General features: G+C 71.7%; 58 protein-coding genes and 1 pseudogene (2 of these 59 cut by a window edge). 22 read left to right on the top strand and 37 right to left on the bottom strand.

The window, feature by feature from the left end; genetic code table 11:
- The 7 genes from FHX82_RS24060 to FHX82_RS24030 all read left to right on the top strand — a co-directional run.
- On the top strand, positions 1-811 hold the 3' portion of the coding sequence (locus tag FHX82_RS24060) for a Cgl0159 family (beta/alpha)8-fold protein (protein WP_145936145.1). 59 nt of this gene lie to the left of the window's left edge; the window shows 811 of its 870 coding nt (coding positions 60-870); its start codon lies beyond the left edge, outside the window; its stop codon occupies positions 809-811.
- A complete protein-coding gene (gene iolB, locus FHX82_RS24055; RefSeq protein ID WP_145936146.1) occupies positions 808-1647 on the top strand; it encodes a 5-deoxy-glucuronate isomerase in 840 nt (279 codons plus the stop codon). The genes FHX82_RS24060 and iolB overlap by 4 nt, the downstream gene beginning before the upstream one ends.
- The gene (iolD, locus tag FHX82_RS24050) at positions 1644-3500 is read left to right on the top strand and encodes a 3D-(3,5/4)-trihydroxycyclohexane-1,2-dione acylhydrolase (decyclizing) (protein WP_145936147.1); all 1857 of its coding nucleotides are present in this window, start codon (positions 1644-1646) and stop codon (positions 3498-3500) included. Before iolB ends, iolD begins: the two co-directional genes overlap by 4 nt.
- Positions 3501-3507: 7 nt before the next feature.
- Positions 3508-4431: a TIM barrel protein gene (locus FHX82_RS24045; RefSeq protein WP_145936148.1), complete on the top strand. Its 924-nt coding sequence runs from the start codon at positions 3508-3510 to the stop codon at positions 4429-4431.
- Positions 4428-5432: a Gfo/Idh/MocA family protein gene (locus FHX82_RS37800; RefSeq protein WP_145936149.1), complete on the top strand. Its 1005-nt coding sequence runs from the start codon at positions 4428-4430 to the stop codon at positions 5430-5432. The genes FHX82_RS24045 and FHX82_RS37800 overlap by 4 nt, the downstream gene beginning before the upstream one ends.
- Positions 5429-6286 carry a sugar phosphate isomerase/epimerase family protein gene (locus tag FHX82_RS24035; RefSeq protein ID WP_145936150.1) on the top strand — a complete coding sequence of 286 codons (858 nt, stop codon included), beginning with the start codon at positions 5429-5431 and terminating at the stop codon, positions 6284-6286. Before FHX82_RS37800 ends, FHX82_RS24035 begins: the two co-directional genes overlap by 4 nt.
- An 84-nt stretch (positions 6287-6370) precedes the next feature.
- Positions 6371-6565 carry a hypothetical protein gene (locus FHX82_RS24030; RefSeq protein WP_229880335.1) on the top strand — a complete coding sequence of 65 codons (195 nt, stop codon included), beginning with the start codon at positions 6371-6373 and terminating at the stop codon, positions 6563-6565.
- 10 nt (positions 6566-6575) lie between these two features.
- Here FHX82_RS24030 and FHX82_RS24025 read toward each other — a convergent pair whose 3' ends face one another.
- Together FHX82_RS24025 and FHX82_RS24020 are read right to left on the bottom strand one after the other, a co-directional pair.
- Positions 6576-7010: a VOC family protein gene (locus tag FHX82_RS24025; protein ID WP_145936152.1), complete on the bottom strand. Its 435-nt coding sequence runs from the start codon at positions 7008-7010 to the stop codon at positions 6576-6578.
- A gap of 28 nt (positions 7011-7038) precedes the next feature.
- The gene (locus FHX82_RS24020) at positions 7039-7629 is read right to left on the bottom strand and encodes a TetR/AcrR family transcriptional regulator (RefSeq protein ID WP_145936153.1); all 591 of its coding nucleotides are present in this window, start codon (positions 7627-7629) and stop codon (positions 7039-7041) included.
- A gap of 96 nt (positions 7630-7725) precedes the next feature.
- Here FHX82_RS24020 and FHX82_RS24015 point away from each other — a divergent pair, with 96 nt between their 5' ends.
- On the top strand, positions 7726-8928 hold the full coding sequence (locus tag FHX82_RS24015; RefSeq protein ID WP_145936154.1) for a cytochrome P450: 1203 nt from the start codon (positions 7726-7728) through the stop codon (positions 8926-8928).
- Between the two features lie 55 nt (positions 8929-8983).
- Here the strand turns inward: FHX82_RS24015 and FHX82_RS24010 are convergent, their stop codons facing one another.
- Positions 8984-9430: a MarR family winged helix-turn-helix transcriptional regulator gene (locus FHX82_RS24010; protein ID WP_145936155.1), complete on the bottom strand. Its 447-nt coding sequence runs from the start codon at positions 9428-9430 to the stop codon at positions 8984-8986.
- A gap of 55 nt (positions 9431-9485) precedes the next feature.
- On the opposite strand from FHX82_RS24010, the gene FHX82_RS24005 reads away from it, so the two are divergent.
- Together FHX82_RS24005 and FHX82_RS24000 are read left to right on the top strand one after the other, a co-directional pair.
- Positions 9486-10067: a TIGR03086 family metal-binding protein gene (locus FHX82_RS24005; RefSeq protein WP_229880333.1), complete on the top strand. Its 582-nt coding sequence runs from the start codon at positions 9486-9488 to the stop codon at positions 10065-10067.
- 102 nt (positions 10068-10169) lie between these two features.
- On the top strand, positions 10170-10685 hold the full coding sequence (locus tag FHX82_RS24000; RefSeq protein ID WP_145936157.1) for a hypothetical protein: 516 nt from the start codon (positions 10170-10172) through the stop codon (positions 10683-10685).
- Between the two features lie 57 nt (positions 10686-10742).
- Here FHX82_RS24000 and FHX82_RS23995 read toward each other — a convergent pair whose 3' ends face one another.
- Genes FHX82_RS23995 through FHX82_RS23970 form a run of 6 tightly spaced genes read right to left on the bottom strand, consistent with a single transcriptional unit; the run spans position 10743 to position 16863 of the window.
- Complete coding sequence (locus FHX82_RS23995) at positions 10743-12050, bottom strand: alpha-glucosidase/alpha-galactosidase (RefSeq protein WP_145936158.1); 1308 nt, start codon at positions 12048-12050, stop codon at positions 10743-10745.
- Positions 12047-12985 carry a carbohydrate kinase family protein gene (locus FHX82_RS23990; RefSeq protein WP_145936159.1) on the bottom strand — a complete coding sequence of 313 codons (939 nt, stop codon included), beginning with the start codon at positions 12983-12985 and terminating at the stop codon, positions 12047-12049. The genes FHX82_RS23995 and FHX82_RS23990 overlap by 4 nt, the downstream gene beginning before the upstream one ends.
- Positions 12986-12989: 4 nt before the next feature.
- Positions 12990-13865, bottom strand: coding sequence for a carbohydrate ABC transporter permease (locus FHX82_RS23985; RefSeq protein WP_145936160.1), 876 nt, complete (start codon positions 13863-13865; stop codon positions 12990-12992).
- Positions 13862-14779: a carbohydrate ABC transporter permease gene (locus tag FHX82_RS23980; protein ID WP_183176797.1), complete on the bottom strand. Its 918-nt coding sequence runs from the start codon at positions 14777-14779 to the stop codon at positions 13862-13864. Before FHX82_RS23980 ends, FHX82_RS23985 begins: the two co-directional genes overlap by 4 nt.
- A 9-nt stretch (positions 14780-14788) precedes the next feature.
- Positions 14789-16057, bottom strand: coding sequence for an ABC transporter substrate-binding protein (locus tag FHX82_RS23975; RefSeq protein ID WP_145934868.1), 1269 nt, complete (start codon positions 16055-16057; stop codon positions 14789-14791).
- A gap of 11 nt (positions 16058-16068) precedes the next feature.
- Positions 16069-16863 carry an endo alpha-1,4 polygalactosaminidase gene (locus FHX82_RS23970; protein ID WP_145934869.1) on the bottom strand — a complete coding sequence of 265 codons (795 nt, stop codon included), beginning with the start codon at positions 16861-16863 and terminating at the stop codon, positions 16069-16071.
- A gap of 309 nt (positions 16864-17172) precedes the next feature.
- Here FHX82_RS23970 and FHX82_RS23965 point away from each other — a divergent pair, with 309 nt between their 5' ends.
- Positions 17173-17841 (top strand): class I SAM-dependent methyltransferase, encoded by a 669-nt coding sequence (locus FHX82_RS23965; protein WP_221216519.1) that lies wholly within the window; start codon positions 17173-17175, stop codon positions 17839-17841.
- Here FHX82_RS23965 and FHX82_RS23960 read toward each other — a convergent pair.
- Positions 17829-18539 (bottom strand): trimeric intracellular cation channel family protein, encoded by a 711-nt coding sequence (locus FHX82_RS23960; protein WP_145934870.1) that lies wholly within the window; start codon positions 18537-18539, stop codon positions 17829-17831. The two genes, FHX82_RS23965 and FHX82_RS23960, sit on opposite strands and share 13 nt — an antisense overlap.
- A 672-nt stretch (positions 18540-19211) precedes the next feature.
- On the opposite strand from FHX82_RS23960, the gene FHX82_RS23955 reads away from it, so the two are divergent.
- Entirely contained in the window at positions 19212-20309 is a 1098-nt protein-coding gene (locus FHX82_RS23955) for an alpha/beta hydrolase family protein (RefSeq protein ID WP_145934871.1), read from the top strand.
- Between the two features lie 20 nt (positions 20310-20329).
- On the opposite strand, the gene lexA is transcribed toward FHX82_RS23955, so the two are convergent.
- A complete protein-coding gene (gene lexA / locus FHX82_RS23950) occupies positions 20330-20983 on the bottom strand; it encodes a transcriptional repressor LexA (protein ID WP_145934872.1) in 654 nt (217 codons plus the stop codon).
- 107 nt (positions 20984-21090) lie between these two features.
- Here lexA and FHX82_RS23945 point away from each other — a divergent pair, with 107 nt between their 5' ends.
- Entirely contained in the window at positions 21091-21468 is a 378-nt protein-coding gene (locus FHX82_RS23945) for a VOC family protein (protein WP_145934873.1), read from the top strand.
- On the opposite strand, the gene FHX82_RS23940 is transcribed toward FHX82_RS23945, so the two are convergent.
- The 4 genes and pseudogenes from FHX82_RS23940 to FHX82_RS23930 all read right to left on the bottom strand — a co-directional run bounded on the left by FHX82_RS23940 (position 21465) and on the right by FHX82_RS23930 (position 23292).
- Positions 21465-21938, bottom strand: a complete 474-nt coding sequence (locus tag FHX82_RS23940) for a hypothetical protein (protein WP_145934874.1) — start codon at positions 21936-21938, stop codon at positions 21465-21467. The two genes, FHX82_RS23945 and FHX82_RS23940, sit on opposite strands and share 4 nt — an antisense overlap.
- Complete coding sequence (locus FHX82_RS23935; protein WP_308431548.1) at positions 21935-22381, bottom strand: molybdopterin dinucleotide binding domain-containing protein; 447 nt, start codon at positions 22379-22381, stop codon at positions 21935-21937. The genes FHX82_RS23940 and FHX82_RS23935 overlap by 4 nt, the downstream gene beginning before the upstream one ends.
- 122 nt (positions 22382-22503) lie before the next feature.
- A pseudogene (locus tag FHX82_RS38045) lies at positions 22504-22653 on the bottom strand (NADPH:quinone reductase); the annotation flags it as partial.
- A 78-nt stretch (positions 22654-22731) separates the two neighbouring features.
- Positions 22732-23292, bottom strand: coding sequence for a TetR/AcrR family transcriptional regulator (locus FHX82_RS23930; RefSeq protein WP_145934876.1), 561 nt, complete (start codon positions 23290-23292; stop codon positions 22732-22734).
- Between the two features lie 155 nt (positions 23293-23447).
- Here FHX82_RS23930 and FHX82_RS23925 point away from each other — a divergent pair, with 155 nt between their 5' ends.
- The gene (locus FHX82_RS23925) at positions 23448-24275 is read left to right on the top strand and encodes a DUF11 domain-containing protein (RefSeq protein ID WP_145934877.1); all 828 of its coding nucleotides are present in this window, start codon (positions 23448-23450) and stop codon (positions 24273-24275) included.
- A gap of 1 nt (position 24276) precedes the next feature.
- On the opposite strand, the gene FHX82_RS23920 is transcribed toward FHX82_RS23925, so the two are convergent.
- The 10 genes from FHX82_RS23920 to FHX82_RS23875 all read right to left on the bottom strand — a co-directional run bounded on the left by FHX82_RS23920 (position 24277) and on the right by FHX82_RS23875 (position 36632).
- The gene (locus tag FHX82_RS23920) at positions 24277-25161 is read right to left on the bottom strand and encodes an RNA polymerase sigma-70 factor (RefSeq protein WP_145934878.1); all 885 of its coding nucleotides are present in this window, start codon (positions 25159-25161) and stop codon (positions 24277-24279) included.
- The gene (locus FHX82_RS23915) at positions 25158-26315 is read right to left on the bottom strand and encodes an NAD(P)/FAD-dependent oxidoreductase (protein ID WP_145934879.1); all 1158 of its coding nucleotides are present in this window, start codon (positions 26313-26315) and stop codon (positions 25158-25160) included. Before FHX82_RS23915 ends, FHX82_RS23920 begins: the two co-directional genes overlap by 4 nt.
- Positions 26316-26376: 61 nt before the next feature.
- Complete coding sequence (locus tag FHX82_RS23910) at positions 26377-27393, bottom strand: nucleoside hydrolase (protein ID WP_229880331.1); 1017 nt, start codon at positions 27391-27393, stop codon at positions 26377-26379.
- Positions 27394-27503: 110 nt separating this feature from the next.
- Positions 27504-29696, bottom strand: coding sequence for a discoidin domain-containing protein (locus FHX82_RS23905; RefSeq protein WP_145934880.1), 2193 nt, complete (start codon positions 29694-29696; stop codon positions 27504-27506).
- 34 nt (positions 29697-29730) lie between these two features.
- Positions 29731-31314, bottom strand: coding sequence for a glycoside hydrolase family 13 protein (locus tag FHX82_RS23900; RefSeq protein ID WP_145934881.1), 1584 nt, complete (start codon positions 31312-31314; stop codon positions 29731-29733).
- A gap of 36 nt (positions 31315-31350) precedes the next feature.
- Positions 31351-32220, bottom strand: coding sequence for a carbohydrate ABC transporter permease (locus tag FHX82_RS23895; protein ID WP_145934882.1), 870 nt, complete (start codon positions 32218-32220; stop codon positions 31351-31353).
- Positions 32221-32230: 10 nt separating this feature from the next.
- On the bottom strand, positions 32231-33178 hold the full coding sequence (locus FHX82_RS23890; RefSeq protein ID WP_229880329.1) for a carbohydrate ABC transporter permease: 948 nt from the start codon (positions 33176-33178) through the stop codon (positions 32231-32233).
- Positions 33156-34517, bottom strand: coding sequence for an ABC transporter substrate-binding protein (locus FHX82_RS23885; protein ID WP_145934883.1), 1362 nt, complete (start codon positions 34515-34517; stop codon positions 33156-33158). The genes FHX82_RS23890 and FHX82_RS23885 overlap by 23 nt, the downstream gene beginning before the upstream one ends.
- Before the next feature lie 101 nt (positions 34518-34618).
- Positions 34619-35623, bottom strand: a complete 1005-nt coding sequence (locus tag FHX82_RS23880; RefSeq protein WP_145934884.1) for a LacI family DNA-binding transcriptional regulator — start codon at positions 35621-35623, stop codon at positions 34619-34621.
- Between the two features lie 46 nt (positions 35624-35669).
- Positions 35670-36632, bottom strand: coding sequence for a helix-turn-helix transcriptional regulator (locus FHX82_RS23875; RefSeq protein WP_145934885.1), 963 nt, complete (start codon positions 36630-36632; stop codon positions 35670-35672).
- A gap of 54 nt (positions 36633-36686) precedes the next feature.
- On the opposite strand from FHX82_RS23875, the gene FHX82_RS23870 reads away from it, so the two are divergent.
- Complete coding sequence (locus FHX82_RS23870) at positions 36687-37430, top strand: alpha/beta fold hydrolase (RefSeq protein ID WP_145934886.1); 744 nt, start codon at positions 36687-36689, stop codon at positions 37428-37430.
- Here FHX82_RS23870 and FHX82_RS23865 read toward each other — a convergent pair.
- Positions 37418-38197, bottom strand: coding sequence for a putative hydro-lyase (locus FHX82_RS23865; RefSeq protein ID WP_145934887.1), 780 nt, complete (start codon positions 38195-38197; stop codon positions 37418-37420). The genes FHX82_RS23870 and FHX82_RS23865 overlap by 13 nt on opposite strands.
- A 103-nt stretch (positions 38198-38300) precedes the next feature.
- Between FHX82_RS23865 and FHX82_RS23860 the strand changes: the two genes are divergently transcribed.
- Both FHX82_RS23860 and FHX82_RS23855 read left to right on the top strand, forming a co-directional pair.
- Positions 38301-39131 carry an SDR family NAD(P)-dependent oxidoreductase gene (locus FHX82_RS23860; protein ID WP_145934888.1) on the top strand — a complete coding sequence of 277 codons (831 nt, stop codon included), beginning with the start codon at positions 38301-38303 and terminating at the stop codon, positions 39129-39131.
- 395 nt (positions 39132-39526) lie between these two features.
- The gene (locus FHX82_RS23855) at positions 39527-40474 is read left to right on the top strand and encodes a hypothetical protein (protein WP_145934889.1); all 948 of its coding nucleotides are present in this window, start codon (positions 39527-39529) and stop codon (positions 40472-40474) included.
- A gap of 416 nt (positions 40475-40890) precedes the next feature.
- Here the strand turns inward: FHX82_RS23855 and FHX82_RS23850 are convergent, their stop codons facing one another.
- From FHX82_RS23850 to FHX82_RS23840, 3 genes are all read right to left on the bottom strand, one after another.
- Positions 40891-43131, bottom strand: a complete 2241-nt coding sequence (locus FHX82_RS23850) for a TIR domain-containing protein (RefSeq protein ID WP_145934890.1) — start codon at positions 43129-43131, stop codon at positions 40891-40893.
- A 134-nt stretch (positions 43132-43265) separates the two neighbouring features.
- Positions 43266-43550 (bottom strand): hypothetical protein, encoded by a 285-nt coding sequence (locus FHX82_RS23845; protein WP_229880327.1) that lies wholly within the window; start codon positions 43548-43550, stop codon positions 43266-43268.
- A 107-nt stretch (positions 43551-43657) separates the two neighbouring features.
- Entirely contained in the window at positions 43658-44290 is a 633-nt protein-coding gene (locus FHX82_RS23840; protein ID WP_145934892.1) for a DUF6338 family protein, read from the bottom strand.
- A gap of 78 nt (positions 44291-44368) precedes the next feature.
- Between FHX82_RS23840 and FHX82_RS23835 the strand changes: the two genes are divergently transcribed.
- On the top strand, positions 44369-44836 hold the full coding sequence (locus FHX82_RS23835; protein ID WP_145934893.1) for a hypothetical protein: 468 nt from the start codon (positions 44369-44371) through the stop codon (positions 44834-44836).
- A gap of 4 nt (positions 44837-44840) precedes the next feature.
- Here FHX82_RS23835 and FHX82_RS23830 read toward each other — a convergent pair whose 3' ends face one another.
- The 8 genes from FHX82_RS23830 to FHX82_RS23800 form a co-directional block, all read right to left on the bottom strand.
- Complete coding sequence (locus tag FHX82_RS23830) at positions 44841-45710, bottom strand: fumarylacetoacetate hydrolase family protein (protein ID WP_145934894.1); 870 nt, start codon at positions 45708-45710, stop codon at positions 44841-44843.
- A 79-nt stretch (positions 45711-45789) separates the two neighbouring features.
- Positions 45790-46536 carry an IclR family transcriptional regulator gene (locus FHX82_RS23825; RefSeq protein WP_145934895.1) on the bottom strand — a complete coding sequence of 249 codons (747 nt, stop codon included), beginning with the start codon at positions 46534-46536 and terminating at the stop codon, positions 45790-45792.
- A 25-nt stretch (positions 46537-46561) separates the two neighbouring features.
- On the bottom strand, positions 46562-47386 hold the full coding sequence (locus tag FHX82_RS23820) for a carbohydrate ABC transporter permease (RefSeq protein WP_145934896.1): 825 nt from the start codon (positions 47384-47386) through the stop codon (positions 46562-46564).
- Positions 47379-47819 (bottom strand): carbohydrate ABC transporter permease, encoded by a 441-nt coding sequence (locus FHX82_RS36610; protein ID WP_221216483.1) that lies wholly within the window; start codon positions 47817-47819, stop codon positions 47379-47381. The genes FHX82_RS23820 and FHX82_RS36610 overlap by 8 nt, the downstream gene beginning before the upstream one ends.
- Positions 47816-48286 carry a carbohydrate ABC transporter permease gene (locus FHX82_RS36605; protein WP_221216482.1) on the bottom strand — a complete coding sequence of 157 codons (471 nt, stop codon included), beginning with the start codon at positions 48284-48286 and terminating at the stop codon, positions 47816-47818. Before FHX82_RS36605 ends, FHX82_RS36610 begins: the two co-directional genes overlap by 4 nt.
- Complete coding sequence (locus tag FHX82_RS23810; protein WP_145934897.1) at positions 48283-49584, bottom strand: ABC transporter substrate-binding protein; 1302 nt, start codon at positions 49582-49584, stop codon at positions 48283-48285. The genes FHX82_RS36605 and FHX82_RS23810 overlap by 4 nt, the downstream gene beginning before the upstream one ends.
- A gap of 21 nt (positions 49585-49605) precedes the next feature.
- Complete coding sequence (locus tag FHX82_RS23805) at positions 49606-50784, bottom strand: Gfo/Idh/MocA family protein (RefSeq protein WP_145934898.1); 1179 nt, start codon at positions 50782-50784, stop codon at positions 49606-49608.
- Between the two features lie 104 nt (positions 50785-50888).
- The gene (locus FHX82_RS23800) at positions 50889-51677 is read right to left on the bottom strand and encodes a DeoR/GlpR family DNA-binding transcription regulator (protein ID WP_145934899.1); all 789 of its coding nucleotides are present in this window, start codon (positions 51675-51677) and stop codon (positions 50889-50891) included.
- A 165-nt stretch (positions 51678-51842) separates the two neighbouring features.
- Here FHX82_RS23800 and FHX82_RS23795 point away from each other — a divergent pair, with 165 nt between their 5' ends.
- The 4 genes from FHX82_RS23795 to FHX82_RS23780 all read left to right on the top strand — a co-directional run.
- On the top strand, positions 51843-52721 hold the full coding sequence (locus tag FHX82_RS23795; protein ID WP_145934900.1) for an SIS domain-containing protein: 879 nt from the start codon (positions 51843-51845) through the stop codon (positions 52719-52721).
- Positions 52721-53566, top strand: a complete 846-nt coding sequence (locus FHX82_RS23790) for an ROK family protein (protein ID WP_145934901.1) — start codon at positions 52721-52723, stop codon at positions 53564-53566. The genes FHX82_RS23795 and FHX82_RS23790 overlap by 1 nt, the downstream gene beginning before the upstream one ends.
- 85 nt (positions 53567-53651) lie before the next feature.
- Positions 53652-54542: a 1-phosphofructokinase family hexose kinase gene (locus FHX82_RS23785; protein ID WP_145934902.1), complete on the top strand. Its 891-nt coding sequence runs from the start codon at positions 53652-53654 to the stop codon at positions 54540-54542.
- Positions 54539-54664: the 5' portion of a class II fructose-bisphosphate aldolase gene (locus tag FHX82_RS23780; RefSeq protein WP_145934903.1), read on the top strand. 714 nt of this gene lie beyond the right edge of the window; the window shows 126 of its 840 coding nt (coding positions 1-126); its start codon is at positions 54539-54541; the stop codon falls past the right edge of the window. Before FHX82_RS23785 ends, FHX82_RS23780 begins: the two co-directional genes overlap by 4 nt.

The raw sequence follows: 54664 nt of genomic DNA, 5'->3' as shown, positions 1-54664 counted from the left end.
CGAAGCCGCCGCGAACCGCGTGCGTGCGCAGTCGCCGTTCAACCCCCGGGGCCGGGCGATGATCCTCGCCGCGGACCACCCCGCCCGCGGTGCGAACGCCGTCGGCGGCGACCCGCTCGCGATGGCCGACCGCGGTGAACTGCTGGAGCGGCTGTGCCTCGCGCTGGAGCGGCCCGGCGTCACGGGCGTGCTGGCGACCGCGGACATCCTGGAGGACCTGCTGCTGCTCGGCGTGCTCGACGGCAAGACCGTGTTCGGCTCGATGAACCGGACGGGGCTCGCCGGGTCGACCTTCGAGATCGACGACCGCTTCGCCTGCTACGACGCCGGATCGCTCGCCCGGATGCGGTTCGACGGCGGCAAGATGCTCACCCGCATCTGCCTGGACGACCCGGCCACGCCGGGCGCGCTGGAAGCCACCGCGAAGGCCATCAACGAGCTCGCCGGGGAGAAGCTGGTCGCGCTGGTCGAGCCGTTCCTGTCCGGATGGGCCGACGGCAGGCTGCGCAACGACCTGTCGCCGAACGCGGTGATCCGCTCGATCACCATCGCCTCCGGCCTCGGCCGGACGTCCGCGTACACGTGGCTGAAGTTGCCGGTGGTCGAGGACATGGAGCGGGTGCTGGCCTCCTCGACGCTGCCGGCCCTGCTGCTGGGCGGCGAGGTCCAGGACCCGGACGCGGCGTTCGCGGCGTGGCAGAAAGCGCTTTCCCTCCCGACCGTGCAGGGCCTCGTGGTCGGGCGTTCCCTGCTCTACCCGCACGACGGGGACGTGGCCAAGGCAGTCGACACCGCAGTGGGGTTGTTGTGAAGCTGTACCACGAGGCGGGCAGCACCGCCGAAGGACCGTTCAGCCTGGTCGTCACGCCGGAGTCGGCGGGCTGGGGCCACTCGGGCCTGCGTGTCCTGGAGCTGGACGGCAGCCAAAGCCTGTCCACAAGGGACAGTGAAGCCCTCGTACTTCCGCTGTCCGGCAGCTGTTCCGTGGAAGTCGAGGGGCAGACCTTCGAGCTCACCGGGCGCACGAGCGTGTTCGACGACGTGACGGACTTCGCCTACCTGCCCAGGGACGCCGAAGCGACGATCACCGGGCACGGCCGCTTCGCGCTGCCCTCGGCGAAGACGGGAAAGCGCTTGCTCCCACGCTACCAACCAGCCTCGGACACACCCGTCGAGCTGCGCGGCGCGGGAACCTGCTCGCGCCAGGTCAACAACTACTGCCTCCCGCACACGTTCGACGCCGACCAGCTGCTGGTCTGCGAGGTGCTGACGCCGGGCGGGAACTGGTCGTCGTACCCGCCGCACAAGCACGACGAAGACCGCGAGGGCGAGAGCGTGCTGGAGGAGATCTACTACTTCGAGGTCACCGGCGGCGGCATGGGCTACCAGCGCGTATACGGCACCGACGAACGCCCGATCGACGTGCTGGCCGAGGTCCGCACCGGCGACGTGGTGCTGATCCCGCACGGCTGGCACGGCCCGTCGATGGCCGCGCCCGGCTACGACCTCTACTACCTCAACGTCATGGCGGGCCCCGGTCCGGAGCGGGCCTGGCTGATCAGCGACGATCCCGCCCACGGCTGGGTGCGCCGGACCTGGGATTCGCAGGAGACCGATCCCCGGCTGCCGTTCGGGAGGCAGCGATGAGACTCACCACCGCCCAGGCGCTCGTGCGGTTCCTCGCGAACCAGTACTCCGAACGCGACGGCGTCGAGCAGCGCCTGATCCCCGGGGTGTGGGGCATTTTCGGGCACGGCAACGTCGCCGGGCTCGGCCAGGCGCTGCTGCAGTACCCGCGCGAGATGCCGTACTACCTCGCGCGCAACGAGCAAGGCCAGGTGCACGCGGCCGCCGCGTTCGCGAAGATGCGCAACCGGCTGCAGACCTTCGCCTGCACGGCCTCCACCGGCCCCGGCTCCACGAACATGGTCACCGGTGCCGCGCTGGCGACCACCAACCGGCTGCCCGTGCTGCTGCTGCCCAGCGACGTGTTCGCCACCCGATTTCCGGATCCGGTGCTGCAACAGCTCGAAGACACCCGCGCCGGGGACGTGAGCGTCAACGACGTGTTCCGGCCGGTGTCGAAGTACTTCGACCGCGTCACCCGGCCCGAGCAGCTGATTCCCGCCGCGCTCGCCGCGCTGCGGGTGCTGACCGATCCGGTGGAGACCGGCGCGGTCACGCTCGCGCTTCCGCAGGACGTGCAGGCCGAGGCGTACGACTGGCCCGAGGAGTTCTTCCGCCGCCGCGTCTGGCACGTCGACCGGCCCGTGCCCGCGCCGGAGGCGCTCGCGCGGGCGGCGTCGTTGGTGCGCGGCGCCGGAAAGCCGCTGATCGTCGCGGGCGGGGGAGTGGTCTACTCCGAGGCCGGGCAGGAGCTGCGTGCGTTCGCCGAAGCCACCGGCATTCCCGTCGCGGACACGCACGCGGGCAAGGGTGCCGTGCAGTGGGACCACCCGTGCGCGGTCGGCGGCCTTGGCTCGACCGGCACGTCGGCGGCGAACGCGCTGGCCGCCGAGGCGGATGTCGTGCTCGGCATCGGCACCCGCTACAGCGACTTCACCACGGCCTCCCACACCGTCTTCGGCAACCCGGACGTCAGGTTCGTCAACCTCAACATCGCCCGGTTCGACGCGGCGAAGCACTCCGCCGAAATGCTGCTCGCGGACGCCCGTCGCGGCATCGAAGCCCTGCACGAAGCGCTGTCCGGCTGGCGGGCCGACGGCGCGTGGTCGAATCGGGCGAGAGCCCTCGCCGACGAGTGGAACCGCAAGGCCGACGAGTGCTTCGACCTCGGCCACAGCCCGCTACCCGCGCAGACGGAGATCCTCGGCGCGCTCAACCGGACCCTCGACGACCGCGACGTGGTGATCAACGCGGCCGGCTCGATGCCGGGCGACCTGCAGATGCTCTGGCGGGCCCGCGATCCGAAGGCGTATAACGTCGAATACGCCTACTCCTGCATGGGCTACGAGGTGGCCGCCGGCCTCGGCACGAAGCTCGCGGCGCCGGACCGCGAGGTGGTCGTCCTGGTCGGCGACGGCTCGTACCTCATGATGGCGCAGGAGATCGCCACCATGGTCGCCGAGGGCCTCAAGGTGATCATCGTCCTGGTGCAGAACCACGGGTTCGCCTCCATCGGCTCGCTGTCGGAGTCGCTGGGCTCGCAGCGGTTCGGCACCTCGTACCGCTACCGCAGCGGCGACACCGGGCTGCTCGACGGCAGCGTGCTGCCGGTCGACCTCGCCGCCAACGCCGCGAGCCTCGGGGCCGCCGTGCTCAAGGCGTCCACAGTGGACGAGTTCACCAAGGCGATCGCCCAGGCTAAGGCAAGTTCCGCCACGACGGTCGTCCACGTCGAGACCGACCTGTACGGCCCCAACCCGCCGGGCTCGGCGTGGTGGGACGTGCCGGTCAGCGAGGTGTCCGAGCTGGAGTCCACGCGCAAGGCGTACGAGGCGTACGCCGCCGCCAAGCGGAACCAGCGCCACTACCTGTAGGAGCAGCATGACGATTCCGCGCACCGTCATCGGCAACCTCTGCCTCGGCACGGCGCCCGACTCCTGGGGTGTGTGGTTCCCCCAGGACGAGCACCAGGTGCCCTATTCCCGCTTCCTCGACGAGCTCGTGCGGGCCGGCTACCGCTGGGTGGAGCTGGGCCCGTTCGGCTACCTCCCGACCGACCCGCGGCGCCTCGCCGACGAGCTGGGCGAACGCGGCCTGCGGGTCTCCGGCGGCACCACGTTCGGCGCCCTGCACCGGCCGGACCAGTGGGACGAGATGCTCGCGAACACCCGCCGGGTCGCCGAGCTGACCGCCGCCGCGGGCGCGCACCACCTCGTCTACATCCCGCCGATGTACCGCGACGAGAAGACCGGCGAGTACACCGAGCCGCCCGAGCTGACCGCGGCGCAGTGGGCCTCGTTCGGGCGGCGGGCCGACGAGCTGGGCCGGATCCTCCTGGAGGAGTACGACGTGCGGCTCGTGCTGCACCCGCACGCCGACAGCCACATCCAGACCCAGCCGGAGATCGAGCGCTACCTCAACGAAAGCGACCCGCAGTACGCCAACCTGTGCCTGGACACCGGGCACGTGGCGTACGGCCGCGGCGACGCCGTCGACCTCGTCCGCCGCTACGCCGACCGGATCGGGTATGTCCACATCAAACAGATGGACCCCGTCATCCTGGACCAGGTGTGGGCGGAGAACCTGGCGTTCGGCGAGGCGGTCAAACGCGGGGTGTGCGTCGAACCGCCCGCCGGGGTGCCGAACCCGGACGACGTCGTGGCGGCACTGTCCGAACTGGACGCCCGAATCTTCGTGGTCGTCGAGCAGGACCTGTACCCCTGCGCGCCGGACGTGCCGCTGCCGATCGCGACGCGCACGCGGGAATACCTGCACTCGCGCGGGTTGCGGGGTGAGTGGGCGTGACCGTCTCCGTGGGAGTGATCGGCACCGGCATGATCGGGCAGGACCACATCCGGCGGCTGACCGAGGTGGTTCCCGGCGCTTCGGTCGTCGCGGTGTCCGATGTGGACGCTGCCAGGGCGGCCGGAGTCGCGTCGGGGATCGGCGCGCGAGCCCTGCCGAGCGGGCACGACGTCATCGCCGATCCGGCGGTGGCCGCCGTCGTGGTCACGAGCTGGGGGCCGACGCACGCGGAGTACGTGCTCGCCGCGATCGCCGCGGGCAAGTACGTGTTCTGCGAGAAGCCGCTGGCCACGACGGCGGAGGACTGCCTGCGGATCGTCGAGGCCGAGCAGGCCGCCGGGCGGCGGCTCGTGCAGGTCGGGTTCATGCGCCGCTACGACGCCGGCTACCGCGCGATGAAACAGGTGCTCGACGGCGGCCGGCTGGGGCATCCGCTGCTCGTGCACTGCGTGCACCGCAACGTGACCGTGCCCGAGTCGTACCACTCGGACATGGCGGTGCAGGACACCGCGGTGCACGAGATCGACGCGATCCGCTGGCTGCTGGGCGAGGAGATCGTCTCCGCGCAGGTGCTGCGGCCGCGGGTGACGAGCAGGCGGTTCGAGCACCTGCAGGACCCGCAGTTCATGCTCTTCGAAACCGCCAGCGGCGTGCGCGTGGACCTGGAGGTGTTCGTCAACTGCCAGTTCGGCTACGACATCCAGTGCGAGACCGTGTGCGAGGCGGGCACCGTGCGGCTGCCGGACCCGGCGGACGTGATCGTCAAGGCCGCGGGCGGGCAGCGCACCGGCGTGCTGCAGGACTGGAAGCAGCGCTTCGGGGCGGCCTTCGACGCGGAGTTCGCCGAGTGGATCGCGTCGGTGCGCGAAGGCCGCCTGACCGGGCCGAGTGCGTGGGACGGATACGCCGCCGCCGTGATCACCGACGCCGCGACCGAGGCGCTGCACAGCGGCGGCGTCGTGTCCGTGCGGCTCAAGGACCGTCCGGGGGAGCTGCCGTGAAGATCGCGCTGGACCCTTACATGCTGCGCGGGCTGCCGATGGCCGACATGGTGCACACGGTCGCCGACCTCGGTTACGAGTACCTCGAACTGTCGCCGCGCGAGGACTTCATGCCGTTCTTCCTGCACCCGCGTGCCGACGACGAGAAGGTCGCTTCGCTGAAGCGTGTGCTGCGGGAGACCGGGGTGCAGCTGTCCAGCACGCTGCCGCTCTACCGGTGGTCGAGCCCGGACGAGGCGGAACGGCAGGCGGCGGTGCGGTACTGGAAGCGGATGATCGAGGTGACCGCGGAGCTGGAGTGTCCGCTGATGAACTCGGAGTTGGGCGGCCGCCCCGAAAAGGCCGCGGAGAGCGAGGCCGCGTTCTGGCGGTCGCTGGAGGAGTTGCTGCCGGTGTTCGAGCGCGAGGGGATCGCGCTGAACCTGGAGGCGCACCCGGACGACTTCTGCGAGCTGAACGACCCGGCGGTCGACCTGGTGCGGGCGGTCAACCGGCCGTGGGTGAACTACCTGTACTGCGCGCCGCACACGTTCCACCTCTCCGACGGAACGGGTGACGTCGCGCGGATGCTGCGCTACGCGGGCGGGAAGCTACGGCACGTGCACCTCGCCGATTCGTTCAACCACAAGGGTTCCTCGGGTCTGCGGTACATCCTGAACCCGCCGGGGACGCCCGCGCGGGTGCACCAGCACCTGGACATCGGCCAGGGCGAGGTGAACTGGGGCGAGTTCTTCGGCACGCTGCGGGAGCTGGGTTTCGACGGCGTGGCGACGGTGTGCGTCTTCGCGTGGGAGGAGCGCGCGGTGGAGTCCGGCGCCGCGATGCTCGACCGGGTGCGGAAGGAGCTGGGCTGACCGCATCCCGGGACGGCTTCCCCTCGCGCGGCGGGGCGCGCATCATGTCCCGAAACGGCCTCACGACTCCCGGCGGTGGTCACGGTGAAGCGGTTCCTGCGCACGTTCGCCCGCGCTTTCGGCAGCCTCGGTCACCCCGGTGCGCCGGACGACCTGGGGTTCGCACTGCCACGCCCGGACTGCCCGCCCGCGGGCTACCCGGCGGACCGGTCGAGCGTTCCGCTGTCGGCGCGGGAGGAGGAGGCGTTCCGGCTGCTGGCCGACGACCTCGCCCGCTGAGGACAGTCGCTCAGTCGAGGCAGAACTCGTTGCCCTCGACGTCCTGCATCGTCAGGCACGACTCGTTGTACTCGTCGGCGACCAGCAACCCCACCCGGACCGCGCCCAGCGCGACCAGCCGCGCGCACTCGGCTTCGAGCGCGGCGACGCGCTCCGCGCCCACGAGCCCGGTGCCGACCCGCACGTCGAGGTGCACCCGGTTCTTGACGACCTTGCCCTCGGGAACGCGCTGGAAGAACAGCCGCGGGCCCACGCCCGAGGGGTCGGCGCAGGCGAACGCCGCGCCCCGCCGCTCGGGTGGCAGCGAGCGGTCGTAGTCGCACCAGGAGGCGAAACCCTCCGGTGGCGGCGGTACGACGTACCCCAGCACCTCACACCAGAACCGGGCGACGCGCTCGGGTTCCGCGCAGTCGAAGGTGACCTGGACCTGCTTGACCGACCCCATCTGTGCACCCTAGCGGCCCGGGCGGGCGTCAGGACCCCGCCGACCCCGCGCCCACGAGATGGGGCCAGATGCGGGCCGCGAGATCTTCCGGGGAACCGGGGCAGCCGCGGCGGAGCCAGTCCATGATCGTGCCCAGCAGGGCGCCCGCCAGCAGCGCCGCGGGCGGGTCGTGCGGGATCTCCGCCGGGTCGTCGGCGTGGGTGGGGGAGTCGGTGCCCGCCAGGTGCACGTGGATGGCGATCGCGATCCGCTGGTGCAGGTGGTTGATCACGCGCGCGCTGCCGTCGGCGTCGAGCAGCGCCCGGTACAGCCGGGCGTGCGCCGCGACGTGCCCGAACACCCGCGCCAGCGCGCCTGCCGGGTCGGCCGCCTGCTGCGGCAGGAGCACGTGCGCGGCGGCGATCAGCTCGTCGAACAGCTCGGTACCCGCGGCGGCCGCCAGGTCGTGCACGTCGGTGTAGTGCTCGTAGAACGTCGAGCGGTTGACCGCCGCCCGCCGGGTGACGTCGGAAATCGAGATCTGGCTCAGGTCCCGCTCCTCGATCAGCTCCAGCAGCGCGCCCTCCAGCGCCGAGCGGGAACGGCGGCTGCGAGGGTCGGTGAGCTGCGGGGACGGCATCCCGGAAGTCTACCTATCCGACAGGTGTTGGTTAAACGACAGCTGATGGAGTAAGAAGGGAGGAGTTCACCTGCCGTCGCGACGAGGAGTTGGTAGATGACCACCGCGGAGCCCCGGAACTACCCGTTCAGCCACCCGGACCGGCTGGACACCGAGCCGCTGTTCGCGCGGCTGCGCGCCGAGGAACCGCTGACCCGCGTCTGCCTGCCCTACGGCGAACCGGGCTGGCTGGCCACCCGCTACGAGGACGTCAAGGTCGTGCTCGGCGACCCGCGGTTCAGCCGCGCCGCGAGCCTGGAGCACGACGAGCCGCGGATGCGCCCGCAGCCGTCCCAGCCGGGCAGCATCCTCAGCATGGACCCGCCGGACCACAGCAGGTTGCGGCGGCTGGTCACGAAGGCGTTCACGGTGCGGCGCATCGAGGAGCTGCGCCCGCGGGTGCAGGAGATCGCCGACGGGCTCGTGGACGCGATGCTCGCCGAAGGCCCGCCCGGCGACCTGATCGAGAACTTCGCGCTGCCGGTGCCGGTCACGGTGATCTGCGAGCTGCTGGGCGTGCCGTACGACGACCGCGTGGACTTCCGGTACTGGTCCGACGCGTTCCTGTCCACCACCAAGTTCACCCCCGAGCAGGTCGGCGAGTGCACTCAGAAGATGCGCGGATACCTGGAGGGCCTGATCGCGCAGCGGCGCGAGACCCCGAAGGACGACCTGCTCAGCGGGCTGGTCGCGGCGCGCGACAACGACGACCGGCTGTCCGAGGACGAGCTGGTGATGCTCGTGATGGCGCTGCTCGTCGCCGGGCACGAGACCACCGCGTCGCAGATCCCGAACTTCGTGTACGTGCTGCTGACGCACCCGGACCAGCTGGCGCTGCTGCGGTCCGACCTGAGCCTGGTGCCGCGGGCGGTCGAGGAGCTGATGCGGTACGTCCCGCTCGGGCTCGGCGCGGGCATTGCGCGGTACGCGCTGGAGGACCTCGAACTGGGCGGGGTGACCGTGAAGGCCGGGGAGGCGGTGATGCCGGTGCTCGCGTCGGCCAACCGCGACGAGTCGGTGTTCACCGACCCCGACCGGCTCGACCTGCTCCGCCAGGAAGGCACGCACATCGGCTTCGGGCACGGCGTGCACCACTGCCTCGGTGCGCCGCTGGCGCGGATGGAGCTGCAGGTCGCGCTCGGCACGCTGCTGCGCCGCCTGCCGAACCTGCGCCTCGCCGAAGGCGACGCCGGGGTGCGGTGGAAGGAGGGCCTGTCGACCCGCGGCCCGGAGCGGATGCTGCTGGCCTGGGACGCCTGAGGCGGCACCGGAAACGAGGGAGCGGGAGGCGGCGCGGCCTCCCGCTCCTTTTCGTTCAGTGCCGTTCGCCGGTGATCTCCTCCGGCGGCAGGACCGACAATGTGGCCAGTGCGCGCAGGAAGGCCGCCCGGTCGGTGGGGTCCAGGTGCGCCAGGACGCGCTGCTCGTTGCGCTGGATGTCGGCCTGGGCGGCACGGCGTGTGCGGCTGCCGTCGGGCGTGATCGCGACGAAACGGGCGCGGCGGTCGGACGGGTCCGGGGTGCGCTCCAGCAGGCCGTGGCGCTCCAGCTCGTCCAGCACGCGGATGATGCGGCTCTTGTCCGCTCCGATCGCCTGCGCCAGCGCGGCCTGCGTGCGCACCGGCTGCCCGTCCACCGCCGACAGCACGACGTAACCCCACATGCTCAGCCCGTGTGCCCGCAGGATCGGCAGCTCCGCGGCGATCAGCGACCGCTGCAGCGGCGCGATCATCGCCGCCAGGTCCGGTCTCCGCTCCGCCATACCGGGAATGCTAACGACCTTGACCGAATGATAAGCGCACGCATATCGTATGCGTATGCCTATCGATGAGCTGCTGAAGCAGCACCGCGTGGCGGTCGAAACCAGCGTGCGGATCGTGTCGCGAGTAGGGGATCTGACCCGGCCCACGCCCTGCGCGGAATGGACTCTCGGGGACCTGCTCGCGCACATGATCGCCCAGCACCACGGGTTCGCGGCCGCGGCGAGGGGGCGCGGCGGTGAACCGGGGGTGTGGCAGGTGCGCCCGATCGGGCCCGCGCCGGCGGGGGAGTACGAAGCCGCGGCCGCCGACGTACTCGCCGCTTTCGCGGACCCCAGCCCGACGTTCCACCTGCCCGAGTTCGCCCCGGTGTCGGACTTCCCGGCGGAGCTGGCGATCGGGTTTCACCTGATCGACTACGTCGTGCACGGCTGGGACGTGGCCCGTTCGCTGGGCATCGAGTACCGGCTCGACCCCGCACTGGCCGACACCGCGCTGAAGATCGCGCTCGCCGTCCCGGGCGGTGACGCCCGGCTCGCTCCCGGCGCGGCCTTCGCACCAGCGCTGTCCACATCGGACGGTGATCCGCTGTCCCGGATCCTCACGGCCCTCGGTCGTTCACCCGCCTGGCCGGCCTGAGCCGTTCGAGCGAATGTCCGGTGCGCGCGTTAACGCCGTCCCGTGCCCGGCGTCTCACCGGTGGGCGCTCCAGCCCACACCAGTTCGGCGGGAGGCAATCACATGGGTGGTTTCATCGATGCGACGGCGGAGACGAAGAACCCGGCTTCGGAGAGCGAGGTCCGGTGCGGCCGTGCACTGGCGGCACTGCTGCCCGCCAGTCACACGGTGGTCCTGCAGGTGCCGAGCGGGCACCGCGGGGCGGTCGGCGGCAGCGGCGCGACCGCGGACTTCATCGTGTACACCGGCGGCAGCGTGAACGGTGCGCCCAAGCCGCTGCTGGAGATCCGGGAGAACGAGAACTACTGGGGCACGGTCGACGCTTACACGCCCGAGGGGTTCAACCCGGGCGGCTCGGTGAACATGGTGCGGGACAAGCTGTCCACGCAGGCGAGGGCGGTCATCGTCGACCTGGGGAACCTGACCAACCCGGCGCAGCGGAAAGAGGTCGTCACGAAGATCATCACCATGGTGGACAAGGCGCACAAGGGCAGCATGGTCGTCTTCCACTTCGAGGGCACGAGCCGCGTGTACAACCCGGCGGACTCCTTCCGGAAGACGGGTGACCAGTTCGTCTGACCGGGCACCACGCCTGCTTCGGCCCGACGCCGGGAGCCGAAGCAGGCCGGCCGTTCGTCAGCTCCCCAGCGTCTCCCGCAGTCCGGGCTGCAGCCGGTCCGCGTGGGCGCGCACCAGGTCGTCGCACAGCTGCCAGATCCGTTCCACCGGCAGGGCCGCCGCGGTGGCCGGGTCGGTCATCGCCGCGTGGCGGATGTGCCGGGGATCGTCCTCGACCGCCGCGCGGACCACCAGGTCCGTGGTGCTCAGGTAGGTGCGGTTGAGCGCCGCGAGCTGAGGGGGCAGCGCGCCGATCCGGGTCGGGCGCACACCGGAACCGTCGACGAGACAAGGGACTTCCACCGCGCCGCCCTCGGGCAGGTTCGCGATCAGGCCCCGGTTCAGCACGTTCCCGTACACCGTCCGCGGGGTGCCGGTCACGATGCTGTGGATGATCTGCGGCGCGTACTCGTTCGTCCCCTCCACCGGCAGCGGCTCGCCCTTCGCGACCGCCGCGCGCGTGTTCTCGTACTCGGCCTCGTTCTCCGCCACCACGTCCAGGTAGGCGCCGATCGGCAGGCGCAGCCGCTCGACCTCGCTGTCGTGCCCGAGGTACCACGGCACGTACTCCGACGAGTGCTCGCTGGTCTCCGTCGGGTAGTACCCCAGGCGCCGGAACATGTCGAACCGCACGCGCCTGCGCAGCTGCGGGTCCTCTTCGGACAGTCGCGCGAGCCGCGGGTACAGGTCGCTGCCCCGGTGCTCCAGCCGCAGCACCCACGCCTGGTGGTTCACCCCCGCCGCCACGTAGGTGACCTCGTCGAACGGCACCCCGACCAGCTCGGCGAGCCCGTGCACCGTCCAGTACACCGAGTGGCACAGGCCCACCACGCGGTCCGCGCGGCCGATCTCGCTCAGGTACTGGACGTTCATCGCCATCGGGTTGGTGTAGTTGAGCAGCCACGCGTCCGGGCACACCTCCGCGATGTCGGCGGAAAGCGCCTTCAGAAACGGGAACGTCCGCAGCGCGCGGAAGATCCCGCCGATCCCGAGCGTGTCGCCGATCGTCTGGCGCACTCCGTAGGAGGCGGGGATGTCGAAGTCGGTGCGGGTGGCCTCACCCATGCCGATCTGCACCGTGTCGAGCACGAAGTCGGCGCCCGCCAGCGCCTCCCGCCGGTCGAGGTGGGCGGTGATCTTCGGCTTCACCCCGCGCGCGTCCGCGATGGACCGGGCGGCGGCCGAAGCCGTCTCCAGGCGCTGCGGGTCGATGTCGTGCAGGCTGACGTGCACCTCGCCCAGCTCCGGGTGGGCGAACAGGTCGGCCAGCAGACCCTGGGTGAACACGACACTGCCCGCGCCGACGAAGGTGATCTTGGGGGTCATGCGGTTTCCGTTCTGACGTACTCGGTGTGGGCGAGGGCCTCGTCCCACGTGGGCTGGCTCGCGGTGCCGCCGGCGGCGAGCACGGACCGGCCGCCGCAGGCGACCGCGAACCGCAGGGCCTGCTCGACGGGAAGCCCGCCGAGGGTCGCGGCGAGGAACCCGGCGTTGAAGCTGTCCCCGGCGCCCACGGCGTCGACCGCTTCGACCGGGGTCGCCCGCGCACTGACCACGGCGTCCCCGGCGACGGCGAAAGCCCCTTCCGCGCCGTCCTTGACGACCACCACCGGGCCTCGCGAAGCCAGCGCCGCGGCCGCTTCCCGGGCGTCCGCGACCCCGGCGAGGCGGCACGCCTCCGCCGCGTTCGGCAGCAGGTAACCGACTTCCGGCAGCACCGCGGAAACACCGTCCCAGCGCCCGGCCGGATCGTCGTTGGTGTCCAAAGAGGACGAAGCGCCGTGCGCCCGCGCCGTGCGGAACAGCTCCGGCAGCCCGGCCGCCAGCTTCGGCAGCAGGAAGTACGACGACGCGTGCACGTGCCGGCACGACGCGAGCAGGTCCGCGGGAACGTCGGCGGGCGTGGTCGCCTCGAACGTGCCGGGAGTGGTCACGATCGCCCGGTCGCTGCCGCGGGTCAGCACGATCGTCAGCGGCGTCGGCAGGTCCGGATCGGTGTGCAGCGCGCGGGTGTCGACCCCGCGCTCTTCGAGGACGTCGCGCACGAACCGCCCGGCGGCGTCGTTCCCGACGCGCGCGGCGATGGCCACCCGCAGGCCGAGCCGGGCGGCGCCGGCGGCGGTGATGGCCGCCGAGCCGCCGAGGGTGAGCACGCCGCGCTCGGCCAGCTGCTCGCGCTGGCCGAAGGCGAGGTCCGCGGTGAGCGGCCCGGCGATGACGTCGGGGTTCGCGTCCCCGATCACGAGCAGGTCGAAGGTCACGGCGTCATCCTTTCAGCCCGCTGGAGGTGATCGACTGGATGAACGTCTTCTGCGCGCCCAGGAACGCCAGCAGCACCGGCAGCACGGTGATCACGTTGCCCGCCATCACCGCCGCCCAGTTCGTGTGGTGCTCGCCCTGGAACGTGGTGAGCCCGAGCTGCAGCGTGTACTGCGTGTCGTGGTTGATCGCGATCAGCGGCCACGTCAGGTCGTTCCACGTGCTGAGGAACGTCAGCACCGCCACCGTGCTCAGCGCCGGGCGCGAGAGCGGCAGCACGATGCGGACCAGCACCCGCAGCCGCGAGCAGCCGTCGATCCACGCCGCCTCCTCCAGCTCGCGCGGCAGGGACAGGAAGAACTGCCGCAGCAGGAACACCGCGAACGGCGTCACCAGCGAGGGCACGATCAGCGCGCCGAGCGTGTCGATCAGGCCGAGCTTCTTCATCACCAGGAACGTCGGGATCATGGTGAGCTGGAACGGGATCGCCATCGTGGCCAGCATCAGCCCCAGCAGCACGCGGGAACCGCCGAACCGCAGCCGCGCGAACGCGTACCCGGCGAGGGTGCCCAGCACGAGGTTCGACACCACCGTGGTCCCCGCCACGATCACGGTGTTGGTGAACCAGCGCACGAACAGCGCGTTCTCCAGCACGTAGCGGTAGCCGCCCCAGTCCACCTGGGACGGCCACAGCGCGGGTGGGAACCGGTTGATCTCCGCGTTGCTCATCACCGAGCTGAGCAGCAGCCACACCAGCGGTGCGGCGAACACCAGCCCCAGCGGCACGAGCAGCAGGTGCCACGGGCTGAACGGCAGCCGTGGCCGCGTCCCCGTCCGCACGGTGATCCCCGCCGCGGCGGGCACCTCCACCCTGGTGGTCATCGCGCTTCCCTTCCCCGCCGCAGCAGGCGGACCCCGAGCCCGAGCACCAGCAGGGCCACGGCGAGCACGTACGCCGAGGCCGCGCCGTAACCCGCGGTGAAGTTCTGGAACGCCTGCTGCCAGACGAAGTAGACGATCACGGTGGTCGAGCCGAGCGGCCCGCCCTTCGTCGTCACGTACACCAGGTCGAACACCTGCAGCGACGTGATCAGCTGCCACAGCACGAGGAACGTCGTCACCGGCCGCACCGCGGGCAGCGTCACGTGCCACAGCACGCGAAGGGTGCCCGCGCCGTCGAGCCGCGCGGCCTCCACCAGCTCCGCCGGCACGTCCTGCAGCGCGGCGAGGTACACCACGACGCAGAACCCGGTGCCGCTCCACAGCGTGATGGCGACCAGCACCAGCAGGGCCTGCGCGGGATCGGTGAGGAACCCCTGCGGGGACACGCCGAGGTGGTGCAGCACCGAGTTCGCCACCCCGAACTGCGGGTCCAGGATGAACGAGAACAGCACGCCCTGCGCCGTCGCGGACAGCACGAACGGGATGAAGAACAGCGTCCGGTACAGCCCGATCAGCCGGATGCGCCGGTTCAGCACCAGCGCCAGCAGCAGCCCGAAGACGATGCTGAGCGGCACGTACAGCACCGTGTACAGCAGGGTGTTGCCCACCGCCTGGCCGAAGTGCGGGTCCTGCACCAGCGCGTTGTAGTTGTCCAGGCCCACGAACCGGGACGGGGTCACCAGGTCGTCGGCCTGGAACGACAGCAGCAGCGACCACACGACGGGCACGATCCCGAGGCCGATGATGACGAGCACCGACGGCGCGAGGTACGCCCACGCGGTGGCGGTTTCGCGGTGGCGGCGGCGGACGCGCGCGGCGGGGGCGAGGGTGATCGGGGCGGGCAGACCGGGCATGGCGGCCTCCTAGCGGGGGATGAGGAGAGCGGCGTCGGCGACCTTCGCGCAGTCGCGCAGGGCGTCGGCCGGGCTGGCCTGGCCGAGCAGCACGGACACGATCGCGACGCCGACGGCCTGCGAGATCTGCGGGTAGGCGGGGTGCACCGGTTTCACGCGCGCGGAGTCCAGTGCCGTCACGAACACCGAGAGCCCTTCGGTCTCCTCGGTCGCCTTCTGCCACTCGGGCAGGGCCTGCGCGCCGTGGCTCAGCGGCAGGCTGCCCGCGCCGGTGTCCCAGCGCACGTCCTGCTCGGGCGCGGTGAGCCAGCTCAGGAACGTGCGGGCCGCCTGGACGCGCTCTGTGCCGTTGTCGAACACCGTCCACGTGTCCGGGCCGGAGATCGTCACGGGCCTGCCGGTGAAGGTGGGCAGCGGCACGACGTGGTAGTCGATCCCGGCGTCGACGATGTCGGGCAGCTTCCAGGGACCGGTGGGCACCATGCCGATCGCGCCGGACTGGAACGCCTGGTACATCTGGTCGGAGCCGGACTTGGGGTCGATGTAGACCGACTTCGCGGCGGCGAGGTCGCGCACCACCTCCAGCGCGCGCACGCCCGTGTCGCCGGCGAACCCGATGTGCTTGCCGTCCTTCGCGATGATCTCGCCGCCGAGGTCCCACACCATCGGCCACAGCCGCCACACGGTGTCCTCGTCGCCGACGCCCGGCCACGCGGTGCCGAAGCGGCCCGCGCTCGCGTCGGTCAGTTTCGCCGCGGCGGCCACGAAGTCGGGCCACCGCCAGTCGTCGGCGGGCAGCGGCAGCCCGGCCTGGGCGAACAGCGCCTTGTTACACACCACGGCGAGCGAGTCGAGCAACGCGGGCACGGCCCGGATGCGGCCGTTGATCGTGACGGCCTCGCGGGCGGCGGGCCAGAAGTCCGGGCCGTTGTCCACGACTTCGGTCATCTCGGCGGCCTGCGGGCTGCGGGCGACGCTGGCGAGGTCGGACCCGAAGACGTAGGCGATGTCCGGATAGGACCCCGACGCGAGCGCGGCGGTGATCTTCTGCAGCATCGCGTCGGCCAGCACCCCGCCGCCGAGGTCGATCCGGATGCCCGGATGCGTGCGCTCGAAGTCGGCGGCGAGCCCCTTCAGCACGTCGAGGGCGGTGTCCTCCTGCCCGTGCCACATCTCGACCGTGACCGGGCCGCCGGAAGCGCTGCCCGGCGCGGCGCAGCCCGCCGCGAGACCGGCGGAGCCCAGCAGGAAAACGCGCCGGGTGAGGGATGTGCCCATGCGACCTCCCGTCAGCAGGTCTCGCGGACGTAGTTCTCCGCGTCGTCGGGCGTCACGACGTCGTGGTCGCGCCGCACGATGCTCAGCCGCGGCCAGTGCCCGCAGGCGTAGGACAGGCCCTCGGCGGTGTACTCGATGACGATCACGTGATCGCCGAAGGCCGCGGTGAACTCGCCGCAGTTGTGCTGTTCGCCGCACTCCTCGGCGACGGCGAAGTCCAGCCCGTTCTGCGTGTGCCGCGCGGACAGCTCGGAGGTGTTCTTCTGCGCGATCGCGAGGCCCTTTTCGTGCGCGTGCGCGGAGAGCAGCTTGATGTAGTCCTGCGCGTCCGCGTCGGTCAGCAGGCCGTCCGAGCGCGTGAAGCTGTCGAAGTTGTCCGGTTCGACCGCCTGGTAGCCCTTGGCGGCGCACTCGTCGATCCAGGAGTCGACCTTGGCCGCGATCCTCGTGCGCTTGCCGGCGGTGCCGACGTCCAGCAGCGCCTCGCCCCAGTCGCCGTCCATCACGACGTTGCCGCTCGCGTCGCGCAACAGCAGGTCGTCGTCCCACTCGCCCTCGGCGCCGGGCTGGGCCTGGAAGGCGTTGACGTAGCAGATGTTGTAGAGGCCCTTCGCGGGCGCGGTGCCGTGGTCGCGGGTGACGACCTTGACGCCCTCGGGCGGGTCGTATGCGCCGCCGATCTGGTAGTCGAACGCCGCGCCGGCCGGCGGGGGAGCGGGCGTGGCGGCCTGCGCGGCGGGGGCGGCGCAGGCGGCCGTGAGGAGCGCGGTGGAGGCGGCGGCGAGCCGGAGGCGGGAAAGGGGCATCTCGAACTCCGCGAACAGTGGGCACGACCCCGCCTCGGACACCCCGGTGTCCTGGCGACTCGGTCCGGGCTCGCGGCGGGGCCGCATACCGGCTGGGCGTACCTCTGCGTCGGGCGCCTGGGTGCCGACGTGGCACGAAGTAAAGCGATCAGCCGATCAGCTGTCAAGTGATCGACCGTGATCGTTCTCGTGTCGAGGCCGTCATTTCCGGTCAAATGGGTGGACGGCGCCGGGACGATGGACCTCGTGGAGCAGAAGGAGATCTGGGACGCCGAGACCGCCCGCCGCTACGACACGCCGGGCACCGGCATGTTCGCGCCCGAGGTGCTCGGCCCGGCCGTGGACCGGCTGGCCTCGCTCGCGGGTGGCGGCGCCGCGCTGGAGTTCGCGATCGGCACCGGCCGCGTCGCCGTCCCGCTCGCCGCACGGGGCGTGCCGGTGAGCGGCGTGGAGCTGTCGCCGTGGATGGTCGAGCAGCTGCGCACGAAGGCGGACGAGGCGGCGATCCCGGTGGTCCTGGGCGACATGGCGACCACGCATGTACCGGGGGAGTACACGCTCGTCTACCTGGTGTTCAACACGATCTCGAACCTGCGGACGCAGGCGGAGCAGGTCAAGTGCTTCCGCAACGCGGCGCGCCACCTCGTGCCCGGCGGGCGGTTCGTGGTCGAGCTGGGGGTGCCGGCCCTGCGGAAGCTGCCGCCGGGGCAGGACGCCGTGGTGTTCCGCAACGATCCCGGTTACGTCGGCGTGGACGTGTACGACGTGCTGCGGCAGGAGCTGGTGTCGCACCACTTCACGTTCGGTGACGGCAGGCAGGCCCGGGTCGGCAGTGGCCGGTTCCGCTACGTCTGGCCCGCGGAGCTCGACCTGATGGCGCAGCTCGCGGGCTTCGAGCTGGAGTCGCGGCACGCGGACTGGAGCGGCGCGGAGTTCACGGCGGAGTCGGAGTCGCACGTGTCGGTCTACCGGCTCTGAGGGTCCTCCGGCGGCGTGCGGCGGCGACGGCGGAAGGCGGCGGCGAGCCGGGAGTGCGGCTGCCACTCCAGGCCGTTGGGCAGGTTCCAGCCGAACTTCACGGCGGCCAGGCGGAACAGCAGCGCGCCCACCACGCCGATGACGAACCCGGCGATCGGCGCACCCAGGTACGTGCAGACGACCATCGTCGAAGCGACGGCCGCCGCGACGGTGCCGTACAGCGGGGTGCCGCCGAACACCGCGGGCACCCGCCGCAGCAGGACGTCCCGCAACGCACCCCCACCGACGGCGGTCGTGGTGCCCAGGAGGACGGCGGGCAGCCACCCCAGCCCGGCGGCGAGCGTCTTCTGCGCGCCGCTGACCGCCCAGAGCCCGATGACCGCGGCGTCCAGCGCGGTGAACAACCGGTCCCACGCCCGCGCCCCGATGGACACGGCAAACGCGACGAACGCCCCGGCCAGTGCGGTCGGCAGGTAGGCGTAGTCGGTGAGCGCGACGGGCGTCCCGTGCTGGAGCAGGGTGTCGCGGACGACCCCGCCCCCGAGCCCGGAAATGCTGCCCACGACGAGAATCCCGAAGAGGTCCAGCCGCTCACTGCGCCCCACCGCCCCACCCAGCACGGCGGCGGCGAACACCCCGGCGAGATCGAGGTACCGGGCCGCCTGGTTGATCGCCTCCACAGTGGTGTCACCTGCCATGGGAAGGACTGTAAACAAACCCCGAGAGTGGGGTGATCATCCCGTGGCCTGACACCGGGGATCACTTTGGACCCAGCGTGGTCACCCGTTGTGGGCCGGGCGTGGCCGCCCTCCAATGCCCGGCCACCCCCGCCCCTTTCCCTTGATCGTTTAACGGTTGGCTCGCCGCGTCAAGGGCGCCTTCGGCGTCGCTTCGCGATCGCTGCGCGACCCTTGACCCGGCGAGCCAACCGCTAATGAGGCTGGGGATCGGGGACGGGGGAGGCCTGGGCGTGTGCCGGGCCGTTCTCGTCGCCGGGTGGCTATTTGGTCGTGCTGTATTATTCCTTGTGTAGTTTGGTTGCGTAGTTCTGCCAGTTTTTCCTTTGCCGCTTTCTCTCGCTCGGCTTCTTGTTCTTCGATCGATCTTGCCTCTGGGGTTTCTCCTGCCAGCTCTGCCGAGCCGGCTGCGGTGGCTATGCGGCCTTCGATGCGGTCGCGGACGTAGTCGAAGCTCGGGACACCCGACTCGCTGTAGTCGGGCTCGGGCAGGTTCTCATCGGACATGAGCGGTCCCTTCGTCGTGTCCCGCCCATTGTGCTGGGGATCGGGGCACGGTGAGAGGGCCTGTTCAGGGTCGGTTCCGGGGTCTTCCCCGATCCGCGAACCCGGTGGCGGCGCCAGTATCGGCTCATGCGCTGGAAGATCCTCACCGCCGCCGTGCTCGTCACCGCCGCGCTCACCGTGCCCGCCGCGGCGGCCACGCGCCTGGCGCTGCCCGAGCCCAGCGGCCCGTACCGCGTCGGCGAGACCGACCTGCACCTCGTCGACGCCGCCCGCCCCGACCCGTGGGTGGCGGGGCCGCGGGAGCTGATGGTGAGCGTCCACTATCCGGCGCTGCTCGTGCCGGGCCGCGCGGCGCCGTACATGCTGCCGGGGGCCGCGGCGCACTTCGACGCGGTGACGGCGAACCAGTATCTCGGCCTCGGCACGCCGCCGGGCACGGACTGGGCGGCCGTCCGCACGCACGCGGTCCGCGACGCCCCGGCCCTGCCCGGCAGGCGGCCGGTGATCGTCTACTCGCCGGGGCTGGGGGAGCCGCGCACCTGGGGCACCGCCGCGGCCGAGGACCTCGCGAGCCGCGGTTACGTGGTGGTGAGCGCCGACCACACGTACGAGGCGCCGGAAGTCCAGTTCCCCGACGGTTCCGTGCGCACCATGGTCGAGCCCGGCGACCCGGACCCGTTCCTGCGCAAGGCGCTCGACGTCCGCGTCCGCGACACCCGGTTCGTGCTCGACTCGCTCGCGCGCCTGCCCTGGCTGACCGTCGACCGGGTCGGGATGCTCGGGCACTCGATGGGCGGCGCGGCCGCGGCGCTGACCATGGCGGCCGACCCGCGGGTGGTGGCCGGGGTGGACCTCGACGGGAACCTGACCTACTACGACGGCAGCCCGATGCCCCCGGCGGCCGAGGGCCTGGCGAAGCCGTTCCTGCTGGTGGGCAAGGACGGAACCACCGACACCGGCCCGGGCTGGACGGCGTTCCTCGCCCACACGCCGGGCTGGGCGCGGCAGCTGAAACTGCTGGGCAGCGAGCACGCGTCGTTCACCGACGCCGAAGCGCTCCTGCCGCAGTTGGGCGTCGGCGTGGGCACGCTGGACCCGGCCACCGCGATCCGCACCCAGCGCGCCTACCTGGCGGCGTTCTTCGACCGGTGGCTGCGCGGCGGGGACGGCCGGCTGCTCGACGGGCCGTCATCCCGTTATCCCGCCATGGCTTTCGTGTCCTGACCGTCCTCAGTGGACGAATGTCAGACGCTGCGCAGGACCGACACCACGATGCCCAGCACGACCGCCTCGTCGCCGTCGATCACCTCGTACGCCGGGTTGCGGGGTTCGAGGTAGACGTGCCCGTTGCGGCGGCGGTACACCTTGACGGTGGCCTCGCCGTCGAGCATGGCGGCGACGATCTGCCCCGAGTGGGCCTCGGGCTGGCGGCGCACCACCACGATGTCGCCGTCGCAGATCGCGGCGTCCACCATCGAGTCGCCACGCACGCGCAGGCCGAACACGGTGCCGCGGCCGGTGAGCCCGCGCGGCAGCTTCAGCACGTCGTCCACGTGCTCCTCGGCCGTGATCGGGACACCGGCGGCGATGTCCCCGACCACGGGCACCGGCACGGCGTCCTCGTCCGGCTCGGCACCACCGGTCTGCTGCAGGAACATCCGCACGTCCATCGGCCGTGACACGCTGGTGCCACGCCGGAGGAAGCCCTTGTCCTCCAGCGCCGACAGGTGCTTCGACACCGACGACGTCGACCGCAGGCCCACCGCGTCGCCCAGCTCGCGCGTGCTCGGCGGATAGCCGTGGCGGACCACCCAGTCCCGGATCGTGGCGAGGATCCGCTGCTGACGCGGCGGCAGGGCCGAAGTGTCCAGGTACTCGAGGTCGTCGTAGGCGGTCACCTGCGGAATCGTAGAGGTAGCCCTCGCGTCCACGGTCAGGTGAGTCCCCGCTTGTCCCGGGGGCTCTCGCGGGAGGACGATCGAGGGGACTTCCGGAAGGACTCGCCATGCCGGTGCAGCTGAACCACACCATCGTCGAAGCCCGCGACCGCGAGGAGACGGCCACGTTCCTCGCGGAGCTGCTGGGCCTGCCCGAACCCGTGCCGTACGGCCCGTTCCTCGTGGTGCAGGCCGACAACGGCGTCTCCCTCGACGTCGCCGAGGTCGAGGGGGAGGTGCACCCGCAGCACTACGCCTTCCTGGTGACCGAGGACGAGTTCGACCGGATCTTCGAGCGTATCCGGGCCCGCGGCCTGGATTTCTGGGCGGACCCGCATGGCCACGAACCGGGGCGGGTGAACACCCGCGACGGCGGGCGCGGGGTGTACTGGGACGACCCGAACCGGCACCGGCTGGAGATCATCACCCGCCCCTACGGCGGTTAGCTCGCCAGCACCTGCGGGGAAAGGGTTTTCAGCATCGCGTTGGCCCACTTGAGCTGGCGCAGCGTCTCCGGGTGGCAGCGTTGCGCCAGCGCCAGCAGCTCCGGGTCCTTCACCGCCTGCGCGCCCTGCGCCAGCAGCTCCCAGTCCAGCGACACGCCCACCGCCTTGCGGCGCAGGTCCGCCAGCAGGAGCAGACCCGGCTCCGCGCGGGTGCGGGTGAGGTCGCTCAGCGCGGTGCGCACCGGGGCCAGGACGCCGGACGTCTTCGCGGCCTCGTCGGACAGGCGGACGCCGTAGCGGCGGCCCGCCTCCGCGAGCGCCGTCGTGTGGTTGCGGCTCCACCCGGCCAGATCCCGGGCCACGTGGTGGATCTCGTGTTCGGCGTGGTGCCGGTCGGAGACGGTCAGCAGCTCCCGCGCGAGCGACCGCTCCGACCGGTGCAGCTCCCGCAGGGCGAGTCCGAGCTTCACCGCGTCACCTCCCCGGCGCGGGCGATCGCCGCCGCGGCCGTCTTGAACAGGGGCTGTTTCGAGACCGGATCCCAGTCGGTGACGGTCAGCTCGTTCGCCGCGCGGCTGCCCTTGTCGCCCGCCGGGTCGCCGGTGTCCCAGTAGCCGTAGCGGAACGGCAGGAACAGCACGCCTTCGCGGATGCCGCCGATCCGCGCGTGGGCGCGGACCGTGCCCCGCGGGGTGCGGATCTCGGCCAGGTCGCCTTCGGCCAGCCCCAGCCGCCGGGCGTCGGCGGCGGACAGCTCCACCCACACCTCCGGCGCCGCGTCCCGCAGCTCCGGTGCGCGAGCGGTCTTGGTGCGCGTGTGGAACTGGTAGATCGTGCGGCCGGTGATCAGGCGGAACGGGTGCTCCTCGTCCGGCGGCTCGTGGGGTTCGAGGTACTCGGCGGCCTTGAGCATGGCCTTGCCGTCCGGGTTCGCGGCGCGGTACTCCTGCGGCTCCGCAGGCGCGCCGGTGACGAGGTCGCGGCCGTAGGCCTGGCAGTAGTCCGGGTGCGCGAAGAACTTTCCGTCGGCGTAAAGATCTGCTGCTCGGCGAAGGACACCCCGGTCGCCTCGACGCGCACCAGCGCCTGGCCGGGGCCGGGCGGGGGGAGCTCGCGGGAGGTGACCTGGAGCCCGGTGGGCTCGACGCGGCCGGGAAGGACGATTTCGGTGGTCCGGATGCTCATGACGGTCCCTCTCTAGTGTGTGACTGATCAATCACTCTGGTCGCGAAAAACGCTCCCCGGAGGCCGGGGCGGCGGTTCTCAGCTCGGGTGGCGGATTCCGGCGGTGAGGACGGCCGACCAGTCTTCGCGGTCGTCCAGGCCGAGGGTGGCGATGAGGTGGCACAGCTGCCCGTAGGCCATGAACCGCTGCACCTGCTCGCCGGCCGCCCCCGACCGGCTGCGCGCGTACTCGGTGACGCGCGCCAGCCCCCGGCGGACCGCGTTCGCGATCTCGGGGATGTCGGCGGCGGACTGCGCGTGGACCTGCAGCATCAGCAGGCTCCGGTCGGCGATCAGGTCGGCGTAGGCGCCGCCCATCTCGTCGAGGATCCGCTCCGGGCCGCCGTCGCCGGCACGCGCCACGCCCCGGGCCAGCGCCTGCTCCACCAGTTCGTAGCAGCGGTCGAGCGCGGCCACGAACAGTTCGACCTTGCTGGGGAACAGCTTGAACACGTAGGCGGGGGAGATCGCGGCCCGCGCCGCCACCTTCGAGATGGGCGTGCTGTGGTAGCCGCGACCGGCGAACTCGTCGATCGCCGCGTCGACGACCACGTCGCGGCGGGCGTCGGAGGTCGAGAGCGTGGCACCCCGTCTGGTCATGTGAGTGACCGTACACTCACTCTCGTTCGGATGGCAACCCGGTGCCGGGTGGGAAATTCCGGCCCGGCCTCCCATGGCGATAGTTCTTGGCCCGGCGTAACGGGTTGCGCCGTCCGGACGAATACCCGTCCGACGCCGAAGGAGAGGTGCCCCGCATGCGCAAGCACACGGTGCTGGCAGGTCTGGCCGCGGCCGGACTCGTGACGGCCGCGGCCCCGGTGGCGGGCGCCGACCCGGCCGAGGTGGAGACGACCGTGTCCCAGGCGGCGGTGCTCGCCGGGGACACGGTCACCGTGACCGAGAAGGTCACCAACGTCCACGACTTCTCGGTCCTGCACCCGACCGTGCGCCTGTACAGCACTCCCGACGCGCTGTCGTCGTACGCGTCGCTGGTGGACTGCTCGGCGAGCTGCACGAGCGTGCCGGGCGGGTTCCAGGCGGTGCTGCCCGAGGCGCTGGACGGGTTCGCCTCCGCCACGGTCACCTTCACGCTGCGGATCGCGCCCGGGGCGCCGAACCTGACCGAAACCCTGCGGGGACAGCTTTCCGGCAGCAACTACGCGACTCCGCTGGTGGACGGTCCCGCGCTCACGGTCACCGCGAAGGCCGACGGCGCCGTGGGCCTGACCGCCACCCCGAAGCTGGGCCTGCTGGTGCCGCGCCTGGAGTTCACGGTGTCGCTGCGCAGCCTCGGCCCGGGTCCGGTGCAGGACGCCGTGGTCACCACGACACTCCCGTCCGGTTTGGACAGCAACGGCTGCACGCCGGGAGCGGGCACGGTCGCGTGCGCGTTCCCGGACGTGCCGGCCGGCGAGACCCGCACGGCCACGTTCTCGGTGCCGCTGAGCCTGCTCTCGCTCGGGCTGCCCTACACCTTCACCGCCCGCCAGACGGCGTCCGCCAGCCTCGATCCCGTCACGTCGAACGACACCGCGAGCACCACGTGCACCGTGCTGACCCCGCTGCTGGTGAGCTGCCGCTGACTCACCGCAGGGTCAGCCGGGTCTCGGCAGCCACCCGCGACAGCTTCTCCGGGTTGCGGACGTAGTAGAGCCCGCTGATGCGGTCCTCCTCGGTGCGCACCGCCATGATGCCGTCGATCTCGCCGTCCAGTCGCAGCACCAGCGCCGGATTGCCGTTGACCACGGTGTGCTCGCCGGTCAGCGTCTCCGGCTTCCTGCCGATGAGGCCCGCCACGAAGCGGACGACCCTGTCCGCGCCGGTGATCGGCCGCAGCGCCGCCTGCTTGACGCCGCCACCGTCGCTCACCAGCACGACGTCCGGGGCGAGGACGTCCAGCAGGCCCTGCAGGTTCCCGGTTTCCAGCGCCCGGCGGAACGATTCGAGCGCCTCCCGGGTCTCGGCGGCCGAGACGGCGGCGCGTGGGCGGCGGGCGTCGACGTGCTGCCGGGCGCGGTGCGCGATCTGGCGGACGGCTGCGGGGCTCTTGCCGACCGCGGCCGCGATCTCGTCGTAGCCGATGTCGAACACCTCGCGCAGCACGAAGACGGCGCGCTCGGTGGGCGACAGCGTTTCGAGGACGAGCATGAGCGCCATCGACACGCTCTCGGCTAGCTCGGCGTCCTCCGCGACGTCCGGGGCGGTGAGCAGCGGCTCCGGCAGCCACGGCCCGACGTAGGACTCCTTGCGGCGGCTCAAGGACCGCAGCCGGTTGAGCGCCTGCCGTGTGGTGATCCGGACGAGGTACGCGCGCTGGTCGCGCACCCGCGCCAGGTCGACGTCGACCCAGCGCAGCCACGTCTCCTGAAGCACGTCCTCGGCGTCGGCGGCCGAACCGAGCATCTCGTAGGCGACGGTGAAGAGCAGGTTCCGGTGCGCGACGAACGCCTCGGTGGCGGAGTCGCTCACAGCCGGACCTCCACCGCTTCGGCACGCAGCAGCTTCCGGCGCTCGCCGTCCTTGCTCCACCGGTCGCGCTTGCCGGGGTTGCGCGCCTCGTACGCCAGCTGCTGGACGGTGCTGCGGCACACCAGTTCCTTGAGCAGCGCGCCGGGCCGGCCGCCGAGGTGGAACCGGTTCGCGGTGTCGTGCTTGGAGGCGAACTGGAAGATCCCGGCGCGACGGCCCAGGCTGAGGCACTGGCCCGCGAACCCGACGTCGGCGGGCTTGGGCTGCTCGCCCGCGATGCGGCTGAGCACGGTCTCGGCGGCCTGCGGGCCCAGCTGCACCGCGGACTGGCAGCCCATCCGGTACGGCAGACCCGACGGCGCCGCCGCGTCCCCGGCCGCGACGATGCGCTCGTCGTCCACGCTCGTCAGCGTCTCGTCCGTCAGCAGGCGGCCGTCGGCGTCGGTGCGCAAACCACTGCGGGCGGCCAGGTCCGGCACGCCGAAGCCGGCGGTCCAGACGGTCACCTCGCCGGGCAGCTCGCGGCCGTCGCCCAGCCGGACGGCGTCGGGGGTCACGGCGGTCACCTGCTGATCTTCCACTATCCGCACGCCGAGCTTCGCCAGGCGCCGGGCCACGGACCGCCGTCCCCGCGGGTGCAGGTACGGGCCGAGCACGCCGCCGCAGACCAGGGTCACGGTGCGGCCCAGCTCGGCCAGCTCGGCGGCCACCTCCAGGCCGCTCGGTCCCGCGCCGACGACGGTCACCGTCCGGGCGGCCGCGACGACCGGCTTCAGCCGCTCCGCTTCTTCGAGATCGGCGATCGGGTAGGCGAACTCGGCCGCCCCGGGCACCTGGAGCGCGCTGCCGCTGCCGACGGCGTAGACCAGGTAGTCGTAACCGAGGGTGTCGCCGGATTCGAGGGTCACCCCGCGCCGGGCGGCGTCGATCCGGGCGACGGAGCCGACGACCAGCCGGACGCGCCCGGCCAGGACGTTACGGTAGTCGTGGACGGGGTTGTGCGAGCCGCCGACGAGCTGGTGCAGGCGGATGCGCTCGACGAAGTCCGGCCGCGGGTTGACCAGGGTCACGGTCACGTCGTCGCGTTTCGTCAGCCGGTTCGCGGCCATGACGCCGCTGTAGCCGCCACCGATCACGAGGACTGCGGTGTTCATTCAGCTCTCCTCCGTTCTGGGGTCCGGCCTCAAGACACCGGAGGGGAGCAAGGTGTGACAGTCAGCCGTCGAGCCCGGCCAGGAAGACCTCCTCGAAGCGCGCCAGGTCGGCGCCCGCGGCGTAGGCCAGCGGGCTCCCGGCGGGATCGACCTCGGTGCGGCCGGACTGCGGACCGTCCCGCACCACGGTGATCCGGGCCCGGTGGACGGCGGTCACGACCCCCTCGTCGCCGAACGCGAACACCGCCGCGAGCGCGTCCCACCAGAAGAAGTAGCCCAGCGCGATCCCGTCCCGCATGATCGGGTGCGTCATGATCCGGTACACGATGCGCGCGCTCGCGGTCGTGCCCTCGGCGCCGATCCGGTCCACGTACGCCTGCGTGATCGGGACGAAGTTGGTCGCGTCCAGCGGGACGAGGGTCACCGGCAGGGCGCGGAACACCGCCCGCGCGGACGGCGGGTCGAGCCAGATGTTGAGCTCCTGGGTGTTGTCGAAGCCGGGCAGCGCCTCGCCGAACAGGTTGCCCGGCACGTGGACCGCGCCGCCCATCACGAAGACGCGGCCGATCCGGTGGGCCAGCGGGCTGCCAGGCGGCACGGCGCGGGCGAGGTTGCTGAGCGGCCCGGTCGCCAGGACCGTCACGTCGCGCGGCGCCGACAGCAGCGTCTTCCTGATCAGCTGGGTGGCGGTCAGCGCCGCGGGCGGGGGAGTGGCGGTGGCGTCGTCGAGCGCGGCGGTGAGGATGGTTTCCATGTCCCGCACGGTGCTCGCGGGCGCCGGGTGCACGCCGGGCTCCGAGCCCTCGGCGACGGGGATGCCCGGCAGGCCGCACCGGGCCAGGACGCTCAGCGCGTGTTGCCGCGCCCGGCCGGGGGTGCCGAAGCCGTTGTCCGTGACCGTGACGGCCCGTAGGTCGATCCGGTGGCGCTGGTGCTGCACGCACAGGTAGGCCAGCGTGGACGCGTCGTCCACGTCGAGGTCGCTGTCGTAGATCACCGGCACGGGCCGCGGCTGCGCGGCGGCCGGCGCGGCGAACGCCGTCAGGACGAGGACCAGGACGAGCAGCACAACACGCACGGCGACCTCCCCAGGTGGAGCCGGTGCCGCCACGGTAGACCACGCGAACCGCGAGGAAAAGGACGAACAGCCCACCTCGCGCGCCGCGCGAGGTGGGCTGTGGCGTCCACTCAGGACTGGTACGCCTCCACCTCCGAGGCCTGCGCCGCCGGCCAGCCGGTGTTCGCGGTGAACGTCAGCCGCAGGTAGCGGATCGTCGCGGCGCCGAACGTGGCCGTCGCGGTGTTGCCCGACGCCGGGTCGAACGTGAAGCCCCGCGATCCCACCAGCGTGCCGTACGACGAGCCGTCCGCGCTGCCGGAGATCGACAGCGTCTGCGTCCGCGTGCCCCAGTCCGAGGACGGCGGCAGCTTCAGCACCACTCGGCTCACGCTCAGCGCCGTGCCGAGGTCGACCGTGAACGTCTGCGGGAACGAGCCGTTCGCGCTCTCCCAGTAGGTCGAGGCGTTGCCGTCCACCGCGTTCGGCCCGGGGTAGCCGCCCGTCGAGCTGCTGACGGTGACCGGGCGGCCCTTGGCGAAGTTGCCCGTCGGCTGCGGGTTGCCCGAGTTCGGCGCGGGCCACGAGGAGCAGTCGAGCCACGTGCCGGACCAGCCCGAGTTGCCCGAACCGCCGATGGTGAGCGGGGGGATGCTCGACGGGTACGGGCAGTTGTAGGTGCCCGTGACGCCGACGCCGGTCGCGGTCACGTTGCTGACCGTCACCGAGCCCGTCGTCTGCGCCTGCACCACGAACGTGCCCACGCCCGACACGGTCGCGCCGTTGACCGTGATGCCCTGGATGGTCTTGCCCGCGCCGTTGCCGTCGATGAACTGGATCGCCTCGTACGGGCTTTCGATCGCACGCAGGCCGGTGACGTTGATGCTCACGCCGGTGATCGCCGTGTCCCGCGCGTCGAACCACAGCGCCCCGACGCCGAACTGCCAGTTCGGGTCGAGCGCGCCCGCCCGCAGCGTCGTGTTGTCCGACACCGTGATCGTGCCGCCCAGCGGGACCGAGTTGAACCGGTTCGCCACGAGGATCCCGCCGCCGAGCGCGTTGGTGTCCTGCACCAGGTTGCCGGTGACGGTGTTGTTCGAGCCGCCGTAGAGCGCGATGCCGTTGGCCAGGTTCGGCTGCACGACCGTGTTGTGCGACAACGTGTTCCCGCTGTCCGGGCTGCCGTTGGACCACAGCGCGAGCCCGTCGTCGCCGTTGTTGCGCAGGTAGTTGTTGCTCAGTGTGGAGTTCGTGACGTTGCCGTCGAAGTTGATCCCGTCGGCCATCGTGTCGAGGATGCGGTTGTTCGAGATCGTGAGGCCGCTCGACGCGCCGCTCATCAGCCACAGGCCGCACTTGGTGTTCTGGATCCACAGCCCGGACACGACGGAGTTCGCGCCGAGCACGCCGTGGAAGGCGTTGTCCGGGCTGCCGTCGTTGCGTTCGGTCACGTCACCGAACACGGCGAAGTCGTACAGCTTGATGTTCCCGGTGGCGCTGCCGTTGTTGAAGATGTTGTTGCCGTGCAGCACCGAGTACCAGTTCCCGGCGCCGCGGATCGTCACCTGGTCCACCTGCAGGGCCTGCGGGATCTCGAACCGGCCCGGCGGCACCCACACCTCCTTGCCCTGGGACTTCGCGGCGGAGATGGCGTTGCGGAACGCCTGCGTGTCATCGCTGCCGTCGTTGGCCGTGGCACCGTAGTCGGTCACCGACAAGGAGTTCGCCGGACGCGTCCCCGCCGCTCCGACCTGCTCGAAGTCGGCGAGGTCGATCGTGTAGGGCGCAGCGGTGTCCGCGCTGTCCACTTGCAACCGGACTTTGGCTCCGGCACTGAGGTTCTGGCCCAGCTGCAGGCGCGCGTCGTCGAAGAAGTGGTGCGTCTTCGCGCCGGGGATCCAGCTCGTGTCGATGTAGCTGTAGCGCGAGGTGAGCGCGAGGCTGCTGCCCAGCTTGGTGCCGTTGACGTACACCGACAGCGAGCCGGTCTTGCCGTCGGCGAGGTTGTAGTGCACGTTGACCGCGTTGGCGGGCGCGGTGAGGGTGAACTCGACGTACTGGCCCTGGCTGTCGAGCCGCACCGCCTGGCGGCCGGACGCCTCCGAGGGCAGGCTCGCCTGCGTGTAGTCGGGGCCGATGACGGTGCCGTTGGTGGCGGCGCACTCGGCTTCCTGCGTGACGAACGGGACGCTCGCCCCGGCCGAGACCGAGGTCGGGCAGGTCGCCGCGGTGGCGGGCACGGCCGAGGTCAGGACCGTGAGCCCGGCCGCGGCCACGGTGACCGCCGCGGCCGATGCCAGCCTTTTCAGTTGCGGTGGATGCATGACGCGAACACCTTTCTTGCGGGGGGAGGGGATTTCAGGACAACCAGGCCGTGGTGTCCGGCGGCAGCTGGCCGCCGCTCGCGAGCGGGCCGCTCGCGAGCAGCACCTCGCCGGGCAGCGTCACGGGTTCGGCGCCGAAGTTGACGAAGCAGGCGAACCCGGGATCACGGGCGAAGGCCAGCACGCCCGCCGGCGCGGGCAGCCAGCGCAGCGAGCCGTCGCCGAGCGCGGGATGCGTCCGCCGCAGGTCCAGGGCGCGGCGGTAGAGCGCGAGCATCGAGTCCGGGTCACGCTCCTGCGCCTCGACGGTGTAGGCGGCCCATTCCGGCGGTTGCGGCAGCCACGGCTCACCGTCGCCGAACCCGAACGGCGATGCGTCGCCCGACCAGGGCAGCGGCACGCGGCAGCCGTCACGGCCCGGGTCAGTGCCGCCGGTCCGCGCGAACACCGGATCCTGCCGCAGCGCCGCGGGAATGTCCTCGACCTCCCACAGCCCGAGCTCCTCGCCCTGGTACACGTAGGCCGCGCCGGGCAGCGCGAGCGTCAGCAGCGCGGCGGCCCGGGCGCGGCGGGTGCCGAGTGCGCGGTCGACGGGCGTGCCGTGCAGCCGGTCGGCGAAGTCGAAGCCGGTGTTTCCCTTGCGCCCGTAGCGGGTCACCGGCCGCGTGACGTCGTGATTGGACAGTACCCAGGCCGCGGGCGCGCCGACGGCGTCGTGGTTCGCGAGCGTCTGCGTGATCACCGCGCGGAACTCCGGTTCCTCCCACGGGCAGACGAGGTAGTCGAAGTTGAACGCCGAGTGCAGCTCGTCGTGGCGCAGGTAGCTGGCGGCCTTCGCGGCGTCCGGCAGCCACATCTCCGCCACCAGTACCCGGTCCCCGGGGTAGCTCTCGGCGATTTTCCGCCAGGACCGGTAGATCTCGTGCAGCTCCTCGCGCGCCGAGAACGGGGTCTCGTCGCCGGGCTCGACGTCCGGCAGCGCCTGGTCCTTCACCAGCCCGTCGGCGACGTCGATGCGGAACCCGTCCACCCCGCGGTCGAACCAGAACCGCAGCACGTCGTCGAACTCGGTGCGCACCTGCGGGTCCGACCAGTTCAGGTCGGGCTGGCGCGAGCTGTAGAGGTGCAGGTACCACTCGCCGTCCGCCACGCGCGTCCACGCCGGGCCGCCGAAGCGCGAGGGCCAGTTGTTCGGCGGCAGCTCCCCGTCCGCACCGCGGCCGGGCCGGAACCAGAACCGTTCCCGTTCCGGCGAACCCGGCCCCGCCGCGAGCGCCGCCCGGAACCACGGGTGCTCGTCGGAGCAGTGGTTCGGCACGATGTCGACCAGCACGCGCAGCCCGTGCCGGTGCGCCTCGCCGATGAGCGCCTCGGCCTCGGCGAGCGTGCCGAACAGCGGGTCGATCCCGCGGAAGTCGGCGACGTCGTAGCCGCCGTCGTCCATCGGCGACGGGTACCAGGGGGTGAACCAGACGGCGTCCACGCCGAGCGAGGCCAGGTACGGCAGCCGGGCCCGGATGCCGGCGAGGTCGCCGGTGCCGTCACCGGAGCCGTCGGCGAAGCTGCGGGGGTAGATCTGGTAGATCGACGCGCCGCGCCACCACGCGGAAGAGGACACGAGGGTACTCGCTTTCTGTTGCGGGACAAGGGATGTTCAGCCCTTGAGGGCGCCGGAACCGAGCCCGGCGAGGATCTGGCGCTGGAACACCAGGAACAACGCGACCATCGGCACGCTCGCCAGCACCAGCCCGGCGACGAGCAGGTTCAGCGGCATGTCGATCGCGACCCGCTGCAGCAGCACGCTCAGCGTCTGCCGTTCCGGGTCGGGGAACACCAGCAGCGGCCAGATGAAGTCCTTCCACGCGGCGACGATCGAGAAGATCGACACCACGGCGAGGATCGGCCGGGAGATCGGCAGCACGATCCGCAGCAGGATGCGGACCGGGCCGGCGCCGTCGATGCGGGCGGCATCGGTCAGCTCGTCGGGGATCTGGTCGAAGAACCGCTTGAGGACGTAGATGTTGAACGCGTTGGCCGCGGCGGGCAGCCAGATCGCGGCGGGGTTGTTCAGCAGGTTCAGGTGCAGCAGCGGCACGTCGGCGACGGTGAGGTAGGTGGGCACGAGCAGGGCCGACGCCGGGAGCATCAGCGTGGCCAGCATGAGCCCCAGCACGGCGTTGCCGAACTTCGGCCGCAGCTTGGACAACGCGAACGCGGCGGGCACGTCCACGGCGAGCTGCACCAGCCACGCCCCGCCCGCGACGACGACGGTGTTGAGGAAGTACCGCCCGAGGTCCATCTGCTGCCACGCCTGCACGTAGCTTTCGGGGTGCCACACCTGCGGCACCGGCGTGGGCGGCGTGCGGGCCAGCTCGTCGGCGGACTTCATCGCGCCGGTCGCGGCCCAGTAGAGCGGGAACAGGAAGGCCAGCGTGAACGCCGCCAGCAGCACCACGAGCAGGGACCAGTAGACGACCCGCCCCCGGCGGCTGCGCAACTGGGCGGGGGAGACGATCGTGCGCATGAGAAGCCTCCTAGTCCGTGCGTTTGGTGAGGCGCACGTAGGCCACCGAGAACACGGCGAGGGCGGCGAAGAGCAGCAGGCTCATCGCGCTCGCGGTGCCGAAGTCGTTGTAGACAAAGGCGTACCGGTACAACAGCAGCAGCACGGTGACCGTCGAGTCGTCCGGGCCGCCGCCGGTCATCACGTACGGCTCGGTGAACACCTGCATCGTCGCGACGATCTGCAACAGCAGCAGCACCAGCAGCACGAACCGGGTCTGCGGCACGGTGACGTGCCACAGGCGCCGGAACACCCCGGCCCCGTCGATCTCCGCCGCCTCGTACAGCTCACCCGGAATGGTCTGCAGCGCCGCCAGGTAGATCAGCGTCGTGCTGCCCATGTTCGCCCACGTGGACACGAAGACCAGCGACAGCATCGCGGTGGACGACGAGTCCAGCCAGTGCGAGCCCGGCAGGCCCACCGCGTGCAGCGCGCTGTTGAACAGCCCCGAACCCGGGTCGTAGAACCAGCGCCACAGCAGGGCGGTCACCACCGGCGGCAGCATCACGGGCAGGTACACCAGCAGCCGGAAGTACGCCCGCGCGTGCCGCATCTCGTTGAGCAGCACGGCGGTGAGGAACGGCACCACGAACCCGAACACCAGCGCGAGCCCGGTGAACTCCAGCGTGTTGCGCCAGGCGATGCCGAACAGCGGGTCCCGCACCAGCCGCGTGAAGTTGTCCAGCCCGACCCACACCGGCGGCCCGACGAAGTCGACCTGCTGGAAGCTCAGCAGCACCCCGCGGACCAGCGGGTACCACGAGAACCCGGCGAACACGACGAGCGCGAGGCTGAGCATCCCGTAGGCGGTGGCGTTTTCGGTGATGCGCCTGCGGGTCCGGGCACGCGCCGGTGCCCGGCCCGTGCGGGGGAGCGGCACCGGCGGCGCGAGCAGGCTAGCGGACCTGGGCGAGGACACTGTTCACCTTCGCCGAGGCCGACGAGAGCAGCTGGTCCGGGTTCGCGTTCGGGTCGGTCAGCACCGCCTGCATCACCCCGTCCAGCACGGCGTACACCTGCTGGGCATTGGGTGGCTCGATGCTGCCCCTGATCTTCGCGGAAGTGTCCAGATAGGACTGGTAGTTCGCGGCGGGCACGTTGGCGTACTTGGCTTTCACCGCATTCTGCTGGTCGCGCACCGGGCCCTGCCAGATGTCCGGCGTCGGCTGCGCGGGCAGGCCGACCGGCTGCTGCCCGTCGGCGTAGCTCTTGACGAAGCTGTCGAAGCGGTCGGGGTTGAGGTACTTCCACTGGATCCACGCCAGCCCGGCCTTGATCTTCGCCGCCGACGCCTTCGGGTTGATCATGTAGCCCTCGCCGCCGAGCAGCGTGCCCTGCCCGCCCGGCATCCCGGCGAGGCCGTAGTCGGCGTACTTGCCGTTGAACTGCTTGACCAGCACGGGCACGTTGTCCGGCGCGGCCAGGTACATGCCCAGCTGACCCGCGCCCATCATCCGCTGCACGTCCTCGGCCTGCAGCAGCTGCTTGTCGCCCATCGTGTTGTCGGTCCAGCGCAGGTCGTGCAGGGTGCGCAGCACGGCGCGGCCCTTGTCGTTGTCGAAGTCGGCCTTCCAGGTGCCGCCGTCCTGGCGTGCGATCGCGCCGCCCATCGAGTACATCCAGGCGGTGAAGTGCCAGCCGCCCTGGTTGTTGCGGCTGTAGTCGGCGTAACCCACGATCCCGCCGCCCAGCGCGGTGATCTTCCGCGCGGCCGAGCGGACCTCGTCCCACGTCCGCGGCGGCTGGTCGGGGTCGAGCCCGGCGCGCTGGAACAGCGGGCGGCTGTAGAGCAGCCCCATCGTGTAGTTCGCGGTCGGCAGGCCGTAGAGGTGCCCGTGGGCGTCGCGGAAGTTGTCGAGCAGCTGCGGCTGGAGGTCGTTCACGTGCGGCAGGGACTTGACGGCCTCGGTGAGGTCGGCGGCCTGGTGCCGCGCGATGATCTGGGCGGGATCGGTGAAGTAGACGTAGTAGACGTCCTCCAGCTGGCCGCCGGCGAGTTTGGCGGAGAACGTCTTCGGGTCCATGAAGCCTTCGTGCGGCTCGATGGTGATGTCCGGGTGCGTGCGCTGGAACTCGGCGACGTCCTTGTCGAACTGCGCCCGCTCGAACGCCTCCGTCTTCGGCGGCTGACCGGTGACGGTGATGGTGACCTTGCCGCCGCTCTCGCCGCTGCCTCCGCCGCTGCCGCAGCCAGCCACCGCGGCGGCCGCGCCCGCGGCCAGCCCGGCGAGCACGGTTCGCCTTCCCAGTTCCTTCATCGACGCCTTCTCTCGTGACTCCACTGGCACGTGACGACGGTCACTCTAAAGTGTGAAACGAGGGGCGAGCAAGGACTGGACGAAAAGATGCAACTTTCGAACTATTGCCTGCGGCCGGTCGAACCCCGGACCACCAGCTCGGGGGTGTACAGCAGCTCCTCGGCCGCGACGTGGCCGCCGTCGATCCGTTTCACCAGCAGCTCGACGGCCGAGCGGCCCATCGCCTCGATGGGCTGGCGGACCGTGGTCAGCGGCGGGTCAGTGCACTGCATGAGGGCCGAGTCGTCGTAGCCGACCACGGAGAAGTCGCCGGGCACGGACGCGCCCTGGCGCCGCGCGCACCGGACCGCGCCGAGCGCGAGCAGGTCGCTCGCGCACAGGATCCCGGTGACGCCCGCGCGCAGCAGGTGCGCGGTGGCGGCCTGCCCGCTCTCCAGCGAGAACATCCCGTGCGCGACGAACTCCGGACGGAACTCGCGGCCCAGCGCGGCCAGGTGCGCGCGGTAGGCGTCGAGCTTGCGCCGCGAGGGCATGTGGTCGGGCGGGCCGAGCAGCAGCCCGACGTCGTCGTGGCCGAGGGAGAACAGGTGGTTCATCCCCTGCTCGACGGCGAGCACGTCGTCGCAGGAGATCTGGGGCAGGCCGAGGTGCTCGATCGACGCGTTGATCAGGACCGTCGGCAGGTTCCGCTCCACCAGCCGCTGGTAGTGCTCGTGCGAGGCGTCCGCCTGCGCGTAGAGCCCACCCGCGAACACCACGCCGGACACCTGCTGGGCCAGCAGGAGGTCGACGTACTCGGCTTCGGACACCCCGCCCGCGGTGCGCGTGCACAGCACCGGGGTGAAACCCTGCTGGGCCAGCGTGTTGGCCATGACCTCGGCCAGCGCGGGGAAGATCGGGTTCTGCAGCTCGGGCAGGACCAGCCCGACCAGGCGGGCGCGCTCGCCACGCAGCTTCGTGGGGCGCTCGTAGCCCAGTACGTCGAGCGCGGTGAGCACCGCGGCGCGGGTGCTCTCGGCGACGCCGGGGCGCCCGTTGAGCACGCGGCTCACGGTCGCCTCGCTGACGCCGACCTTGCGGGCCACTTCGGCAAGTCGTCGTGTCACGTCGCAAGTATGCGACAAAGACGATGAAAATTCCTGCACATTTTTGCTAGTCGTTGTTCGCGTACGTGGTCAGGCGCCGGGCCAGGGCGTGCACCTCGTCGCGCAGCGCGGGCGGGTGCTCGATCACGAACGGGCAGTTCAGCCACGCGAGCACGGAAGGCACCCAGTCCAGCCGTTCGGCGCGCAGGCGCAGCCGGGCCCAGCCGTCGGCGAGTTCCTCGACGGTCGTGACACCCATCGGGATGCGGGTACTGAGGTGTGCGGGGGTGGCCTGGACGCGCACCGAAACCTCGTGCGGCCGCGGCACTTCGGCGAGTCCGGACAGCACCCGGGCGGCGGGGTCGAAGCCGGCGGGCACGTCGAAGGAGCCCGCCAGCACGGTCGCGCTGTCGACCCGGTCCAGGCGGAAGGTGCGCACCTCGCCGCTGTCGGAGTCGGCGCCGGTGACGTACCAGCGTCCGGAGTGGGCGACGATGCCGTACGGGTGCAGGGTGCGCTCGCTGCGCCGCCCGCGCCAGGCGGTGTACTGGACGGCGACGGGCCTGTGGTCGCGCGCGGCCTCGGCGAGGGTGAGCAGCACGTCCGTCTCGGGCGTGGTGACCGGCCGGGCGGGGGCGGTGAAGTCGGCGGTGGACAGCAGCGCGTCGAGGCGGCGGCCGAGGGCCTCGGGCAGCACGCGGCGGATCTTGGCGGCGGCGCTCTCGGCCGCGGCGGCGGACGTGGTGACCACTCCGGCCCGCCGCCCCGCGACGAGGCCGAGCACCACGGCGAGCGCTTCGTCGCCGGTCAGCATCAGCGGCGGCATCCGGTAGCCGGGTTCGAGCCGGTAGCCGCCGTAGCGCCCGCGCACCGACCGGACCGGGACGTCGAGATCGGCGAGGTGCTGGGCGTAGCGCCGGACGGTGCGCTCGTCCACGCCGAGCCGGTCGGCCAGCTGGGCGACGGTGCGGGTGCCGCCGGTCTGGAGGATCTCCAGCAGGGCGAGCACCCGGGCGGTCGGTCGCGTCATTTCCACGACGATACCGGGCGGGTCCTGCCCGGTATCCGTCCTAATGTGCCGGGCATGGCGACTTACGTACTCCTTCCCGGCTTCTGGCTCGGCGCCTGGGCGTGGCGCCCGGTGACGGCGGCGCTGCGCGAGCGCGGGCACGACGTCCACGCGCTGAGCCTGACCGGGCTCGGTGAGCGGGTGCACCTGGCCCAGCCCTCGACGGATCTCGAAACGCACCTCGCGGACGTGCTGAACCTGATCCGGTACGAGGACCTGCACGACGTGGTGCTGGTGGGGCACAGCTACGCCGGGGCGGCGGTGATTCCGGGCGTGGCGGACCGGGTGCCGGAGCGGATCGCCCGCCTGGTGTTCGTCGACAGTGGACCCTTGCCGGACGGCATGTCCCACGCGGAGTTCGCGCCGCCGGACCAGCAGGCGCGCGACGCCGAGCTGGTGCGCACGGCGGGCGAGGGCTGGAAACTGCCGCCCCCGCCGTGGCGGGAGGTGCTGCCCGGGCTGTCCCCGGAGGCGCTCGACCGCCTGGAAGCGCTTTCAGCCCCGCAACCGTGGGCCACGGCCACCACCCCGGTCCGCCTGAGCGGCGCGTGGGAAACCCTCCCGCGGCGGCATGTGCTGTGCAGCTTCACCGTGGAGCAGATCCGGGAGCTGGCGCGCACCGTTCCGGCCTTCCGCCACCTGGCGGGTGGGGGCTGGGACTCCCGCGACCTGCCGGGCAGCCACTGGCCGATGCTCGACCGCCCGGCGGAACTGGCGGCCATCCTCCACGAGGCCGCCGGAGAGCCTCAGACCGCGTAGGTGTGGTCGGGCACGTCGGTGACGAACATGTGCCCCGGCGCGTGGGTGATCGCGAACGGCAGCCGTGAAGCCATGATCGCCGCCTGCGGAGTCACCCCGCACGCCCAGAACACCGGCACCTCACCGTCACGGACGTCGACCGGCTCGCCGAAGTCCGGAGTGGACAGATCGCCGATGCCCAGCGCCGCGGGCTCGCCCACGTGCACCGGCGCGCCGTGCACCGCCGGGAACCGGCCGCTGATCCGGACCGCGTCGGCCACCCGGTCCGCCGCGATCGGCCGCATCGACACGACCATCGGGCCCGACAGCCGCCCGGCGGGACGGCACGGTCGGTTCGTCCGGTACATCGGCACGTTGCTGCCCGCCGTGAGGTGCCGGACCTCGATCCCGGCCGCGACGAGCGGCGCCTCGAACGTGAAGCTGCAGCCGATGAGGAACGCCACCAGGTCCCCGGTCCAGTACCCGGTGATCTCGTCCGGCTCGTCGACCAGCTCGCCGTCGCGCCACACGCGGTACGCGGGCAGGTCCGTACGCAGGTCCGCGCCCGGCGCGAGCGCCGTGTGCGGGCTGCCCGCGTCGGTGACGTCGATGATCGGGCACGGCTTCGGGTTGCGCTGCCCGAACAGCAGCATGTCGTAGGCGTACTCCCGCGGCACGGCGATCAGGTTCGCCTGCGCGTAGCCGGGTGCCCAGCCCGCGGTGGGCGTGCGCAGGCCCGCGCGGAACCGCCGCCGGGCCTCGCCGGGGCCGGAAACGGGAGCGGACATGGGCCCTCCTCGGGAGAACTCGGGACAACGGTAGCCCGGGACGAGGCCGCGCCACCCGCCCGGTGGATACCGGGTCCGCCGAGCGGGTGCCCATAGTGGGTCCATGACGAGCAGGACCGTGGTGGTCACCGGGGCCAGTGACGGCATCGGCGCGGCCGGGGCGCGGCGGTTGCGGGCGGACGGGCACCGGGTGGTGGTCGTCGGCCGGTCGCCGGACAAGGTGCGCGCGGTCGCGCGGGAGCTGGACAGCCCGTGGTTCGTCGCCGACTACGCGCGGCTCGACGACGTGCGGCGGCTCGCGGCCGAGCTCGACGCCGCCTGCCCGCGTGTCGACGTGCTCGTGAACAACGCCGGTGGCGGTTTCGGGCCGCGCACCCGCACCGTGGACGGCCACGAGCGCACGATGCAGGTCAACCACCTCGCGCCGTTCCTGCTCACGAACCTGTTGTTGCCCAAGCTGATCGCGTCACGCGCCGCAGTGGTCCAGACCGCGAGCGCGGGCGCCCGCATGTTCGGGAAACTCGATCTCGACGACCTGGACAACGACCGGCACTACACGCGCCGCAAGGCTTACGGCGACTCGAAGCTCGCGAACCTGCTGTTCACGCGGGAGCTGCACGCGCGCTACGGCGGGCAGGGCCTGTCCGCGGCGGCCTTCGACCCCCGCACCGCCGCCACCGGCTTCGCCTCGGACAGCCGGAACCTGTTGCGCCCCGTCTTCGGCCGCCCGCCGCTGCGGTGGCTGCTCGGCACGGCCGAGAAGGCCGCGGGCCAGCTGGTGTGGCTGGCCGAGGGGGTGCCGGGCCGGGACTGGCAGTCCGGGGTGTACTACTCGCGGCGCAGGCCCGCGCGGTGGGTGCCCCCGCAGCTGCGGGACGACGCGCTGGCCCGTGGCCTGTGGGAACGCAGCGCGGCACGGGTCGGCCTGGCCTGAGGTGCCCGGGAAAACGTTTTCGCGGACATGACGAACTCCGGACGGCGGTGGCGATGCCGTCCGGAGTTCGGGTCAGCCGAGCAGGGTGATCAGCGCGGTGACGATGGTGACGACGCAGTCCGTGTGCATTTCTTTTCTCCTTCGCACATGGGCGTACCCTTCCCGGAACTCATTGTTTTCCCGGGCGGATTCCGCCCTTTCGATTCGCCAAGTTCTCTTGGCTCCTCAATCATCGGACGGAATCGCGGGAAAGCGGAAGCGGTTTCCGGTTTCCCCATTTCCGGAAACGCGGGAAACCGGGCCGGAACTGCGGATTTCCACCTGTCGGCGGGGGTTTCGGCAACCCCTGATCGCTCGCTAGGATGGATCTCCCAGGGGGGCGAAAGGGTGAGCCGATGCAGTTCGAGGTTCCGGACCTGGTGGCGGACCTGCGGGCGCTTCGCCGCGGATATGGCGTCGAAGCCGCCGAGATCAAGATCGGGAATGCGCTCGGAACCGTGTGCGGGGTGCTCGAATCGGACGGTCCGCACGCACGGCGGCAGAAGGTCGCCGAAACGCTGACGGCGTTGGTGGGGAAGCTGCCGGAGGACCTGCGGTTCATCGCGGAGCAGACGTTCGGCCTGAACGGCGCCGCGGACGTCCGCTACGAGCGGCGGCTCGCGCGCGTGGAGGAGCGGATCGACCGGAATGTCCGGACCGTCAAGCGCCGCGTGGACGAAACCCTGCGGCGGGTGGCGGAGCTGGCGCTGGACGGCGAGCGACCGGACCGGGGGAACTCACCGTGGCACACGGCGCAGCTGCGGGTACGGCTGGTGTTCGGACCGGACGCGGTGGAGGTGTTCGAGGTGCGCCGCATCGTCAGCCACCAGCCGGGGCTCGCGGAGGTGGCGCATTCGGTGACGGTCGACCCGGTGCCCGGGCGGGCCGTGGTCCCCCAGCCGGGTGAGCTCGGCATCGACCTGATCGACGGCGGAACGCTCGCGGAACCGAGCATGCTGGCCGCGAACCGCATTGGTTACCGGCTGCTGCTGCCCCGCCCGCTCGATCCGGGTGAGGAGCACGAGTTCTCGTACCGGATCACGAACAAGGGCACGTTCGCGCCGCGTTACGTCTGCACGCCGAAGTATCCGTGCGACAATTTCAAACTGACCGTGCGCTTCGGTCCTCATCGCATTCCGGAACGCATTTGGTTGTTGCGCGACGAAATGCCATTGGCGCTCAACGACCTGCAACCCCGCCGCGAGGAATTGCGCCCCGATGCGGCGGGCGAGGTGACGGCGGAGTTTTCCGGCCTGGTCCCGAACCGCTCGTACGGAATCGGCTGGAGCGCCCCGGAGGAATAGCGGCGGCGAGTCCGGCGCTCCGGTTCGCCACGTTCCTGCGCACCGAAGCGGGCGTGGGCGTGCGTCTCGACCACTGGTACGGGGGCGAGCGGCGGGACTGGTCGCTGTGGGCGCTGCGCGGCCGGTCGGCCGAGGACCTCCCGGCCTTCCTGGCGCCCTACTCGGCGGACCGCTACGAAATCTCCGCCTTCACCCTCGAGGGGGTAGCGCGCCACCTACTACGGCAACAGCATCGTGCTGCGCCCTTAGCTGTTCGCGAGCGTGCCCCGCGGTGTGATGGGGTACAACCTCAGCCGGCGGTTTCGCAGCTTCCAGGCCGTCGCGGGAGTCCTGGACGACGCCGCTGACGCCGGTCAGGCCGGGCACTTCGAGTTGTGGCTGGACGGTGAGCTCCGCCCGGGTTCCCTGCTGCGGAATCAGCCCAACGGCAGCCATCGGTGGGCGAATGCCGCCAGGCGCCGGGGGAGAGCCACGAAGAGCCAGCGGGTCACCAGGGCTCGGCGGCGCGGTCCGCCCGTTCCCGACGCCGCGACCTCGCGCACCAATGCGAGTCCCTGCACCGGCTCTCCCGTCATGATCAGCGCGACCGCCAGGGCGAGGCGCGTCTCGGCGGTTTCCGGGTGGTCGCGGCCCAGGACGGCGACCTGCCGGGGTAGTACGGCTGCCAGGACCTCCCGGCCGCGGTCGTACTGCCGCAGCCGCTCGTGCGCGCGTCCCACCGCGAACCGCAGCCGGAGGGTCAGCGGGTGGGAATCCGGGAGCGGGTCGGCGACCCCCCGGGCGGCGGCCGCGAGCACCCGCCGGGGCGGCAGGCGCACCGCCGCTCGCGTGCGCCGCACGGCGAGGCCCAGCGGGTCGTCCGCGGGCACCGCCTCCGCCCGGAGCGCGGCCGCCTCCTGGTACAGCGGCGAGTTCTCCAGCTCCGCCGACAGCAGTCCGGCCATCAGGTCCAGCGCCACGCGCGCGGCCGTCTCGGCGTCCCCGCTCAGCAGCTGCAGGCGCGCCACCTCCAGCTGCGCCTCCCGGGCCGCGTCCGGCGGCAGCTCACCCGGCCGGACCGCTGCCAGAAGCCGGAACGCCTGATCCGGTCGCCCCCGCAGGCGCAGCCCCGCGACCCGGGCCAGCACCACCGGCCCACCGTCCCTTTCGGACAGCAGCGTCCACAGCACATCCGCCCGCTCGTACTCGCCCAGCAGGTCCAGCGCCCGCATCGCCACGAAACGCCCCCGGCACGCGACCCGGTCATCCCCGTCACCGTCGGCCAGCTCCGCGGCCCGGCGGGCGTGCTCGTGGGCCTCCGCATAGTTCCCGCAACCGAGTTCGACGCGGGCCGCCGCCAGCAGATCACCAGGGTCGTCGGGACGCAGCGCCAGCACCTCGGCGCGCCGGGCGGCGGCCAGCGACAGCTCGCCCACCGCCTCGTGGCCCGCCGCGGCGCTGCGCAGGAGGTCGAGCCGCCGGGAGAGCGGGACGGCCGCCTGACCCGCCAGCGCCGCGGCGTGCCGGCGCAGCCGTGACGGCCACGGATGCACCGGCCGGTCCAGCTCGGCCAGCAGCGCGTCCGCGGCGGAACGGGCACAGCCGGCGAGCTCGGCCTCCCACAACCCGGCCTCACGGGCTCCCGGATCGAGAAGCCAGCCGTCGAACACGCGTTGCGCGAAACCCGCCGCCACGAGCTGCGAGAGAGCGCTTTCTTCGCCCAACCACAAGGGAATCGGCGCAGCGGCGAGAAGCGTGCCGAGGGCCAGGAGCCGGTGCGCGGACTCGTCGAGCGGCGCAGCGAAAGCCGCACGCGGAAACAACCCGGCCAGCTCCACCAGCCCCGCGGACCGAGCCGGCCTCACCCGGCTGGTGAGCACTGTCCGCACGAACGGGGAACCGAGGGACACCTCGTCGAGCAGCGGCGCGGGCACGTCGTCGACGATCAGCAGCACCCGCTGCCGCAGCTCGTCGAGCCGCGCGGTGACCAGCGCCGGGACACGACCGGGAGGCGCGCCGGCCAGCCGCAGGCCGAGCCTGCCGACAGCCAGGTCACGCAGCTCCGCCGCCAGCGTGGCGGCGGCGTCCACCGGCCCGAGCCAGTGGATCCCGCCGGGGAACACCGGGCCGAACAACGCCGCGTACTGGCGGACCAGCGCGGTCTTCCCCGCCCCCCGCGGACCGTGCACGACGACCCGGCTCCCCGCCGACACGAGCGAGTGCAGCCGCCACAGCTGCGCGAACCGGCCGGAAAAGCGCTCCGGGCGAGTGCGCCAGGCCGGTTCCGCGAAGAACGGTGGCGCCGCACGAACGGCGCCCGGGACCCGGCGCACCAGTTCCGCGGCGACTGTCGCGGCCTCCGTCTTCCCGACCTCGCGCAGCCCCACCGGGGCGACGTGGGCGTTCCCGGGCTCCGGGTTGACGGCGAGGATCGCGGGGCCCGGCTGCAGCGCGGCCGTCGTGAGCTCCCACTGGCACCGGAAACCCCGGGAATAGCGAGCGGAGTAGTAGGCCAGCAGCAGGCGTGAGGACAGCAGCACGGCGGCGAGCCCGGCGTCCACCTCGGTGTGCTCCTCACCGACGAAGACGTCGAGCCCGTTCTCGCGCAGCGCCCGGGCGAGGGACTCGGCCGGGCCGCGGTCCGCCTCGTCGAAACTGAGGTAGACGTCGTGGGTCACATCGCACCGACTCTGCTGTTCCGGGTGGGCCGTTTCCCCATTCAAGCGGGAAACAACGCCCCGGTCGGGCGGCCGGCGGCAAGAGACCGCTTATCGTCCGGTTTCTGTCCGCTTCCGCGGCCCGGGAAGGACGATCAGCTCGCCGTCGACTGCCAGTCGCGGCCGGCTTCGAGGTTGTCGCGCCAGCGCTGCGCCCGCGCGCACATCGCGGCCTCGGTGCCCCGGACGTGGTCGACCACCTTGTCACCCGACCACAGGATCAGCGCCGTGATGTCCCCGCGCGCCGGCGTGAGACCGATGCGCCACTCCTGCCCGTCGTGCCGCACGGCGGTCTCCGCGGTGATCCACTGTCCGCCCACGCCCGTGGTGACCTGCCAAGACACGTCCCGGGCCAGCTCCGCCACCGACCCGGGCGCCACTCGTCCACCCTGCACGTCCGCCCCGTTTCGCGGGCCGGCCGGTCACCCGGACGAAACCCGGTGTTCAGCTTCGGTTCCTCCGCTCGCAATATAACTGCTCGTACGGCTCACCGGGGTGCCTGATAGGTGACGGTGAGCAGACTGAGACGACGGGCACTGACCGCCGCGGCGCCGACGTCCGGCAGCACGGCCAGGCTCGACTCGCCGGGAGCGCGGTAGGAAATCGGACCCGTCAGGGTGAGGTCGCGGTCCTGGCCGTCCTCCGCCGAACGGCTGTACGTGCGCAGGCGCCCGGTCACGTACGTGCCGTCCTCCAGCAGGCAGCCGACGTAGATGCGGGCGCCCGGGTGCTCGGAGAACAGCCTGGTCCAGCCGGAGACGTGGGCCTCGTGCTCGCGGCCGCGGCGCACGCCCGCGGCGGCGAAGGCGAGCGCGGCCGCGATGAGCAGCAGGGCGCCGCCCCACAGCGTGAGCGAGGTGAGGTGGTCGGGTACGTAGTGGCCCGGGTCGCGGATCAGCTGCCGCACGTCGGGCGTCCAGCGCGGGACGATCAGCCGCACGAGCCCGAACAGCAGCAGCACCATCGCGTCCGCCGCGACGCTCACGAACGCCAGCTCGACCGTCTCGCGGAACGCCGACACCGGCCGGCTCGACACCATCCGCTCCCGCCGCAGCGTGTACGCGAACCCGGGCACGAGCAGCACGAGGAAGAGCACCAGGCCGAGGAGGGTCGTGGGCACGTTTCACCTTCCGTGACGACGCGGATACCGGTAGCCTGATCGGCGCTCCAGCGTCGATCGGCAGGACAGAGGTGGATCGTGGCACAGCCGCCCGGCCCGGACGAGGAGGCGCCGCCGCCTCCGCGGGACGACAACCGCGACTTCTCCGACGCGGACCCCGTGCGGAGCCTGCTCGACGAGGAGCAGGCCGCCAGTGTCGGGCACTTCGTCGTGGACCCGGCCCCGCCGCCGCCCGCGGCTCCCGGCTCGCTCCAGTCCTCCGGGGGCGCGGTCCTCAACCGGCTGTCCCCACCCGCCGGGGGCGGTCACTTCGTCAGCGACTCCACCCCGCCGCCGCTGGGCGACGGCGCGTACGGCGGCCAGTTCGTGCACGACGTCACCCCGCCCCCGATGTCGGCCCAGAACACGGCGCAACCCCTGCGGATCACCCCGCAGGCGCCCGGCGCGCCGCTGCCGTCACCGTTTCCGCCGGAGCTGCTGGCGGCCTTCGAGAAACCCCAGCCGAAGCCACGCTGGTGGCACCGCGTCTTCCGCCGGTCCCGCTGAAACCTCAGCGGGCCGCGAGCGCCCGCCGCACCGCGTCCGCGCCCAGCACCACGGGCGAGCGCAGCGAGCCGACCTCGCCGATCTCGATCTCGACCACGTCCCCGGCCCGCAGGCCGAGGTCGAGGCCGGGCACGATCGAGGTGCCGGTGGAGAGCACGGCGCCGTCGGGGAAGTCGTTGTCCCGCCACAGGTATTCGACCAGCTCGGGCGGTTTCCGGTTCAGCTGCGCGGTGCCGGCGCTCCCGGTGAACACCTCGCGGCCGTCCCGCAGGATGCGCATCCGAAGGTCGAGAGCCAGCGCGTCCGGGACCTCCCACGCCGGGCGCACCCGCGCCGACACCGCGCACGAGCCGGTGTAGATCTTCGCCTGGGGCAGGTACAGCGGGTTCTCGCCCTCGATGCTGCGGGAGCTGACGTCGTCGACCACCACGTATCCGGCGATCTCGCCAGCGCTGGTCAGCACCAGGCCGAGCTCGGGCTCCGGCACGGTGTTGGGGGAGTCGGCGCGCAGGGCGATCGGCTCGTCGTCGGTCATCACACGCCACGCCGCCGCCTTGAAGAACAGCTCCGGGCGCTCCGCCCGGTACACCCGCGCGTAGATGTCCTCGTCGGCGCTCTCCTCGCGGCGGGCCTCCTCGGAACGCAGGTACGTCACCCCGGCGGCCCACACCTCCATCCGCCCGTCCAGCGGCGGCAGCAGGCGCGCCCCGGACACGGGCTCCCCGGCGGCGTCGGCCAGCGCGCGGATCTCGGCCACCGGACGGCGCAGCAGCTCGCTCATCGAGGCCACCGCCAGCGGGCGCAGCTCCTCGCCGGTCAGCAGGCCGACCCGGACGGTCCCGGTTCCGTCGGTGAAGCGCACCAGGTGGCTCATCCGGACCTCCTTGTTCAGCGATACTGAACCGTGTTCAGCATCGACCCTACGGTGCCGGGCGCGTGGTGGTCAACGAGCTTCAGGGCAGCCGCAACGGGGGCGAGACGTACTGCTCCGCCAGGGCGTGCAGGCGCGCGACGTAACCCGCGAGCACGTCGGAGTCCGTCTCCGCCGCGAGCGTGGAGATCGACAGCGCGCAGCAGGGTTCGCCGTTGAGCAGCACCGGAACGGCGACGCACGCGATGCCCGGCTCGTTCTCCTCCACGTCGAGCGCGTAACCGCGCTCCCGCGTCCGCGCCAGCACCTCCCGCAGCCGAGCCCAGGTCAGGTCGCCGGGATCGCCGAGCTGGGCACGCAGCCCCGCCTCGTCCCACCCCTGGTAGGCGAGGATCGCTCGGCCGAGCGCGGTGGTCGCCGCCGGGTTGCGGCCGCCGATCTTCGAGCCGACCTGCACAGGCCGGTCCGCGTGCACCTTCTCGAGGTAGACGATGTCGGCGCCGTCGAGCACCCCGAGGTGGCACACCTGCCGGATCTCCTCCGACAGGCGCCGCAGCAGCGGCAGCAGACTGGTGCGGAAGCTCAGCTTCTCCTCGTAGGACGCCGCCACCCGCAGCGCCTCGCCGCCGAGCCGGTACCGGCCGCTGTCGCGGTCCTGGGTCACGAAACCGCGGTGCCGCAACGCCGACAGCGTCAGGTGCGCCCCGCTCTTCGGGCTGCCCAGCGCCTGCGCGACGTCCACCAGTGACAGCCCCTCCGGCCCCCGGTCGCCCAGCAGCTGCAGCACCACGAGCGCCTTGTCGACACTGCGCACCGGGGGTTCGGCCATGGCGTTCAGCCTAGCTGAACGGGCGTCACTTGAGCCCGGACGACGCCAGCCCGTCGATGACCCGCCGCTGCAGCAGGACGAACAGGATCAGCACCGGGGCGATCGCGAGCAGGCTCGCCGCCATCAGGACCGGATAGTTCACCGTCACGTCGCCGGCCAGCGTCGCCAGCGCGGCGGCCAGCGGCATGTTCGCCGCGCGCGTCGAGACCACCAGCGGCCACAGCAGCTCGTTCCACGACCACAGCACCGCGCTGATCGCCAGCACGCTGATGCTCGGCCGCACCAGCGGCAGCATGATGCTCCAGAACGTCCGGAACGTGCCGCTGCCGTCGATCCGCGCCGCCTCCTCCAGCTCCTGCGGCAGGTTCAGGAACGCCGTCCGCATGAGGAACGTGCCGTACGCGCTGAACAACCCGGGCGCGACGATGCCCGCGACCGTGTTGAGCCAGCCCAGCGACTGCACGATCTGGTACTGCGAGATGAGGTACACCTGCGACGGCACCAGCAGGATCGACAGCACCAGCCCCAGCAGCACCCCGCGACCGGGGAACCGCAGCCGCGCGAACGCGTAGCCCGCCAGCGTGCACAGCACGATCTGCGCCGCCACGCGGATCACCGTGATCAGCACCGACGTCCACAGCTGGGACAGGAACGGCAGGCGCTCGAACACCGCCGCGTAGTTGCCCCACTGCGGGTGCGCCGGCCAGAACGTCGGCGTGACGCTCTGCACCTCGGCATTCGTCGACAGCGACATGATCAGCTGCCACAGGAACGGGAACGCCATGACGAACCCGCCCACGCCCAGCACCACGTGGATGAGCGCGTGCGAGCCGCGGCGGGGCCTAGCCATGGTTCACCCACCGGCGCTGGAAGCGGAACTGCACGAGCGTGACCAGGCCGATCAGCACGAAGATCACCATGGCGATCGCGGCCGCGAAACCCTTGTCGTTGTTCATGAACCCGGCCTGGTAGAAGTAGTAGACCAGCGACATCGTCTTGCGCAGCACCGGGTTGCGGTTGGACAGCAGGGCGTAGAGCAGGTCGAACAGCTGGAAGCTCGCGATCGTCGTCACCACGGTGACGAAGAACAGGCTCGGCGCCAGCAGCGGCAGCGTGACGGAGCGGAACTGCCGGAACCGGCCCGCCCCGTCCAGCTCCGCCGCCTCGTACAGCTCCGGCGGGATGTTCTTCAGCCCCGCGCCCAGCACGATCATCGAGAACCCGAGCGTCGACCACAGGCCCACCACCGACACCGCGGCCAGCGCGAACCCGGGCGTGTTCACCCAGACGGGCCTTCGATGCCCACCCGCGACAGCGCCCAGTTCAGGATGCCGAAGTCACCGTTGAAGATGATCCGCCACACCAGCGCCACCGCGGCGGGCATCGCGACGTAGGGCAGGAAGAACAGCACCCGGTACAGCTGGGCGAACCGCAGGCCGGGGGTGTTGAGCAGGCTCGCCAGCCACGCCGCGATCGGCACCCCGAGCAGCACGACGGCGGTGTAGATCGCGGTGTTCGCCAGCGACCGGTACAGGTCCGGGTCGGCGAACAGGCGGCTGTAGTTGGCCAGTCCGGTCCACTTCGACCCGCCGAACACGCCCCACTTCGTGAAGGAGTAGTAGGCGGTCTGCAGGATCGGCCAGATGTAGAACACCAGCACCCCGGCCAGCAGCGGCAGCACGAACAGCCAGGGCCACGGGCCGCCCCAGCGGCTCCGGGGGGCGGTTTTCTCGGCGCGCACCGTGCTCATTCCTGCGACAGCGCCTGGTTCATCTGGCCGGCCAGCTCCTTGAGCACCGCGTCCACCGGCTTGGTGCCGTCGAAGGCGTCGGGCAGCAGCGACAACTCGGAGTTGTTCCACGCCGCGGTGTTCTTCGAGACGGGCAGCGCCTTCGCGTACGGCAGCTCGTCGAGGAACACCTGCAGGTTCACGCCGGGCATCGACTGCGCGAACGCGGTCTGCGTGCCGGTGTAGGCGGGGATCACCGCGCCGAGGTCGCCCTGCTGCTGCTGGGCCTCCTTGCTCGCCAGGAACACCTGCAGCGCCTGCGCGGCCTGCTTGTTCTGGCTGCTCGCGGCGACCACATTGGACACCCCGTGGATGACGGTGGCCTGCTGGTCGCCCTTGGGCAGCGGCAGCACGGTGACGTCCTTGGCGATCGGCGAGTCGGCGATCTCGGAGCGGTTCCAGCTGCCGCCCTGGAACATCGCCGACTTGCCGGAGACGAACCACTGGTCACCGGTGGTGTCGGTGAGCTGCTTGATGTTCGGCATCGCCTTGCTGGAGATCAGGTCGGTCCAGAACTGGATGCCCTTGGCCGTGGCGGGCGAGTCGTAGCCGGAGGTCTTCCCGTCCGGCGAGATCACCGAGCCGCCGGACTGGAAGATCGTGTTGTAGTACGTGGTCTGCCCGCTGTCGATTCCGGCGCTCACGCCGTAGATCCCCTCGCCGCCGAGCTTCTGCGACAGCTGCTTCGCGGTGTTCTGGAAGTCGGCCCACGTCCAGCTCGGGTCCGGCACGGGAATCCCGGCCTTGGCGAACAGGGCCTTGTTGACCCAGATGCCGATCGTGTCGAAGTCCTTCGGCACCCCGTACTGCACACCGTCCACTGTGTACAGCTTGTCGAGCGAGTCCGGGTAGTTCGCCGGGTCGACGGCTCCGGCCTTCACCTCGCCGGTGATGGGCTCGATCTTGCCGTTGCTCGCGTACAGCTGGAAGTTCGGGCCGTTCATCCAGAACACGTCGGGCAGGCTGTCGCTGGAGGCTTCGGTCTGCAGCTTGGTGAAGTAGTTGTTGTACGGCGTGACGTCGACGTCGACCTTGATGTTCGGATACTTCTTCGCGAACTCCGCGAGGTTGGCGTCGATCGCCTTCACCTGCGTCTGGTCCCACACCGCGTAGGTCAGGTGCGCGGACAGGTTCGGTTCCGGTGCGCTGTAGGGAGCGTCCGAAGTGGATGAACCGCCGCCGGAGGAGCAGGCGGCGAGCAGCACGGCGGCACCGGCGGCGCCGGCCAGCCGCAGCAGGGTGCGGGGAAGGTGGGGCATCGGGAGTCCTTTCGGCGGGGGCTAGCGGGCGAAGTGGTCGAGCACGGCCTTGGGCGGCGGCGGTACGTCCAGCGGGATCGAGCCCGCACGCAGGGAGCGGGTCGCCAGCGCTCCGGCGGCGACGGCCTCGCGGGCGGCGAGCGGGGACAGCGACGGGGTTTCGCCGTGGACGACGGAGCGGAGGAACTCGGTCATGGTGAGTAGGTCGGCGTCGGCGTGGCCCTCCTCGACACCGGTGATCGGGTACTCGCGGTCTCCCTCGGCCGACCAGGTGCGGCGGCGGTTCCAGACCTTGACCACACCGCCGCCGGTGTCGCCGAAGTTCTCCGCGCGGCCCTCGGTGCCGATCACCGTGTAGTTGCGCCAGTAGTCGGGGGTGAAGTGGCACTGCTCGTAGCTCGCGAGCACGCCGTTGTCGAGCGCCAGGTGCACCATCGAGAGGTCCTCGACGTCGACGACCTCGTTGAGGCCGGTCTGCGCGAGCGGCGGCCAGTTGTCGTAGGAGAACCAGTCGGTCATCAGCTCGCCGCGGCGGTCTCGCCGGTCGGTGACCTCGCCGTAGACCGCGAGTCGCCCCATGGCGCTCACCCGGCGCGTGTAGCCGCCCGCGAGCAGGTGGATGACGTCGAGGTCGTGGCTGGCCTTCTGCAGCAGCAGCGAGTTCACGCGGCGGCGGTCGGCGTGCCAGTCCTTGAAGTAGTAGTCGCCGCCGTTGCCGACGAAGTGGCGGCACCACACGGCCTTCACCTCGCCCAGCTCACCGCGCGCGACGATTTCGTGCAGCTGTCGCACCACCGCGGCGTGCCGGAAGTTGTGCCCGACGTAGAGCGGGGTGCCCGACTCCTGCGCGGCGGCGAGCACGGCGTCGGCGCCTTCGAGCGTGATCGCGAGCGGTTTTTCGAGGTAGACGGCGATTCCGGCGCGCAGCAGGTCGACGGTGATCTCCGCGTGCGTCCAGTCCGGCGAGGTGACCACGGCGGCGTCGACGAGACCGCGCTCGATCAGCTTGCCGTGGGTGGCGGTGACGGTGAGGTCCGCGCCGAAGAGCTCCTGGGCACGGGCGCGGCCCGCCGGTGCCGGATCGGCCGCCGCGACGATCCGCGCGGGCACGCCGGACTCGGCCACGTGGCGGCCGATGACGGCGCGCTGGCCGATCCCGACGACGCCCACGCGCAGCTGTTCTCCCACCTGGGTTCCCATCTCTGCGTGATATTGATTCGCATCATGGCAAATCAATCATGAATGCACAACAGGTGGGCCGACAGGTGATCACGCCGAGAACGAGCCGTTACGCGCCGGAAACGTCAGCCCGCGACCACGAGCTCGACCGAGGCCGCGGCCAGCTCCGCGGCGAAGGAGTCCGGTACCGGGCTGTCGGTGACCAGCACGTCGATCTCGTCCAGGCGGCAGATGCGGGCGAAGGTGGACTTCATCAGCTTCGTCGAGTCCGCGACCACAACGGTCCGCTTCGCGACGCTGCCGAAATGCCTGCTGACCTCGGCCTCGCCCTCGTGCAGCGTGGTGGCGCCGTACTGTGCCGACAGCCCGTCGACGCCGAGGATCACGGTGTCGAGCGCGAAGGCGGACAGCGTGCCGGCCACGAGCGAGCCGACGAGCTCGTAGGACTGCCGCCGGGCCACGCCGCCGGTCACGACGATCTTGACGTGCGACCGCACGGACAGCTCGTAGCCGATGTTGAGCGCGTTCGTGACGATCGTCAGCCCGGCTTCGCCCTCGCTGCGGCGGAACCGCTCGCTCTTGCCGAGCGTGCGGGCGACCTCCGTGGTCGTGGTACCGCCGTTGAGGCCGACGGTCTCGCCCGGCGTGATCAGCTGCGCCGCGGCGCGCGCGATGGCGGTCTTCGCGTCGGCCTGACGGGCGATCTTGTACTGCAGCGGCAGCTCGTAGCCGCTGCCCAGCGCCGAGGCGCCGCCGTGAGTGCGGGTGATCAGGCGCTGCTCGGCGAGCGTGGCGAGGTCCCGGCGGGCGGTGGCGGGGGAGATCCCGAGCGCGTCGCCGATCTCCGCGATCGTCACGTTGCCCCGTTCGCTCACCAACTCGAGCAGGGCGTTCAGTCGTTGCTGTGGCGTCATCGCGGGCGGCTCACGTTCCTGGTCAGGGGGCGGGACCGACCTATCCTAGAGGCCGGTCAAGCCAAACTGGTGTGATTGGATCTGACGTTTAACCTTCCCATCGATCACGAACGATCGTCTATGCTCGATTCGCGATCATCGCAGCGTCCCGAGCGAAAGGTCTCCATGTCCGACTCCTTCGTCGCCACCGAGCTGGCGTCCCAACCGCAGACCTGGCGCACGGCGGCCGCGCTCCTGCCCTCCGTGGCGGACCGGCTGCCGCAGCCGGGGGAGCGGGTCGCGGTCGTCGGCTGCGGCACCAGCTGGTTCATCGCCATGAGCTACGCCGTCGCGCGCGAGCAGCGCGGGCACGGCCTCACCGACGCGTTCGCGGGCTCGGAGTACCCCCGCGGCCGCGAATACGACCGCGTCGTCGCGCTCTCGCGCTCGGGCACCACGACCGAGATCGTCGACCTGCTGGGCGCCCTCGGTTCGCAGCGCACCGTGCTCATCACCGGCGTCGGCGACAGCCCGGCGGCGGCCGTCGCGGACGACGTCGTCGAGCTGCCGTTCGCCGACGAGCGGTCCGTGGTCCAGACCAGGTTCGCCACCGCGACGCTCGCGCTGCTGCGCGCGGGCCTCGGTGACGACGTGGAAACCCTGGCCGTACAGGCGGAGCAGGCCCTCCAGGTGCCGATCGACGACCTCCTCGACGCCGAACAGGTGAGCTTCATCGGCGTCGGCGAGGCGGTCGGCCTGACGTACGAGGCGGCGCTGAAGACCCGCGAGGCCGCGCAGTTCTGGGCCGAGTCGTATCCGGCGATGGACTACCGGCACGGCCCGATCGCGATCGCCCAGCCCGGCAGGCTCGTCTGGTCGCTGGGCACCACGCCGGAGGGGATCGCCGAGGACGTGGCGCGCACCGGCGCGAAGTTCGTCCACCACGACCTCGACCCGCTCGCGGGACTCGTGGTGGCGCAACGGTTCGCGGTCGCGCAGGCCGCGCGCCGCGGCCTCGACCCCGACCACCCGCGGGCGCTGACCCGCTCGGTGATCCTCGGCTGATGCCGGTCCTCGGGATCGACGTCGGCGGCACCAGCGTCAAGGCGCGGGTGACCGGCGAGGACGGCGCAGTGCTGGCGCAGTGGCGTGAGCCGACACCCCACGGAGACGTCGCCGCGCTCGCGGCGATGGTGCGGAGGTTCACCGAACGGCATCCGGTCGACGCGGTGGGGCTCGTCGTGCCCGGCGTGGTCGACGAGCGGAACGGGCGGTGCCTGCTCGCGGTGAACCTGGGCTGGCATGACGTGCCGGTGCGGGACGTGGTGGCGGCGGAGCTGGCAGTGCCGCTGGCGTTCGGGCAGGACGTGCGTGCGGGCGCGCTCGCCGAGTTCCGTACGGGCGCGGCCGCCGGGGACGGCGGGACGGTGTTGTTCGTGCCGGTCGGTACCGGGCTAGCCGGGGCGCTGGTCGTGCGTGGTGAGGTGCTGGACTCCGGCGGCTGGGCCGGGGAGCTGGGGCAGGTGCTGCTGGCCGAAGGCCCGCACGCCGGTGCGCGCGTCGAGGAGATCGCGTCCGCCGCCGCAGTCGCCCGCCGGGCGGGCGCGCCGGACGCGCTCACGGTCGCTTCCCTTGTCCGGCAAGGTGATCCGAAGGCGCGCGCGGTGTGGGAGGACTGCGTGCGCGTGCTCGCGGAGTCGATCGCGTGGACGGTCGCGGTCGCGGGCTGCTCGACCGTGGTCGTCGGCGGCGGGCTCGCCGAGGCCGGGCCGCTCCTGCTCGACCCGCTCGCCCGCGAGGTGGCGGCCCGCACCGGCGTGCTGCGGACCCCGGCCCTGGTGCGGGCGGCGCACGGCGACGCGGCGGCGGTCGTGGGCGCGACCCTGCTGGCGCGGGAGGTCGCCGCGTGAGGACTGCTTGCAGGTCCGAACCATTGAGCGCCACGCTGGCCGATGACGCTGCCGCGGCTTGCCGCGTCCTTGAAGGTAGGGCCGCGTGATCGTCGTCCTCACCCCGAACCCGGCCGTGGACGTGACCTACCACCTGGCGCGGCACGTGCCGGGGGAGACCAACCGCGTCGAGGAGGTCAGCCGCCGTCCCGGGGGCAAGGGGCTCAACGTCGCGCGGGTGCTCGCCGCGCTCGGCGTCGACGCGCTCGCCCTGCTGCCGCTCGGCGGCGAGGCGGGCCGCTGGATCGCCGGTGCCCTCGACATTCCCTTCGCCACGGCGGAAATCGCGGGGGAGACGCGCACCACCGTGACCATCACCGACGGCAGCGCCGCGCATCCCACGGTCTACGTCGAACCCGGACCGGTGGTGACGGAGTGGGACGCGGTGGCCTCCCTGCTCGGTGAGCGACTCGCCGGTGCGGACCTGCTCGTCATCTCCGGTTCCCTGCCCCGCGGTGCCGATCCGGATCTTGTCTCCGCTTGGGTGCGGCAGGCACGGGCAGCCGGAGTGCGCACGCTGGTGGACTGCTCCGGCGCGGCGCTGCTCGCCGCCGCGCGGGCCGGTGCGGACGTGCTCAAGCCGAACGTCGCCGAACTGCTGGCGGCGACCGGGGCTTCCGACGAGGCTGCCGGTGTCGCCGCTCTCTCCGGCGCCGGGCTCGTCGTGGTGTCCCGTGGTGCCGCCGGAATGGCCGCGTACACCGTGGACGGTGTCCTTGAAGTGCCCGCCGTGCCGGGCGTGCGCGGCAACCCCACGGGGGCGGGTGACGCGGCCACCGCGAGTCTGGCCGCCGGGCTCGTGGCCGGGCTGCCGCTGGGCGAAACCCTGCGCCGGGCCGCCGCACTCGGCGCGGCGGCCGTCCTCTGCCCGGTGGCCGGCGAGGTCGATCTCCTGGCGTACCAAGACTTCCTCGACTCGAACGGAGCACCTGCATGACCACCTTCGACCGGATCCTCGCCGCGGCACGGGAACGCGGCGGCGGCGTCGGGGCGTTCAACGTGATCCTGCTCGAACACGCCGAGGCGATCACGGCCGGTGCCGAGCGTGCCGGAACGCCG

The sequence above is a fragment of the Amycolatopsis bartoniae genome (genome assembly GCF_014191255.1).
Classification (GTDB): domain Bacteria; phylum Actinomycetota; class Actinomycetes; order Mycobacteriales; family Pseudonocardiaceae; genus Amycolatopsis_E; species Amycolatopsis_E bartoniae.
This window is presented reverse-complemented; position numbering and strand designations above follow the sequence as displayed.

Coding starts and splice junctions, on each gene's coding strand:
- iolD (WP_145936147.1), top strand. CDS start 1,644: ATGAGACTCACCACCGCCCAGGCGCTCGTGCGGTTCCTCGCGAACCAG.
- FHX82_RS24045 (WP_145936148.1), top strand. CDS start 3,508: ATGACGATTCCGCGCACCGTCATCGGCAACCTCTGCCTCGGCACGGCG.
- FHX82_RS24025 (WP_145936152.1), bottom strand. CDS start 7,010: ATGGGGTCGGTCAAGCAGGTCCAGGTCACCTTCGACTGCGCGGAACCC.
- FHX82_RS24020 (WP_145936153.1), bottom strand. CDS start 7,629: ATGCCGTCCCCGCAGCTCACCGACCCTCGCAGCCGCCGTTCCCGCTCG.
- FHX82_RS24015 (WP_145936154.1), top strand. CDS start 7,726: ATGACCACCGCGGAGCCCCGGAACTACCCGTTCAGCCACCCGGACCGG.
- FHX82_RS24010 (WP_145936155.1), bottom strand. CDS start 9,430: ATGGCGGAGCGGAGACCGGACCTGGCGGCGATGATCGCGCCGCTGCAG.
- FHX82_RS24005 (WP_229880333.1), top strand. CDS start 9,486: ATGCCTATCGATGAGCTGCTGAAGCAGCACCGCGTGGCGGTCGAAACC.
- FHX82_RS24000 (WP_145936157.1), top strand. CDS start 10,170: ATGGGTGGTTTCATCGATGCGACGGCGGAGACGAAGAACCCGGCTTCG.
- FHX82_RS23995 (WP_145936158.1), bottom strand. CDS start 12,050: ATGACCCCCAAGATCACCTTCGTCGGCGCGGGCAGTGTCGTGTTCACC.
- FHX82_RS23985 (WP_145936160.1), bottom strand. CDS start 13,865: ATGACCACCAGGGTGGAGGTGCCCGCCGCGGCGGGGATCACCGTGCGG.
- FHX82_RS23980 (WP_183176797.1), bottom strand. CDS start 14,779: ATGCCCGGTCTGCCCGCCCCGATCACCCTCGCCCCCGCCGCGCGCGTC.
- FHX82_RS23975 (WP_145934868.1), bottom strand. CDS start 16,057: ATGGGCACATCCCTCACCCGGCGCGTTTTCCTGCTGGGCTCCGCCGGT.
- FHX82_RS23970 (WP_145934869.1), bottom strand. CDS start 16,863: ATGCCCCTTTCCCGCCTCCGGCTCGCCGCCGCCTCCACCGCGCTCCTC.
- FHX82_RS23965 (WP_221216519.1), top strand. CDS start 17,173: ATGTTCGCGCCCGAGGTGCTCGGCCCGGCCGTGGACCGGCTGGCCTCG.
- FHX82_RS23960 (WP_145934870.1), bottom strand. CDS start 18,539: ATGGCAGGTGACACCACTGTGGAGGCGATCAACCAGGCGGCCCGGTAC.
- FHX82_RS23955 (WP_145934871.1), top strand. CDS start 19,212: ATGCGCTGGAAGATCCTCACCGCCGCCGTGCTCGTCACCGCCGCGCTC.
- FHX82_RS23945 (WP_145934873.1), top strand. CDS start 21,091: ATGCCGGTGCAGCTGAACCACACCATCGTCGAAGCCCGCGACCGCGAG.
- FHX82_RS23935 (WP_308431548.1), bottom strand. CDS start 22,381: ATGCTCAAGGCCGCCGAGTACCTCGAACCCCACGAGCCGCCGGACGAG.
- FHX82_RS23930 (WP_145934876.1), bottom strand. CDS start 23,292: ATGACCAGACGGGGTGCCACGCTCTCGACCTCCGACGCCCGCCGCGAC.
- FHX82_RS23925 (WP_145934877.1), top strand. CDS start 23,448: ATGCGCAAGCACACGGTGCTGGCAGGTCTGGCCGCGGCCGGACTCGTG.
- FHX82_RS23915 (WP_145934879.1), bottom strand. CDS start 26,315: ATGAACACCGCAGTCCTCGTGATCGGTGGCGGCTACAGCGGCGTCATG.
- FHX82_RS23905 (WP_145934880.1), bottom strand. CDS start 29,696: ATGCATCCACCGCAACTGAAAAGGCTGGCATCGGCCGCGGCGGTCACC.
- FHX82_RS23895 (WP_145934882.1), bottom strand. CDS start 32,220: ATGCGCACGATCGTCTCCCCCGCCCAGTTGCGCAGCCGCCGGGGGCGG.
- FHX82_RS23885 (WP_145934883.1), bottom strand. CDS start 34,517: ATGAAGGAACTGGGAAGGCGAACCGTGCTCGCCGGGCTGGCCGCGGGC.
- FHX82_RS23875 (WP_145934885.1), bottom strand. CDS start 36,632: ATGACGCGACCGACCGCCCGGGTGCTCGCCCTGCTGGAGATCCTCCAG.
- FHX82_RS23870 (WP_145934886.1), top strand. CDS start 36,687: ATGGCGACTTACGTACTCCTTCCCGGCTTCTGGCTCGGCGCCTGGGCG.
- FHX82_RS23865 (WP_145934887.1), bottom strand. CDS start 38,197: ATGTCCGCTCCCGTTTCCGGCCCCGGCGAGGCCCGGCGGCGGTTCCGC.
- FHX82_RS23860 (WP_145934888.1), top strand. CDS start 38,301: ATGACGAGCAGGACCGTGGTGGTCACCGGGGCCAGTGACGGCATCGGC.
- FHX82_RS23855 (WP_145934889.1), top strand. CDS start 39,527: ATGCAGTTCGAGGTTCCGGACCTGGTGGCGGACCTGCGGGCGCTTCGC.
- FHX82_RS23830 (WP_145934894.1), bottom strand. CDS start 45,710: ATGAGCCACCTGGTGCGCTTCACCGACGGAACCGGGACCGTCCGGGTC.
- FHX82_RS23825 (WP_145934895.1), bottom strand. CDS start 46,536: ATGGCCGAACCCCCGGTGCGCAGTGTCGACAAGGCGCTCGTGGTGCTG.
- FHX82_RS23820 (WP_145934896.1), bottom strand. CDS start 47,386: ATGGCTAGGCCCCGCCGCGGCTCGCACGCGCTCATCCACGTGGTGCTG.
- FHX82_RS36605 (WP_221216482.1), bottom strand. CDS start 48,286: ATGAGCACGGTGCGCGCCGAGAAAACCGCCCCCCGGAGCCGCTGGGGC.
- FHX82_RS23810 (WP_145934897.1), bottom strand. CDS start 49,584: ATGCCCCACCTTCCCCGCACCCTGCTGCGGCTGGCCGGCGCCGCCGGT.
- FHX82_RS23805 (WP_145934898.1), bottom strand. CDS start 50,784: ATGGGAACCCAGGTGGGAGAACAGCTGCGCGTGGGCGTCGTCGGGATC.
- FHX82_RS23800 (WP_145934899.1), bottom strand. CDS start 51,677: ATGACGCCACAGCAACGACTGAACGCCCTGCTCGAGTTGGTGAGCGAA.
- FHX82_RS23795 (WP_145934900.1), top strand. CDS start 51,843: ATGTCCGACTCCTTCGTCGCCACCGAGCTGGCGTCCCAACCGCAGACC.
- FHX82_RS23790 (WP_145934901.1), top strand. CDS start 52,721: ATGCCGGTCCTCGGGATCGACGTCGGCGGCACCAGCGTCAAGGCGCGG.